This is a genomic window from Streptomyces sp. NBC_00237 (assembly GCF_026342435.1).
Classification (GTDB): domain Bacteria; phylum Actinomycetota; class Actinomycetes; order Streptomycetales; family Streptomycetaceae; genus Streptomyces.
On record NZ_JAPEMT010000005.1, the window covers coordinates 172,773 to 230,443 of the forward strand.

Sequence of the window (57,671 nt, forward strand, 5' to 3'; positions counted from 1 at the left end):
GCCCGTTCCAGCGACCACCATGGACGCTCCGCTTGCCGATCAAGTCAAGCCCGCGGCGGGGTGGTTGGGATACGGGCCGGTCAGACGTGTTGCGGCCGGTCAAGAGAGCGGTGGCGGGTCTGTGGCGGGCGATGGGTCGGTCGGCCGGTCGGTAAGGAGCTGGGCGCGGATCTGTTCGGCGCGGGTCGGGCCGATGTGCAGATCGGTGCGCAGCCGCCATGCGCTGACCGGCCGCCCGGTGGTGGCGCGTGCCGCTGTGTCGAGTGCGCGGGCCCGCTCCCACAGATCGGTGTCGGTCGGCCCGTCGCCGATCGGTCGGTCCCGGTCGGCCGGACGGTTGTCGTCGTGCGGGTCGGGGCCCGTGGGGGGCCCGCTGGCGCCCCGCCCGGGCTCCGGCGCGCATGGTTCGGACGGCGTACCGGAACGGGCCGGATGCGGGGGCATGCCCAACAGGGGCGGGCCCGGCAACGGGTGGACGGCGGAGGGGAGTTCGCCGGATCGGTCGGGCCTGTCCGGTTCGGTCTCGTGCGGCGCGGAGGAGGTCCGCAGATCGGTGGAGTCGGTTTGTGCCAGCAGTGGAGCGACCGTGCGGCGGTAGGCGGCGGTGGTTTCGGTCAGCAGGACCAGCAGCAGGGTCGGTACGCCGTGCAGGACGATCCCGGCCGGATCTGGAGCGGTCGGCCAGCCGAACGGCCCGGTCGGCGAACCGATCGGTGCGGTCGGCCAGATCGATTCCCAGGTGTTCATCAGGGTCGCGGCGGTGCCGGTGAACCAGCGCAGGGCGGAGGACCAGGCGGGTGGGCGGAGGTTCCAGGCGGCGAGGCGGGCGTCCGCGTACAGCACCGCGGCCAGTGCCAGGGCGACCATCGGATCCAGGAGCAGGGCGATCGGCCACGGCACGCCCCGGCTGGTGGCGAACAGGGTGACGTTGACCGCAGTGAATACCAGGGCGAGGGCGGCCACCCCGGCCAGCGCCCGGGTGAGTGCGGTGAGCAGGGCCTGGGCCTCGGCTGGGGTGGGCGCGCTCACTGTGTAGCGCCTCGGGCGGTGGGGCGGGTGGCGGCGTAGTAGTCCTTCCACCGGTAGTCCTCGACGCGGACGAGGGAGTGGCGGTTGGGGGCGTTGATCATCTGGTTGTTGCCGATGTAGAGGCCGACGTGGTGGATGCGGCCGGGGGTGCCGTAGAAGACGAGGTCGCCGGGGAGTAGCGGCTGTCCGGCGGGGATTTTGGGGGTGGCCTGGTACTGGTCGTTGGCGACGCGGGGCAGGGTGATGCCTGCGGCGGCGTAGGCGGCTTTGGTCAGGCCGGAGCAGTCGAAGCCGCCCTCGGCCGGGCCGTCGCCGCCCCAGACGTAGGGGGTGCCGAGCTGGGCGCGGGCGAACGCCACCGCCGTGCCCGCCGCCCCGGTGGGCGGGGCTACTTGGGAGGCGTACTCGTCGGCGATCTTCAGGACCTGGTTCACGTAGGCGTTGCTGTGGTTGTAGTGCCAGATCGCCCGGCGCAGGTTCTTCCCGTCCTGTGCGCCGTTGGCGCAGAGCAGGCGTGCGGCGGCGAAGACCGCGTCGACGGGGTCCCAGGGGGTGGGCGGTTTCTTCCCGCCCGGCGGCACCGGGTAGGCGTACAGGGGGAACGTGCTCGGCAGGAACTGCATCGGCCCCACCGCGCCCGCGCTGGAGATCATCGTCGGGTGCCGTCCGTGGTTCGTCTCGACCTTCCCGATCGCGGCGAGCACGGTCCACGACAGGCCGGGGCACTCCGGTGCGGCCCGCTGGTACAGGGCGAGCATCGGTGCCGGGATGTCCGCTGTGGCGTGCGCGCTTGGCGCGGCCGAGGCGCCGCCTCCGCCGGGGAACAAGGAGCCGACGGCGGCGGTGATGACGAGTAGGGCGAGCAGCGGCAGGGCGACGACGGCGCAGCCGATGCCGCCCGCTGCTCTGGCGGGTGCGCTCATGCTGAGCCGGGGACCGGCGGGCGGGGCGGCGTGGGGTGCCAGGGAAGTGGTGCGTTGCGGCCGGAGACGGTGGCGGGGGCGGGCAGGAGGCTGGTGTCGGTGAGGGCGGGGGTGATGTCGGGCCAGTGAGCGGCAAGTTGGGTTGGGGTGAGCCGCCCGGCAGGAGACGGGTTCAGGGGGAGCCAGATGGGGTGGGTGGGGGTGCCGAGTTGGGTGTTGCTGGTGGCGATGGGGAGGTCGAGGCGGTCGGCGGTGTCGGCGAGGCGGTGGCGCAGGGCGGTTTCGCGGCGGGTGCCGGCCGTGTGGATGAGGAGCGGGGTGCGGGTGGCGGTGGTGGCGGCGAGGGCTGCGTAGCCGGGGAGTTTGGCCTCCAGGCGGGCGAGGTTGTAGGAGCCGGTGTCGTACTCCAGGAAGCAGGGGAGGAGGCGGGTTGCGTCGGGGGCGGTGGTGTGGGCGTAGGCGTCGGGGTGTACCCAGTCGCCCCAGAGGCGGGTGGCGGAGCGCTCGGAGAGCCAGACGGGGAGACGGGTGGTGGTGTGGGTGGCGAGGTGGGTGAGGAGGGTGTTGACGCCGAGGGTGTGGTCGAGGGTGGGGGAGAAGGCGACGCTGGCGCAGTTGTCCTTGCGCCAGCCGGTGGCGGGGAGGTCGACTCCGGCTTGGGCGGCGAGGAGTTCGGCTCCGGCACGGCCGAGGGTGTAGTGCTCGGGGGCGGAGCCGCGGGTGCGCAGTGGGCGGAAGGAGTCGAGGACGCCCATGAAGTAGAGCTCGCGCAGGCGGCGGTTGGCGGTGCGGTGGCCGGTGAAGGCGAGTGCGGTGATGTGGTGTGAGGTGAGGACCTTGTGCTCGTGGAGCATGCGGATGAGCCAGAGGTCGCGTGGGGTGAGGCGGGTGGCGAGCTGGGCGAGGTCGGTGCGGGCCCGCGACGGCTGAGCGGGGCGGCGTCGGCGGGAGGCGGCCCGGGGAACGTAACCCGGGTTGGGGTGTGGATCTGTCGTGGGCATGATCTGGATTCCCTTGAGTCGGTCACAGGGGGAGGTAGGCGGAGCGGCTGGTGGTGCCGCCGACTCGGCGGGCGGCAGCGGCCCGCAGTTCGGTTGAGCGGCCGGGGATGGCGGGTGGCAGGGGTTGGGTGGTGAGGGTGAAGGCGCTGGTCTCCGCACCGTCTGCGAGCAGGTGGGCGGCGGCCTGGTAGGGGCCGAGGTGGGAGAGGTCGTGGGCACCGAGGGTGGGCAGGGTGTGGCGTTCCAGGGCGTTCGCGTCTTCGGGGGAGGTGTTGAAGAAGACCTTGTTGCGGGCGTTCGCGGAGATGCCTTCGCGCAGGTCGCGGGGGAGCTGGGCGAGGTGCTGGTGGGCCAGTTTCATGGCGAGGCGGTAGCCGCGGGCCTCGGCGAGCATGTCCTCCAGGGGGTAGGGGAGGGTGAGGAAGTTGTGGGCTTCGTCGACGTAGAGGGAGGCGTCGATGCGGTCCTTTTCGGGAGTGCGGGCGCGGGCGGAGGCGGCCTGCCAGGTCTTGGCGACGATGAACGAGCCGAGCAGGCGGGTGGTCTCCTCGCCGAGCGCCCCCTTGGGGAGGCGGGCGAGCAGGATGCCGCCGTCGAGGACGTCGGGCAGGTGGAAGGTGGATTCCCCGGACGCGATGGCCTGGCGGGCGAATGAGCGCAGCAGGAACGCGCGGAGCTTGTTCATGATCGGCCCGACAACAGCGGCCCGGGAGGGCTCGGAGAGGGATTCGTACCAGGTCCAGAAGCCGCGCAGGACGGGGTCCTTGATGGTGGGGATCATGCGGATGCGGTACGCGCTCTCGCCGAGCAGGCGGGGGATGTCGGCGAGTGTGACCAGGCGGTTGGTGGCCTGGGCGTGGCGTAGGAGGGTGAGGCAGGCGGCGCGCATGATGTCGTCGGTGCGCGGGCCCCAGAACGCGGTGAAGATGCGGCGGAAGATGCCGGTGATGTTGTCGACGACGACGTCGATGTCGTCGCCGTCCAGGACGTTGAGGCAGGGCGGGGTGTGTACGTCGTCGGGGTCGATGACCACCAGGCGGTCCGCGCAGGAGGCGGGGAGGCGGTGCAGGAGGTCGGTGATCAGGTCGCCCTTGGGGTCGACGACGATCGCGCCGCGTCCGTGGGCGACGTCGTCGAGGACGAGGTGGGCGATCAGGGTGGACTTGCCGGAGCCGGTGGCGCCCATGAGGTGGAGGTGCTGGCGGGCGTCGGCGACGGCGAGGCCGACGGGGCGGCGGGTGCCCGTGTCGGCGTGACCGAGCGGTTTGACGCCGGGGCCGGGCTGCGGGACACCCGGGGGTGGGGCCACCGAGCGGGCCCCGGCGCGGGCCAGACCGGGGGCGTCCGCGTCGGCGGGAAGGTGGGCCAGAGCGGCGAGTTCGGGCACGGACAGCAGGTCGCCGCGGCCGGTGAAGTGCCGTCCGGAAAGGAGTGGTTGAGGGGTACGGAGACGGTGGCGGGCCAGCCAATTGCGGGCTGCGTACAGGGCGAACGCGGAGGCCAGCGCGTGGGCCCTTCCGCGCAGCCGGGCTTCGCCGCCGGGGGGCTTGGACGGGCAGGCGACGGCGTAACGGATCTGGACGTCCCACTGCGGGCCGGTGAGCTTGCCGACGCCCTGACGTACCTCCGCCCCGTGGGACGGGTCGGCGGGCGCGGGGGCGGTGCGCTGCGGGGCGTGGGCGAACAGCCGGAAGAGGGCGGACAGGCGCGGCCCGGTGTGGCCGGCCTTGTGGCGGCGTGCGCTGTGGCGGGCACGGCGCAGCCGGGCCCCGGTAGCAGGTCGGGCCACGATCTGGACGAGGGCGTGTTCGCCGTCGGCCATCCCGGTGGCCGCCTGGAGCAGCGGCCGTAGGGGGTCTTCCTTGTGATCGGTGCGCAGGGGCAGGACTTCGGGGCGGGCCAGACGTAGCACCCCGGCCGTGCAGGTGTACGTGGCGGGGAAGGGCTTGGTCGCAGTGGTGAGGGTGGTGTGGGCGCCGGGCCAAGCGGCCTCGACCGCGCGCCGTACGAGGGCGGTGGGCAGGGTGCCGGGGAGCCACATGCGTACGGTCAGGCCGTGGGTGTTCCAGGCGTACTCGAACCCGAGATGCGGCTGGCCGTGCAGGAGGCGCTGGTGCCAGGGGCGGAGCAGGCCCGAGAGCTGGGCCCAGAGGACTTCGCCGCCCTTGGGCGAAACGGTGGGCGGGGCCAGGATCGTGACCAACTGGGCGCCGTCGGCGAAGGCCTGCTGCCGGTGGGCGCGTACCTTGCCATGCACGAGTGCCGCTCCACCAGCACCGGACGCGATCACAGGGGCCAGCCACGGCCACGTACCGGCGACAAGCCCGATGCCGCCGTCGACCAGGGCGGTCCAGAAGGCCCCGGGGTCGGTGAGGAAGTGGCCGAGCGGCCCGCCCGCGCTCACGGTTCGAGCTCCGTCAGGTCGGGCAGCCCGTACGGATCACGCCCCGCGCCGTCCGCCGCATCGGCGGTTTCCTTCAGTTCGACCGGGTCGGTCGTGATCAGTGCGTGCTCGGCCTCGGAGGCGACGGGGGTGAAGGAGATCTTCGTACGCCCGGACAGCAGGAGTGCGCAGCCCCGGGGTGCGGAGAGCAGGTGGTGGCGTTCGCCGCGCGAGAGGTGGAAAGCGGAGGCGATGGTGTCGATGGCCTGCGGGGCCTGGCGCAGGAGGAGTTGGGTGGCGGCGTTGGAGACGATCGCCCGCCCGAGGTCCGAGCCCAGGACGTCGTCGCCGTCCTGGGTGACGACGGCGAGCCCGGCCCAGTGCTTGCGGGCGGCCTTGGCCATCCGAAACAGGAACTGCGCCCCGGGCCCGTAGCGCATCAGCGTCCACGCCTCGTCGACGACCACGAGCCGCCTGCGCCGTACGCCGCTGTGGGCGACCTGCCGCCAGATCGCGTCCAGGGCCAGGAGCATGCTCGCGGGCTTCAGCTCGTCCGGGATCTCCCGCAGGGCGAACACCACGAGGTGCCCGGTGGGGCGGGTGGTGGTCGGCCCGGCGAAGAGCTGGCGGTGCGAGCCGTTCACGTACGGATCAAGGCGTACGGCCAGACTCTGGGCGGCTTCCTCGCCCATGGAGGTGAGCTGGGCGGCGAGGTCGGCCAGCAGCGGAGCGGGGCGTGACCAGGTGCGGGCGTCGTCGGTGATGCCGGCCTGCTGGTAGGTCGCCAGGACCGCCCTGTCGAGCACCGCCCGCTGCGCCGCGTCGAGGTCCGTGCCGAGCAGGACGGACAGGAAGGTGTGCAGGAACAGCACCCGCCGCGTCAGTACGTTCGCGGACGCATCGGCGTGGGCGGGCAGGTCGAAGGGGTTGAGCCGCACCGTCGGGTCGCCGAGGCGGATGACGCTGCCGCCGACCGCCTCGGCGAGGCGGACGTACTCGTCCTCCGGGTCGATGACCATCGCCTCGGTGCCGGTGAACAGCAGCCGCAACAGTTCCAGTTTCGTCAGGTACGACTTGCCGGCCCCGGAGCGGGCGAGGGTGATCGAGTTGTAGTTGTCCTGGGCGAAGCGGTCCCACAACACCAGGGAATCGCTGGAGGTGTTGAGCCCGTAGAGCACCCCGCCCGAGGACATGGCGATCTCGGCGGGCAGGTCGGGGGAGGCGAAGGGGAAGCAGGTGGCGAGGGCTTCGGTGTCGAAGGTGCGACGCACCTTCAGGGTGTCGAGACCGAGGGGCAGGGTGGCGAGCCAGCCGGGCAGCGCCCGGTAGGTGGCCGGAGCAGTGGACACCAGGAGGGACTCGGCGAGCGCGCGCACCGATGCCACCTCGTCGCCCAGCTCTTCCTCGCTGGGCGCGTACAGGGTCAGGTAGAGGCCGACGCGGAAGAGCTTTCCCTCGCCGCGGGCGATCCGGTACGCCAGCTCGGCGGCGTCCGCCGCGGCGGCCTCGGTGTCCGGGTCGTCCAGGCGGCCTTTGTCCATGCCGGTGCGGCGGGAGGACTCCAGGCGGGCCCGCTGCTTCTTCAGCTGGTGGGCGGCCAGGGCGCTGGCGACCGGTTCGATGTGCAGGGCGACGTCCAGGCGCCCGGGGTAGGTCAGGAGCGGGTCGAGCCAGCCGGGGACGACCTCGGCCGGATACCCGGTGACCACCAGGGTCGCGGCGAGGTAGCCGCCGACGGCGAGCGTGCGGGCGTGCACCTCGACGGCCTCCGGGCCCATCGCGGCCAGCACTTCACCCGCATCCGTGGCCGGTTGAGGGGCGGTGCGGCGGCGCAGCGTACGGAACATCAAAAGGCCCCTTCCAGTGAGGTGGCCTCGGGGTCGGCGGCCAGCCGCAGCACCTCACCGGCGCCCTGGTGGTCGAGCGCGGTGACGGTGATCTCGGCGGCTTCCAGCGCGCGGGCGGCTTCGGCAAGACGGTGGGAGGCGCGAGGCGCGCCGGAGGTGGTGGGTTCGTGGGTGGCGAGCAGGACTTGGCGGGTGAGCAGGTCGCGGTCGGCGGCCAGGGTGTCGAGGAAGGCGGCGTGGGTCAGGGCCGCTTGTTCCAGGGCCGGGTGGGGGAGAGTCGGGGCGGTGGCGGTGAGGTCCTCGACGAGCGGGGCCACGTCCAGGCGGTGGGCGCGGACCAGGAGCTGGGTGGGGCCGGTGAGGGAGTTCAGCCAGCGGGCGAACGCCTCGGTCAGTGCCTGCTGCTCACCGCCGGTCCGCAGCGCGAAGTTCAGCGTTGAGCACACGGCGAGGGCGGTGTGGCCGTCTCGGCCGAGGTCCAGGGTTCCGGTCTGCGACACGTCGCGGCAGGGCAAGCGGAGGGCTGCTGGGGTACGGCCGGTCTGGGTGCGCCATGCGGGCGGGACCGGGTGCGGGAGGGCGGGGATGCCTTCGGGAGCGTGGACGTGGCGCTTGGGGGAGCGGTGGAAGCGGACGGCGGCTGCCAGGAGGTGGTCCAGGCCGATGCCGTCTCGCTGGCCCACCGCGATCACTGTGATCACCAGGGCGATGGGGGTGATGAGGGCGGCGTAGGCGAAGGGGTGCATGAGGGTGCGGGTGGCCCAGTAACCGCCGTACAGGACAAGCCCAGTGACGGTCAGGATCGCGGTCTGGCGGGCGGTCAGCGGGCCCAGGATCCGGTCGCTCTTCGCGACGTCGGCGGGGATGCGGGCGGGGTGGACGAACTCGTCCTCGTCGGGGGCGGTCATGGGGAAGCTCAACCTCCAAGGGTTACGGCGAGCGGGGCGGTTCGAGGGGCAGGCGCAGCTGTACGGGGCGTGATGGGCGCCGACGGACCCGGCGGGTTCGGATGGGGAGGGCCGTTTGACGTCCGCGGACTGACGGGGGGACCGGGGGAGTGGGCTGGGCGGGAGGGGGCGTGGGGCGGGGCTGTCGGGTGGCAGGGATGGGCAGGTGGGTCTGGGTGGGGCGGGATGGTCGGGCGGGGACGCGGGTGGCCGGGACGGGGAGGGAGAGTTGTTGGCGTCGGCGGGCGGTGGCGGGGTGGGGCACGGTGACGGTTCCTGGCGGGGTACGGCGGCGCGTCCCGGTGGTGGGGCCGCGGCCGGTGCGAGGGGAGGCGGGGGTAGGCGTGGGTGAGCCGGGGCTGGGTGAGGTGGGGGTGGGGTTGGGGGTGGTGCGGGCCCAGGACGGGGCCGGGCGCTGCCAGGGCGTTCTCGGGGGCCCTGTTGGGGTGCCGGTGGCCGGGGCGTTGGGGGTGGTGGTGCTGGGCGGTCCGGTGCGGTTGCGGCGTTGGGCGATCAGGGCGCGTCCTCGGCGCAGGGCGTAGCCGGCGACGCCGCCCGGGGTCGGGCGCGGCAACCGGCCGCCACCAGGGCGCCCGCCGCCGCCACCTCCGCCGGGGCGGCCACCGCCGCGCAGCCCGCCCAGCAAGCCCCCGCCCCCGCCGCCTCTCCGTCTCCTGCCGGGGCCACGGCCGAGGAGCGCTGAGGAGCCAGGCAGGGCCCGGTTGAGGAGGCGCCACATCGCCACGGACTGGAGCATCCGCAAGGGCCCCGGCAGACCGGTTTGGACGGGGGTGGAGCGGAAGACGACCTGCATGCACCAGCCGGGAATCTTGAACAGCACCCAGAACAAGGCCAGTCCGGCGAGCATGGTGCCGAGCTGGTTCGGCTTGGGGAAGCCGAGGAGGGTGGCTCCGGGGGCGAAGAACAGCTTCAGCGCGACGATGAACGTCATGGACTGGGCGATCTGGATGGTCAGGCAGCCGGCCAGGCCCTTCCACCACAGCTTCGCCAGCGGGTCGGAGACCGGGTGGGCGTGGCAGGCCAGGGCGAGCGGCCCGCTGATCGCCAACACCGCGAGGACCGCGACGCGGACGAGGTAGCCGACCATGACCGCGAGGATCAGCACGACCATCACGGCGCAGATGAGCAGGCCGTACAGCTTCAGCCCGCCCACTCCGAACAGGGCGAACGGGATGACCCGTTCCACCAGTCCCTTGCCCGCGTCACTGAGATCGGTGCCCATGACCGCGTGGGAGAGGGCATTAGCGAGGGCGATGGCGTAACCCATGACGGTCAGCGACATCGACGAGGCGCAGATCCCGACCACGAGACGCGGGGCGATCTGCTTGAGCGCGTACCGGGTCTGGAGGGTCTCGTGCCCCATGACGGTGACGCCGCCCGCAGTGACGAACAGGACGTAGATACCGGCGGTGATCCCCATGGACCCGGCCCACAGCCGCTTGATGTCGGCGTGCTGGGTGAGGTCGGGTGTGCCCAGCAGGGTCTCGGCCAGCAGCCACCGCACCGGCTCCATGATCTGTTCCAGCAGGAAGCCGAGGAAGGAGGTGACCGCGTTCACGAGCATCCCGGGGATGTCGATCAACGAGCCGAACGGGCTGAAGTCGAACCCGCCGTCCCCCGTGTCGCAGTCCGTGCCGTTCACCTCGCACGCCGGACGGGTCGGCCCGGGACGCGGTACCGACGGCGCGGGCCACGACGGCGACGGCGGAGCGGTGGGCGGGCCCGGCGTGGGGGTGGGCCCGGGAGCGGGTTCCGGGCGCGGGGCGGGTGTCGGGCCTGGTACGGACGGGGCAGGACCAGGGCCGGGCGCGGGGGCCGGGGGCGGCGGGGCGGCCGGAGCCACCACCTGCGGTGCGGCGGCGTCCGCCGCCGGGGAGCCCGCGACGACCGCCAGCAGCGTGACGGCGGTGAGCAGTACCAGCACGGCTACCTGCCGCAGGGTTGCCGGGGAGGGGGTACTGGGTGTGCGGGTCATGCCGCCCCCACGATGCCCTTGAGGGCGGTCACCAGCACCGGGGCCAGAATCGCCAGCCCGTACCCGATGGCCGCCGCCTTCAGGGCCCGCTTCGCCGACTCGACCTCGCCCGGGTCCCCGCCGGCCATCAGATAGCGCAGACCGCCGAAGGTCAGGAACAACGTCGCCAGCCCGGCGAGCAGCCCCACGATCGTGTTCGTCAGATTCGTGATGACCTGCGGGATCGTAGCCACCGCCCACGCCGTCGACGGAGCTGCGAGCAGGTACGCCCCGGCCACCGGGAGCACGGTCAACAGACGTCGCACCCGGGGAAGTCGGCGCGAAGGGCAGGGCGGCACGGGCACCTCCAACACAGCGGTCAGGAAGGGACAAGGGCAGGCGACGGCGCACCGGTGACCGGCAGCGCGAAGGTGGGGGAGTGGCTGGGACGGAGTCCCCGGGGCCGGAGCTGGCCCGCAGCGGCGCGTCACCACCTCCATCAGGAGAGGCACGCGAGGCGCGTGGGATGGGTGTTCGGGGTGTCAGCACGAAGCGCCGTATCCCGACCCCAGGGACTGGAGGGACGAAAGGGAGACGAGAACACCTCTCAGGCAGCAGCAGCCTGGAGTGCTCTCACTCCACTAAGGAGAAATCCGCGCCGGATCGTGCCACCCACGCTCACCACGCATCGCTGAACAGGGCGCTGGCGAGACGCTGTTCTGCCGCCGCCCGCCGCCGGAACATCGCCCGCACGCTGATCCCGGCCGCCAGCGCGACCGTCTTCGCGCTCTGCCCTTCCAGCCGCGTCCCGGCGATCAACTCCGACTCCACCGCGGACAGCACCCCCACCGCGACGGCCCGCTCCAGCACCGCGTACACCTGCTCCTTGGACCCACCCGCGAACGGCTGCGGCACCACGCACTGCTCGTCCAGCGGCTGCGGACGCAACCGCCGCTCCCGCAGCGCCGCGTACACCACCCGGTGCGCCGCCCGATCCCCGGCCCGCACCAGCCGCAACCCCACCTGAACCGGCCGCTCGGACGGATCCAGAGCCACCAGCTCCTCCGTCACCGCGGCCAAGACCTCCTGCTCCAACTCGCCGTGCTCCACCTCCGCCAGCCGAGGCAGCCGGGCCAACGCCCGCCGCAGCGACGGCAACGCCATCGCGACCCCGACCGTGCCCCACGGCTCCCCGAACACCAGCCGCCGCCGCACGAGCTCCGCCCACACCCGATCCCGCACGGCCACCGGCGTAGACGGGTGCGCCATCCGAGCCCGCACCAGGTCCACCGGCCAGAAGGCCCCCGGCTCGCTCTCCGACATCAACTCCGACGGCAGCGACAACGGACGAGGATCAGAGGCGAGTTGCAGCAGGGCGGCATCAAGCTGGTCGAAAGGAGAGACAGCGGTGAGCGACGTGAGCGTGGTACGGCGCATGGCGGGCTCCTTGCCTGCGAGTGACGAAGCGGACGCCGCCCATCACCCCAACCACCCCCGCCACTCCCACGCCACCAGCCAGCCGCGCCACCGCCATCACCCGGCCCTGCCCTTGCCAGCCGCTTCGACAGCCCTGGCAAACAGGCCCACCACCAGCACCTACACTCCGCTGGACCGGACGCGAAACTTCCTGAAGAGTTTTCGAACTGCTTCCTGCGCCGCCAGCCGCCCCATGCCTACGACGACCATGGCTCGCGACTGGCAGACAACGCCGTGACCAGGTGTTTCATGCCCGCGTGGCACGATCGCCCAGCTCTTTCTCCTTAGAGAACGTCAGCACCTTCGCAAGCCCGGCCCACAGCGGCGCACCCGCCATGCCACACAACTCCCGCCCCACGTCGGCTCGTACGAGCAACCCCGCGGCCCCGCTGCCCACCACGATCTGGCTGCCCACCCCCGAGACCTTCACCAGCGCCCCGGCCGCCCCCAACGTGCTCCCGGACTGGGCCATCGAGAAGATCCGCACCGACTTCCGCCGCCCCGGCGACAAGTCCGCCACGCTGCTGCGGCTGCACATCCAGGACACCGCCTGCGGCATGGACGCCCGCACCCGCTGCACCACCGACAACGACGACCCGGCGCACGAACGCCCGCACCTGCTCCTGGCCGAACTCCACCCCGACACCCTCCCCACCCCCTGGGACACGGGCGCCAGCAACACCACCACCCCGGGGGCGATCGACGACGGCTGGCCGGGCTTCTTCTACCGCGCCCACCGCCTCCTCCCCGCCGACGGCGTACTCCTCCTCGCCACCCGCCAGCGCCGGGACAACGGCCACCTCACCGACCCACTCGGCCTGCTCATCGCAACCGCCCGCACCGCCGGATTCACCTACCTCCAGCACCTGATCGCCATCCACGGCCACGCCACCGACGACCACATCCACCCCACCCCGCCCCCCGGCGCACCCGACGGCCTCATCCACTCCGACCTGCTCGTCCTCCGCACCTCCGGCCAGGGGAGCTGACCGCCATGCAGCACAAGCACCAGCGCCTCTCGGTGTGGAACACCGCACCGACCTCCGCCCCCGCCCAACGCCGAGGTCGCTACGTCCCCGGCTCCGCCGCCCACCCGGCCAAGATGCTCCCCGCCCTGGCCGCGCACGCCATCCGCACGTACACCGAGCCCGGGGACCTGGTCCTGGACCCGATGTGCGGCATTGGCACCACCCTCGTCGAAGCCATCCACCTCGGCCGCCACGCCATCGGCACCGAGTACGAACCCCGCTGGGCCCACCTCGCCGGCCTCAACGCCGCCTCCGCCCCGCACCAGGGCGGAACCGGTACCGGCCAGGTCTTCTGCGGCGACGCCCGCCACCTGCGCACCCTCATCCCCGCCGAGCACCACGGCCGGATCGCCCTGGTCCTCACCTCGCCGCCGTACGGCAACGCCGTCCACGGCCAGGTCCGCTCCACCCGAGAATCCGGCGAACGCGGCGTCACGAAGAAGGACTACCGCTACAGCCGCGACCCTCACAACCTCGCCCACGTGGGCCTCGACCGCCTCATCGAAGCGTTCACCGAGATCCTCACCGAATGCCGCCACCTCCTGCGCCCAGGCGGCCATGCAGTCATCACCACCCGCCCCTGGCGTGAACGCGGCGAACTCATTGACCTCCCCACCGCCGCCCTCGCCGCAGGACAGAACGCCGGTCTGACCCCCGCCGAGCGCAACGTCGCTCTCCTCGCCGGAATCCGCCACGGCCAGCTCATCGCCCGCCCCTCCTTCTTCCAGATGACCAACACCCGCGACGCCCGCAACCGCGGCATCCCCCTCCACGTCGTCCAGCACGAAGACGTCCTCGTCCTCACCAAACCCGGCGCACCGACGCAGCCGAAGCCGTCCGAGAACCCGCGGCGCACCACCTGCACGTCCCGGCACACCGCCCGCAGGACCGGCCACCGTCCCCGGACCTGCACGCAGGGAAACCGCCATGACCACCACTGACGGGCCGGCCATCGGGAGCCTGTTCTCCGGTGTCGGCGGCCTGGATCTCGGCGTCCAGGCCGCCCTCGGCGGACACCTCGCCTGGCACGCCGAGACCAACCCCCGCGCTGTCCAGGTCCTCGCCCGCCACTGGCCCCACACCCCCAACCACGGCGACGTGACCACCCTCGACTGGCACACCGTCAGCCCCGTGCACATCCTCACCGCAGGAATCCCCTGCCAGGATCTCTCCGTCGCCGGCCCCCGCACCGGCCTCACCCCCGGCACCCGCTCCGGCCTCTGGACCCATGTCCCCTACGCCATCGCCGCCCTCAACCCCCACCTGGTGGTGATCGAGAATGTCCGCGGCCTGCTCTCCACCCGCGCCGGAACCCACCCCCGACCCACAGCCCTTCGCCATCTGGAACCCTGCCCGCGGTGCATGGGAGACCCGGCAAACCCACCCGGAATGCGGGCACTCGGCGTGCTACTCGCAGACCTGGCCGACCTCGGGTACGACGCGAGCTGGACATGCGTACGCGCCGCTGACGTCGGCGCACCCCACCGACGCGACCGCGTCTTCCTCCTCGCCTGGCCCGCTCCTCAAAACCCCGACCGCGAACCTCGGCACCAACGGCGGCTCCCAGCACCCCACCAAACGCAAGGCCGGCGGCCACGGCCCCACCCTGGCCGACGAGATCGAGCACCTGCTCCCCACCCCGAGAGCCAGCGACGGAGCGAAAGGCTCACCCAACCAGCGCTACCGCAACGGCAGCCCGACCCTGACCTCCACAGCGGCCCGCCTCCCTGCCGCACAACCGCCCACGGAAGCCGAGAAGGACGTCAAACTCCTCCCCACCCCGACCTCGGCGGACGCCCACGGCGGTGCCGGTACCACCCCGAAACGCCAGGGCGGCATGAACCTCCGCACAGCCATCGCTCGCCTGCCGAATGGTGGGGAACCTACCTCCCCGCCATCCGCCGATGGGAAGCCGTAACCGGGCACCCTGCCCCCACCCCCACCGTGCCCGGCACCCGCCGCCTCTCCGCCCACCTCGTCGAATGGATGATGGGCCTCCCCACCGGCTGGATCACCCACACCCCCGGCCTCTCCCGCGCCGCCCAACTCCACCTCCTCGGCAACAGCGTCGTCCCCCAACAAGCCGCACACGCCCTGAATCTCCTTCTCTCTGAAGGGACCTTGTTGGGCAGCCCGTCATCCCGCTGCCGATTTTCAGCTGCGAGGAGTGGGCGGTGACAAAGCGTGCGCGGTCGCGGGGCAGTCTGTATTTGACAGAGGGGGGGTGCGAAAAAGAGTGCGGAAGAGAGGAAGGGTTTCCGCTTCCGCGCAGCGCCGGTTTTGACCAGTTCGCCGGGAGGGTGGAAGCCCTGTGGGATGTAGCGAGAGAACCCTCTCTCGCGGTTTACGAGCGTCTTCTCATCCTCCTCTTTGGCCGAATCAAATGAAATCACTGGAACGGGTGATGGCTCCGGATTTTCTTCCGCAGGTGGGGATTCGGAGCTATTGTCCGTGTGTGTTTTGATTCGTTGGGGTACTGACGTGTATCCCCTGAGAAATGGGATGGATGGGATAGTTGCCATGAAGGCGGATATTGCAATTTCCTCTCAAGTGGTCGAGAAGTTCCTTCGCCCATGTCTGCGAGCCGTTGACTACCTACGAGTGTCAACGGAAGAGCAGGCGAAGGGCTACGGGATCGCCTCTTCAGGCAAGCGAACAAAGGCGTATATCCAGAGGAAGGGGTGGTCTCATATCGAGACCTATCTGGACGAAGGCGTTTCTGGATCTTTGGAGGCTCTGGATCGCCCGGGCCTCAAGCGGTTGATGGAAGATTCTCGAAAGATGCCACGTCCCTTTGACGTCGTAGTGGTATCCGAGGGTCGGGCGATTGGTCGCACTGACCGTGCCTTCTGGCGCTGGGTCTGGGAACTGGAAGACCTTGGCATCTACGTGGCTGACGCGAAGAAGGACATCGATAACACAACCGAGGTGGGTAAGGAGGCGATGCGGGAGGAGGCCAACTATGCCTTCAAGGAATACGGGCGCATCCGTCAGCGTACGCAGGGAGGAATTCAAGAAAAGGCGGAGGAGGGCGGGCTTACTGGCGGGAGGCCACGCTACGGGTATCGAATCGAAGACCAAGGGAAGCGCGGTCTTTCGAGGATTGCGCTGGATCGTTGCGAAGGCGATTGTGCGTGTGAGCAACCGCATGAATACGACATTTTGCATCTGGCGCGAGAGTTGATCGTTTCGGACAGGTTGAACGTTCGGCAGGCTGCGATTCAGCTCAACGCTATGGGCCTCTACACCCGATCCGGTAAGCCGTGGTCCAACCGAAACTTGTGGAGTCGCTTGATGGGGGCAATGTCAGACCCTGTTGTGATCTTTCGAAATCCGAATCGAGCTAAGCTTGGTGTGGATGGTGCCCCGTTGTACGGTGAGTCCGTATCAATCAGGCTGGATCCCATTTTAACAGTCGGACAGGTGGAACGACTTCGGGTAGCTCTCGCGCAGCACCGGCGTGGTGATTCACCGAAGGAAGAGCGTCAGCCGCACCCGCTCTCCGGGCGAATCGTGAGCCTTTGTGGATCTCATTACACCGGCATGCGCTTGAAAGAGGCTTCTGAGCGCGTATACCGATGTAGTGGGAAGACGGAAAAATACGCCCAAGCCCCAGTTTGTTCCTGTTCCCGTATCCATGCCGAATCATTGGAGAGGCGGATTTGGGGTGAAGTATGTGCACTTCTTGGAGATCCTCAAAGGCTGAATAGCATGGCTGAGGATTGGGCAGGGCTCGGAAGCGGAGGGAACGTTGACTTTGAGCAGCGAATTAAAGATCTAGACAAGAAGATCCTGGCACAGGACGAGGCGATCGCGGCCGTCATGGTGGTGGCGGCGAAACAGGAAAATCCGGCCTCAGCTATTGCCAAGGCGACGCAGACCCTCCAGGCCGAGCGCGACGAGCTTGTGAAGATGAGGGGCATGGTCGTGGCCTGGAGATCCGAGGCACTGGCGGCGGAACAACGTGCGGAAGACCTCCGTGCTCTGGCGGACCTGGCCCGTGAACGGCTTCACGACATGAATCCGGAAGAACAACGCGAGGTTCTCGATCTTCTCGACGTCCGTGTGACGGTCACCGGGCCTGTGCCGAAGGTTCGCAAGGCCGATTGTTCCCTGACGAGTTGGTTTCGAGAAAACCAGCGGCGAGTTCCAGTCCTCACGGACGAAGGGTGGGCTGCTGCGGAGCCTGTGATCCTTGCTGCGAGACAGCGCCGGCGCGCGGACCGACTGCCGGACCGGGCGGTTTTGGAAGCCATCTTGCACAAAGCTCGCACGGGAGATCCGTGGTTGTCCCGGGGCTCTCAGTCCCGGTTCCATCGGTGGTTGGAGACAGGGGTGTGGGAGAAGATTATGGAAGCTCTGGCCGATGCGCCAGGGACTCCCGTCCCGTTGGCGGGTGCGCTACCGCCGCTGCGTGTAGAAGGGCGCGTGGATCCCCGGTTGCTGTTAGGGGATGGAACGTCACCTCACGGAACTGTCACCACGGGGAAGGGGACGTCGGCCAGCGACGCGTAACCCTGCTCGCCGTGTACCGTTTCCGCCTTCGGGTGCACGGGGACGACGCGCTTGCCGAACTGCTGGAGCACGCGGGCGACTCCGTACGCGGCGCGGTCCTGGTTCGAGGAGAGGCCGACGACCGCCCAGGTGTCGCCGGACTCGGTGAGGATCTTGCGGACGGTGTCCCGTTCGTCGGACATGGGGGCTCCTTCGGGAGGGGGTGCGATGTCGCGCCGGTGTTCGAGCCATCCTGGCATCCCGGGCGGGGCATGACCCATTCACATGAAGAGCATGAGATGGGAACTGCCGGTGACGGTGGGCCGAACCCAATACTGGGCGGATACATCCATCTCGGTGGGGAAGACCTCTTGAACAATGTGAGCGAGCGCCGGGTGGTGCACCTGTGGTCACTGGGCGAAGACGTGGCCGTGGAGCCGGGTGCCGGCGTGGACACGGTGACCCTGCGGGCGCGCAGTGGTGACGAGCACCTGGTGGTGGACGCCTTCGTGCGGGAGGCGTTGCGCCGCATGGAGCACGGGCCGATCCGGCTGGTGAACGTCGGCCGTCCGGACGTGCCCGTGGACGACGGGCGGGTCGGGGACGACGAGCGGGTCGTGGACGACAGGCGGGCCGTGGACGGGGGGCGGGCCGACGGTGAGAGTGCGGCGTATCTGGCGCTGGAGCCCGTGCTGCGCCAGGTGTCCCACCTCGTGGTGTGCAGTCTCGGGGTCGACGACCTGCTGGGACCGCTGCTCTCGGTCCGTACCCGTATCAGGAACGTGTTGTTCGCCCCCGTGGCGGTCGAGGAGAAGCAACTGGTCCGGCTGACCTGGGGGGTGCGTCTGAGCATGGAGACCGAGGGGCTGGTGATGGAGTGCGAGGACTCCGACTACCAGGTGGTCGTGCACCGGCCGGAGGCCGTGTGGGTGGTCGGCATGCTGATCCGTCCGTGCACCACGGGGGACGCGGCGCGGACCCTGCCCCTGCCCGAGGGGATCGCCCGCAGCGTCATCGGCTATCTGGTGGCGGCGGGCATGGCCGTCCCGACGGAGAAGCGGCGGAGGCGGATCTAGCGGGGCTCGCCGGTCCGGTGGGGTTCGCCCCGGTCCGGTGGGGATCACCGGTCCGGTGGGGATCCGTCGGGGCGGGGCCCTAGATCAGCCAGCCCGCCTCCCGGGCCGTGCGGATGGCGTCCACGCGGTTGCGGGCGTTGAGCTTGGAGACGATCGAGGTGAGGTAGTTGCGTACGGTGCCGCGCGAGAGGCGCAGGGTGGCGGCAATCTCCTCCGGGCCGTGGCCTTCGGAGGCGAGCTGGAGGACCTCCGTCTCGCGTTCGGTCAGGGGGGACTCCTGGCTGTTCCAGGTGTCCAGGGCGAGTTCGGGGTCGATCACGCGGTGGCCCGCCGCGATCCGGCGGATCGCGCCCGCCAGGTCATTGGGTGCGGCGTCCTTGAGCAGGAAGCCCGAGACCTGGGCCTGGAGGGCGCGGCGCAGGGTGTTGGGGCGGCCGAGGCTGGTCAGGATCAGCGTCCGGCAGCCGGGCAGCCGCTCGTGCAGCCGGGCGGCCGCGGTCAGTCCGTCGATGCCGGGCAGGTCGATGTCGATGACCGCCACGTCCGGCTGGTGCTCCAGCGCCGCGTTGAGGATCTCGTCGCCGCGTGCGACCTCGCACACGACGGCGAGGTCGTCCTCCAGGTTCAGCAGGGCCACCAGGGCGCCCCGCACCATGTGCATGTCCTCGGCCAGCAGAATGCGTATGCCCACTGTTGATGTCCTGACTGTGATGCGGAGTTCGAGGGGGGAGGGTAGTTCGAGGGGGGAGGAGAAAGTGGGGTCAGGCTGCGGAGTTCCTGCGGGCCTTCCAGCGCTCGGCGGAGGGGCCGTCCGACGGCACGGCGGCCAGCGAGACCGCGGGGGCCTCGGCGACCAGCTCGAAGGTCTCGCCGCCGCCCCGGGCGACCGTGAGCGAGCCGGAGATGCTGTGCAGACGGGCCTTGAGGTTCTCCAGGCCCGCGCCCCGGTGCGGGGAGGCGTCGCGGTAGGAAGCGTCGACCCCGTCGTTGGTCACCGACAGCCGCACCCGGCCGCCCGACTGCACGGCCTCGATGGTGCAGTGCGTGGCCTGGGAGTGGCGCAGGAGATTGGTGATCGCCTCGCGGAGGACCGCGGCCATCTCGGTGCTGACCCGCTGGCTCATCTCCTCCAGTCGGACGGTGGTGGTGACCTGGACGTCGGTGGCCTTCAACAGGCCCGTGACGGAGGTCAGTTCCTCCTTCAGGGACATGTCACGCAGACCGCGGGAGACCTGGCGTACGTCCGCGAGGGACTGCCGGGAGAGGGCGAGCACCTCCGCGACCTCGCCCTTGGCGCGTTCGGGGTAGGCGAGCACGATGCGGTGGATCAACTCGCTCTTGAGAGTGATCGCGGAGAGGCTGTACCCGAGGAGGTCGTGCAGGTTCCGGGAGATGCGCAGCCGTTCACGGGTCACCGCGAGGCGCGCCAACTCGTCCTTCGTGTCGTGCAGCTGGCGTACGAGAGCGGTCAGCCGGGACAGCCCGTAGACGACGACGCCCGCCAGCAGGGTCGACTGACAGAGGTAGACGCTGTCCAGCAGGGGACGGCCCTCGATCACGGGCGGCAGCACCATGCTCAGCCCGATCAGCCCGTACAGGCTCCAGCCCAGCCGGGTGGGCAGCAGCAGGATCGACGAGCCCGCCAGGAACCCCGCCATCGCGCCCCACTGCGAGTGGAAGACGAGGATGGGGAGGTAGGTGAGCAGCGCCTGAAGGGTGAGAGTCAGCCACTTGCGCAGGGTGGGTTCGCGGGCCGCCCCGGCCCGCGAATGCCACAACTGGAGGCAGAAGATGGTGACCAGGAACAGGATGCTGGTCACCGTGGGGAGCGGACCGAGGCCCGCTCCGAAGATGTTGAGCGCCGTGATGCCGAGATAGCTCAGCAGCGCGGCGAGGAGTATCAGGGATGCCAGGCGTGGAGCCAGGGTGGCATGGTCGGCCCTCCCCGGCCCGTCACTGTCCGTCGTGTTCCTCGGGCCTTCACTGTCTGCTGCGACCCCCGTCGCGTGCTGTGCCCCGTGCCTCGGTGTGAGCTCCTCAGGACCATGCATCGTCCTCGCAGTCCTCTTCCCCGTCCGAAACCATGATCACTTATGTGCACACTCAGTGGTGATGATAAACCCCTGCTGTGACGAGTGTGCGACGAGCGAACACTTACACGAACAGCGGCACGGGGTTGAGAAATTCCCGCTGCAGCGGGGCATCGAGGCGCCCGAGAGTGACCGGTATGTCGAACAGACGGCCCGGCGCGAACCGTGCCCAGAAGTGACGCATCCCGGGCACGATCACCTTGACAACCGGAATCCCCAAGTCCGGTCGTGTCTGGTCCAGTACGAGCAGTTCCAGGCCACGGGAGCGCACGAGTTCGGTGATCGCTACGACGTCGTCCAGCAGGTCGGCGCGGACCGCCGGGGGCCAGTCGTCCGGGCGGCGCGCCGCCGCACCCGGATCCGCCGTCAGGTAGGGCTGGTTGGCGACGGTCGCGGTGCGCCACCACTGGAGCGGCTCGGGATCGGTGATGCGGTACCCGGTGCCCTCCGGCGTCACATCCGTGACCACGGGCAGGAGTTGGCCCATCTCCGTCAGCGCCCGGCGCAGTGCCAGCCGGGGGTCGAAGTGGGCGCCGAAGCCGAAGATCACGTCCTCGGCCGGTTTGTCGGTCCGCCGCGACACGGCGACCACCACGGGGATGCCGAAGTCGGACGTCAGGTCGAGCGCCCACACCTCACGGTTCAACTCTCCGTAACCGTCGACGAGTTGCGCGATGTAGGGCTCGTCGAAGGCGGCCAGGTCGATGGACGGCTGACGGGTGCGGTTGTACCACCACAGGGCCACGGCGTCGCGTTCCACGAGCTCCAGGAAACCCTGCACGACGGCGTCCTCGCGGCTGCTGCCCGCCGCGTTGCCGTTGGAGTCCGCGAAGAGGCCGTCGGACGCCTCTCCGGCGCCGAAGTACAGCAGGGAAGTGGGCAGGAACCGCTGTTCGTTGCCGGTGAGTGACCACACGGGCGTCCACTCGGTGCGCGCCTTCTCGTCGAAGGGGGCGGGGACGTAGTTCAGACGTGAGCCGCTCGCGTTCCAGCTGTCCCGCTCCAGGAACTGCCGTTCGCTGTAGAGCTGGCTGTCGTGCGGGTGGATCGCTGCCGGACCCAGCTCGTGGAAGGCGGCGTGGACCACGGGCTCGTCGCCCTGGCGGGTTCCGCTGTAGCGCTCCACGGCTTCGCACAGGGCGCTCACCCGGGCCTCGGTCTCGGTCAGGCCCTTGCCGCCGCTCAGGCTGCGCAGTCCGGCCCGCAGACCCTCCAGGCTGTGGCTGGGCATGGCCAGGTTGCGGCCGGAGAGGAAGGTGTTGAGGAAGGCGGGGCTGCCCGGGGCGCGCCGGATGTCCTTCACGATGCCGGTGACCGGGTCGACGAGGTGTCCGTGGAGCGCGAGCATCTGCTCGGGGGTGTGCGAGCGGTGGCCGTTGCCCGTGCCGGGGACCTTGGGCCGCGACACGGGGACGAACGGCGCCTCGACCTGCCGCCGCACCGCGTCCGGGTCTCCGCACGCCGGGCACTGGGGCCTGCGCGCCACCGGATGGGCGGTCAGGCCCAGCCGCGAGGTGTCCAGCGCGTGCAGCGAGGACTGCGAGGGATCCCGTACGCCCGCCAGCCACTTGGCCGCCTCCAGCGCCGCGAGGTGCAGGGCGAGTCCGCGTACGACGGGAAGGGTCGCCGGGGGCAGGGCCACCGGGTCCGGCCGGTCGAGGAGGTGCTGGAGCAGGCCCTCCGAGTGGCGGTGACCGCGCAGCCGGGTGGCCAGACAGTGCCAGCAGGGACCCTCGTCCGGCTGGAAGAGCGGGCCGGTCCACGGGTTCGACCACTCCAGGCGCACCGGCATCCAGGGGGTGCCCTCGCGGCGGTGCGCCGCGTCGACCTCGGCCAGCCGGGGGGAGAGGTAGTCGTCGCACAGCACGACCGAGAGGTCGGCCCGCTCGTCGGCGTGCGTCGTCAGGGACAGGCCCGCCCCCTCGAACGCGGCGCGGACGGGTGCCGCGTCGGGGCCGAGGAGGTCTGCGTCGAGGAGGGAGACGATCCGCACGCGACGCCGCGCGAGGGTGGCCGGAGCCTGTCCGCCGTCGGCCCCCAGGAGGTCCCAGAAGGCTTCGGCGGCCGGGTCGTGCTGCAACTCGACGTCCGTGGAGGTGAGGTTTGCACCCGCGCGGTCGCCGGTCGTACGTCCACCGGTCGTACGTCCACCGGTCGCACGCTGCCGGAGCAGACCGGCCGCGTCCAGGGCGCGCAGTGAAGCGCGCGCCTCGTCGGCGGACAGTGCGGGCGCCGCGTCCCGCACGACCTCGGCCGGGGTGCGACTGCCGTCGAGCAGGGGAACCAGTACCTGGGCGTGATTCCCGTGCAGGGCGGTCAGGCCCCGCTGGGAGACCAGGTACACCGCTTGTCCGGGCACGGTCTCCGGACGCATGTGACTCTTGAAGCCGACCTGTGCGTCGTCGCCGTGCACCGGACCGGCCTCCTGCCCCCGCAGTGTCGTCATGCCCCGAGCTGCCCGACCGTGGTGACCGCCACCGGGTGGGCCGAGACGACGCACACGGTGAACAGCGCGGCGCTCTGCGGCACCGCCGTGTCGATGTCCTCGATGACCAGCCCGGTTCCGCCGGTCCCGGAGAAGCCGGTCTGGGCGAGGTCACCGGCGAAGGACGGGGAAGAGGTGATCTCGTTCATGGTGCTCAAGTCTCCTTGTGTGCGGTGTGTGAGGAAGTGGCAGTCGGTACGTAAGAGATGTTCGTGAATCAGAGAGGCCCAGGACAGTGCCTGTGTCACTGCGTGCATGTGAAGTTGTCATACGGTGACCGCGCCCGGGCCGTCATGCCGCGTTCGTGCCGGGCCCGGCCTTCCGTCCGGACGCGGCACGGGCCCGGGAGTCGTGCCCGCGCGGGGCGGGGATGCTCGCCGTGAGGGCCTGGGCGCCGCCGAACCTCGTCGCGGGGGAACGGAGTTGACCGCTCAGCAGTGCCAGGCCCAGCGGAGTCACCGTATGCAGGGCACTGGTGCGCACCCGCCGGGTGGTGATCAGTCCGGCTTCCCGCAGTACGGCCGCGTGCTGGCTCGCACTGCCCTGCGAGATGCCGAGACGCTCCGCGAGCCGGGTGGTGGTGGAGGTGTCCCGGAGTGCCCGCAGCGCGGCGGCCCGGGTCTGCCCCAGCAGGGAACTGAGGGCGTTCTGTTCGCCCTGCGCGTCGGTCGCGACCGCCTCGTCCCAGCCTTCGGTGATGCTGGGCGCCGCCGCGAAGACCAGGACGGGCTGGTTGTCGTCCCGCGCCGACTCGACGACCCGTCCCGGCAGGCCCGGCAGGAAGACGGAGGGCTTCAGGACGAGACCGCGCCCGCCGAGATACACGTCGCGCTCCGGCGCGTGGTGGATCTCCAGCACCGGCGCGTTCCAGACGATCCGAGGGTGCAGCGTGGACAGGAGGCGCTCCACCCCGCCCGTGGCGGCGAGCTGGCCGTGCGCGTCGCAGACGGCCTCCAGCCGTTCGAGAATGCCCTCCCAGTACGGGGCGACCCCCGCCCGCCAGACGTCGAACGCCATCCGGGTGCCCGCCTCCCGACCGAGGGTGGGGGCGGGCCGGGACGGCTTGTCGGGCGGGCTCTCCAGCAGGTGGGTGAGGCCGTCGGGCGCGCCGACGGAGCGCAGGGCGGACAGGTCGACGGTGCTTCCGCGCCGCTGGAGGATGTTGCGTACGTCGACCCGCCACCGCAGGGACGACTCGTACTGGCACTGGGTCAGGAAGCCCAGGGCGAAGACGCCCTCGAAGAGCGGACCGAGTGTGCTCTGCAGGCGAGTGCGGGCCAGGTCCGCCCCCGTGAAGTGAATTCGTTGCATGGTGCCGCCCCCGTTGCGTCACTGATGGATGTTGATCCGACAGTGCCTGGCGGGGCGGTGGTGGGAACAGTGCCGTGTTCCCGAGGGTGATGTGCACTGCGCACAGGTCGGCATATGGAGAAATCACGTCGGCGGAGGCGGACGTTCAGCGGTGGCGGGGTCGCGGCGGAAGTGATCCTTCAGCGGTGCCTCAGCGGTAGAGGAAGCGGTCGACGCACAGGAAGCGCAGCACGAAGACCGTGGGGAGGGCCAGGGCGGTGGCGGCCACCGGGGTGAGGCCCGCCTGCGCGACCAGGACCATCATGAGCGGGATGCGGGCCAGCAGGTCGGCGTTGGCGAGGGCCACGAAGCCCCACAGCCTGGCCGACCTGCCGTACCGCCTGGGCGCCCGGCCCGGCCGGTAGATCAGGGCTTCGGCGAGCACGAAGTTCCACACCACGCCGAATTGGTTGGCCACCACCTCGGCCACCGTGTAGTGCAGCGACGTGTGGTGCGTGAGCAGCCACAGCACGGCGAGGTTCGGCAGGAAGCCCGAGGCGCCGATCGCCCCGAACGCCAGCGCACGGCCCGGGGCGCCGCTCAGGCGCAGCCGGGCGAGGTGGTGCAGGAAGCGCAGGCCCTCGCGCACCGTCGACTTGGACTCCCCGGCGAACCGTTCGCCGAAGTCGAAGGGCACCTCGGCGACGGCGCGCGGGCGGCAGCGCACGGCGAGTTCGAGGAGGATCTTGTAGCCGAGCGGGCGGAGCCCACCGGGCTCGGAGTCGGCTCCACCGGAATCGGAGTCGGCTCCACCGGAATCGGATCCGGTCCCGGCGGCCCGGTCGACCGCCTCGCGGCGGATGGCGAAGTAGCCGCTCATCGGGTCGCTGACGCCGCGCAGCAGCCGGGGGAAGAGGGACTTGGCCACGGCCGTCGACGTACTGGAGACGAGCATGCGGTATCCGCCCGCCAGCCCGCTGCGGCTGCCGCCGTCCGCGTATCTGCTCGCGACGACGAGTTCGGCCCCGGTGCTCTCGCCCCGCGCCACCAACTCGGGCAGGAGCGCGGGCGGATGCTGGAGGTCGGCGTCCATCACCACGATCCAGCGCGAGGCGGTCCTGGCGATGCCCTCCATCACCGCACCGCCGAGCCCGCCCACCGGGTCGGCCCTGTGGTGCACGGCCACGGGCAGCGCGAGGCGCGCCGCCGCCCGCTCGATCACCTCCGGGGTGTCGTCCGAGGAATCGTCGACGAAGAGGACCGAGGCGTCGAGTTCCGGCGGTACGGCCGCGGAGATCCGCCGCAGCAACTCGTCGATGTTCGCCGACTCGTTGAACGTCGGAATGATGATGGCGACGCCGGTGTCCGTGGCGGCCGGAGCCCCTTTCTCCGCGGCGTCGGAACGGGGCGAGTCCTTGGCAAGGGGCAGTTGAACCGGTGGCTGGATCTCCAGGGATTCCGGAACCGGTGTACTGGTGGCCACAATTTCTCCTCGGGAGTGTGCAGCAGCCGGAATTCCCCTTCCGGGACGCATCGCGGGACGCATCGCAGGGCGAACTCGCAGGGCGAATCGCGGGACGAGTCACGGGACGCATCACAGGGTGAATTCCGGAACGAATGAGTCGGGAAGCTAGCACCGGCTTCTCAGACGGGTCAACGCGTGCCGTGCGCCACCGGGGCCCTGACCGTCCTGTTTCGCTGACAAGTCAAGTTCATGGAGTTCGCGGGCGTCGCGGCGAAGACTCAAGGCATCCCGAACGACTTCTGAACCCTGGCAATGGGAGGCATGGACGTGTTGACGACGACCGCCGTACCAGTGAGGACGTCGGCCGTCGACGTCCCACCGGCCGTACCCCTGTACAGACGACCGGTATGGACGGTGGCCATCGCGGTCGCCGTGCTGCTGCTCGCCTTCTCGGGCAGCTACGGCTACCACCCCGACGAGCTCTACTTCCGGCTCCTCGGCGAACACGGCCTCGACTGGGGCTACGTCGACCAGCCGGCCCTGCTGCCGCTGCTCGTCAAGGGCGCGACCCTGGTCTTCGGCGACAGCCTGTGGGCGATCCGCGTACCGGCTGCCCTGTGCGCCGCCGCGATCGTGCTCCTCGGCTCGCTGATCGCCGCCGAACTCGGCGGCAGGCGCAAGGCCCAGACGCTCACCGCCTTCGGCCTCGGCACCTCCACGATGGTGCTGGCCTTCGGCCACTGGATGCTGACCAGCTCGGTCGACACCGTGGCCTGGTGCGCGGTGCTGCTGTTCATGCTGCGGGCGCTGCTGCGCGGCGACGGACGCTGGTGGCTTGCTGCGGGCGCCGCCGTCGGCGTGGCCCTCTTCGCGAAGTTCATCATCCTGCTGCTGCCGGTCAGCATCCTCGTGGGCGTCCTGCTGGTCGGCCCCCGCTCCGCCTTCCGGGACCGCCGCCTCTACCTTGGCATGGCCCTGGCGCTGGTGATCGGCTCGCCGAACCTCATCTACCAGATCGTCAACGACTTCCCGCAGCTCCAGATGGCCGAGGGCCTCGCGGAGGCCGACGGCACGATCAACCGGCAGATCTTCTTCATCAACCTGGTCTTCCTGTTCGGTCCCGTCCAGCTCCTCTTCTGGGTCACCGGCCTCTTCAAGATCTTCCGCGAGCCGCGCTGGCGGCTGGCCCGCGCGCTGGGCGCCGGATACTTCGTCGCCACCGCCGCCGCCCTGATGATCGAGGGCGGACGCTCGGACTACACCGGCGGCTTCCTGATGGGCCTGTTCGCGGTGGGCTGTGTCGTCGCGGAACGCTGGACGGACGGACGCAAGATCCGTACGACGCTGGTGGCGGGACTGCTCGCCCTCGGCGGCGCGCTCCAGATCGTGCTCGCCCTGCCGGTCGTGCCGGAGCGCAACCTCGCCGACTTCCCGTACTTCTCGATGTCCTCCGAAAGCGTGGGCTGGCCGCACGTCACCCGGCAGATAGCCGACGCGTACGGCGACCTCCCGGCGGCCGACCGGGGGCGGGCCGTCATCCTCGCGGAGAACTTCGGAGAGGTCGGCGCCCTCGACAAGTACGGCAGCGACATGGACCTGCCGCCCGTCTACAGCGGGCACAACCAACTGCACGCGTGGGGCCCGCCGCCGGAAAGCGCCACGGTCGTGGTCTCCGTCGGCATCGACAAGAAGCTGCTCGCCCGGAATTTCCAGAGCTGCCAGGTCGTCGGAAAACTCGACACCGGCATCAAGGTGATCAACCCGGAAGTCGGCAAGGAAATCAACATCTGCCGGGGGCCGCGCACTTCCTGGCAGTCGATGTGGCCTGAATTCCGTCACTACAACGCCTATCTGTAGGCACCCTCCCGGAAATAGCCAGCGCAGAACCACATCGCTTCAGAACCACATCGCTTCAGAGCCATTCGGTTCAGAGCCATTCGGTTCAGCGTCATTCGTTTCAGAGTCAGAGCCACAATCGCGTCAATCCAACGGTGGGAACGGGTCGAGGAGAAATGTCCATGTACGAAGGGGAAGACAGGATGCTGGACGGGCTGTTCGCGGAGCAGGCCGCCAGGACGCCGGACGCGATCGCGGTGGCCTTCCGGGAGCGCACGCTGACCTACGCACAGCTCGACGCGGCGGCCACCCGGCTGTCGCGGCTGCTGGTGGCGCGCGGCGCGGGCCCCGAACAGCTCGTGGCACTGGTGCTGCCGCGCACCGAGCAGCTGGTCGTGGCCGTGCTCGCCGTCCTCAAGTCGGGGGCCGGGTACGTACCGATCGACCCGGAGTACCCGGCGGAGCGCATCGGCCACGTACTGGAGGACTCCCGTCCGGTGCTCGTCCTCACCGAGGCCGACGTCGCCGACCGGCTGGACCGGCTGCCCTCCCAGGCGGCCGGTACCCCGGTGCTCGTCCTCGACGACCCGGCCACCGACGCACTGATCGACCGGGCCCTGACCGACGAAGCGGCCCTCGACGAGGCCGTGTTCGCGGAGGAGCACGGCTGCCCGTCCGCACCGCGCGGCCCGCTCCGCTCCGAGCGCAACCCCGCCTACGTCATCTACACCTCCGGCTCCACCGGCCGCCCCAAGGGCGTCGTCGTGCCGCACAGCAACGCCGTCCGGCTGCTGACCTCCACCGCCCACTGGTACGACTTCGGCACGGCGGACGTCTGGCCGCTGTTCCACTCGTTCGCCTTCGACGTTTCCGTGTGGGAGCTGTGGGGCTCGCTGCTGTACGGCGGCAAGCTCGTCGTCGTCCCGCAGGCGACCACCCGCTCCCCGCAGGACTTCCTGCGGCTGCTGGTCGACGAGCAGGTCACTGTCCTCAATCAAACCCCCTCCGCCTTTTACCAGTTGATGGCCGCCGACCGCGAGAACCCGGAGCTCGGACAGCAGCTGAACCTGCGCCGCATCGTCTTCGCGGGCGAGGCCCTCGACCTCGGCAGGCTCGCCGACTGGTACGAGCGCCACACCGACGACGCCCCCGTCCTCGTCAACATGTACGGCATCACCGAGACCACCGTGCATGCCTCCTACCTCGCCCTCACCCGGGAGTCCGCCGCGCAGGCACAGGGCAGCGAGATCGGCGAGCCGATCCCCGACCTCGGCCTGCACGTCCTCGACGAGGGCCTGCGCCCCGTCGCGCCCGGCGAGCAGGGCGAGCTGTACGTCAGCGGGCCCGGCCTCGCCCGCAACTACGCCAACCGCCCCGCTCTGACGGCGGAGCGCTTCGTGGCCTCCCCCTTCGGCGGCAGCGGGGCGCGGATGTACCGCTCCGGCGACCTGGTGCGCCTGGCCGCCGACGGCAAGGGCGGCCTGGAGTACCTGCGGCGCGTCGACGACCAGGTCAAGATCCGCGGCTTCCGCATCGAACTCGGCGAGATCGAGGCCGCGTTGACCCGCGAGCCGTCCATCGAGCAGGCGGCCGTCGTCGTCCGCGACGACCTCGGGGACGAACGCCGTCTCGTCGCCTACCTGCTGCCGTCGGGCGAGGGCGAGGGCAGGGGCGAGGTCCCGTCGCCGTCCCGGCTGCGCGCCCTGCTCGCCGGCCGACTGCCCTCGTACATGGTTCCCGCCGCCTTCCCGGTGCTCGACGAGTTCCCCCTGACCACCAACGGCAAGCTCGACCGCAGGGCCCTGCCCGCCCCCACCCGGGCCGACAGCGTCGACGCCGAACTCGTCCTCCCGCGCAACGAGTTGGAGGAGCGCCTCGTCCGCATCTGGGACGAAGTGCTGGGCCTCGGCGAGATCGGCGTCAGCGACGACTTCTTCGCCCTCGGCGGCGACTCCCTCTCCGCCGTCCGCGTCCTGACCCGCGTCAGCGCCGCCACCGGAGCCGAACTCGGCCCCCGTGCCCTCTTCGAGAGCCCCACCGTCGCGCAGCTCGCGGCCCGTACCGAATTCGCGGACCGGCCGGCCGGAGCCGCCACGGGCGGCATCGCCGCCACGGCACCCGACGCAGGCCCCACCCCGCTCTCCTTCACCGAGCAGCGGTTCTGGATCCACCACGAGGCCGACCCGACCGAGACCGAGTACAACGTCCACACCGCGCTCCGCCTCCAGGGCGGCCTGGACGTCACCGCCCTGCGCGACGCCCTGCACGCCCTGACCGAGCGCCACGAACCCCTGCGCACCGTCTACCGCGCCACCCCGCAGGGCCCCGTCGCCCTGGTCCTCCCGGCCCCGGACGCGGGGGTCGAGCTGACCTTCGTCGACCTGCCGGGCCAGGACCTCGCCGCCGCCCGCGAGCGCGTGCTGCGCGAGGAGGCGGGCAAGCCGTTCGACCTGGCGCACGGCCCGCTCCTGCGGGCCCTCCTGCTGCGACAGGGCGAGGCCGACCACCTCCTGGTCCTCGGCGTGCACCACATCGCCACCGACGGCTGGACCACCGGCGTCCTCCTCGACGAACTCGGCGCCCTCTACAGCGCCGCCGTGCGCAGGACCGACGCCGCACTGGCCCCGCTCCCCGTCCGGTACGCCGACTACGCCCGCTGGCAGCGCGAGACGTACGACACCACCCGTCTCGCCCCTCAACTCGACTACTGGCAGACCGCGTTGGACGGCCTGCTGCCGCTCGACCTGCCCACCGACCGGCCCCGCCCGGCCGTCCGCAGCGGCGCGGGCTCCGCCCTGCGCTTCTCCCTCGACCGCCGCTCCACCGACGGCCTGCGCGAGCTGGCGGCGGCGAACGGCGTCACCCTCTTCATGGCTCTGGTCGCCGCGTCCCAGCTCCTGCTGTCCCGCTACAGCGGCCAGCAGGACATCGCCGTCGGCACCGCCGTCTCCGGCCGCGACCACCCGGACCTGGAGCCGCTCGCCGGTTCCTTCATCAACACCCTCGTCCTGCGCACCGAGGTCGACGCGGCACTGCCCGTCACCGACCTCCTCGGCCGGGTCCGCGAAAGCGTCCTGGGCGCGTTCGCCCACCGTGACGTGCCCTTCGACCGGCTGGTCGAGAAGCTCGCCCCGCAGCGCGACGCCAGCCGCACCCCGCTGGTGCAGGCCATGGTCCTGCTCCAGAACGCCCCCGCCGCCGCCGACGAGTTCGGCGGGCTGCGCACCGAGCGGGCCCCGCTGCCGCGCACCGCGTCCATCTTCGACCTCACCCTGGAATTCACCGAGCGTGCGGGTGCGCTCGACGTCATGGTCGAGTACGACACCGCCCTCTTCGACGAGTCGACGGTGGCCCGCCTCGGCGGCCACCTGCGCACCCTCGTCATGGAGATGGCGGCGGGCCCCGGCCGCGCGGTCGGCGACCTGGCCCTGCTCGACGCCGAGGAGCGGACCCGCACCCTCCAGGAGTGGAACGACACCACCACCCCGCTGCCCACCACCCGCGCCGTCCACCAGCAGTTCGCCGACCAGGCGCGCCGCACCCCGGACGCCGTCGCCGTCGCCAGCGACCGCGACCGTCTCACGTACGCCCAACTCGACGAGTACTCCAGCAAGTTGGCCCACTACCTGGCCGCACGAGGCGTGGGCCGCGACGTCCCGGTCGTCCTGTGCCTGGGGCGCGAGCCGGAACTCCTCGTCGCGATGCTCGGCGCGCTCAAGGCGGGCGGGGCGTACGTGCCCACCGCCCCGGACATCCCGGCCGCCCGGCTGCGGCACATCGTCGCCGAGACCGGCACCCCCGTCCTGCTCACCACGACCGGGCGCGCCACCGAGGAGATGCCGGACTGTGTCCAGGTGATCGACCTGGCGGAGGCGTGGGCCGACATCGCGACGTACGACGCCGACGCCCCGCACCCGGACGTCGACCTCGACGACCCGGCGTACTTCGTCTACACCTCGGGCTCCACCGGCGTCCCCAAGGGCGTCGTCATCCAGCACCGCGCCCTCGTGGACTACTGCGCCTGGCAGATCCGCAGCTACGGCATCAGCGCCGACGACCGGTCCGCCTCCGTCGTGGGCATCGGCTTCGACGTCGCCATCGCCGAACTCTGGCCCTTCCTCTGCGTCGGCGGACGCCTCGACCAGCCCTCGCAGGACACCCTCGACGACCCGACCGCACTGGTCGACTGGTTCACCGCCAAGGGCACCACCGTCACCTTCCTGCCCACCCCGCGCGTCGAATCCGTCCTGGACGAACCGGCCCTGACCGCGACCCGGCTGCGCCTCATGGTGGTCGCGGGCGACGTGCTGCGCCGCAGGCCGCAGCAGGGCCAGCCGTTCACCATGGTCAACGGCTACGGCCCGTCCGAGGCGACCGTGCTCGCCACGACCGCCGTCGTCGCCCCCGAGCGCGGCAGCGCCGACGCCGGACTCCCGTCGATCGGCGGCCCCGTCGACAACCTCGCGGCGTACGTCCTGGACGGGCGCGGCAACCCGGTCCCCGTCGGCGTGCCCGGCGAACTGCACCTGGCCGGACTCGGGCTCGCCCTGGGCTACCACGGCCGCCCCGACCTGACGGCGGAGCGCTTCGTGGCCTGCCCCTTCGGGGAGCCTGGCGCACGGATGTACCGCACCGGCGACCTCGTACGGCTGCGCACCGACGGCACCCTGGACTTCCTCGGCCGCATCGACAACCAGGTCAAGATCCGAGGCATCCGCATCGAGCTCGGCGAGATCGAGAGCGTCCTCGCCGCCCGCGACGACATCGCCGAAGTCGTGGTCGCCGCCCCCGAACTGCGCGCCGGAACACGGCAGTTGGTCGCGTACGTCGTCGCCGAGAAGGGCACCGCCCCGTCGGCCGCGGAACTGACCGCGCACCTGTCCGGGCAGCTGCCCGCCGCCATGGTGCCGTCCGCGTTCCTGGTGCTCGACCGGATGCCGCTCACCCCGAACGGCAAGATCGACCGGCGCAACCTGCCCCTGCCCGAGACGACGGAATCCGCCACGACCCCCTACCGGGCGCCCGCCACCGACACCGAGCGCACGCTCGCCGCGCTCTGGGCCGACGTCCTGGGCCGCGAGCGCGTCGGCGTCGACGACAACTTCTTCGACCTCGGCGGCGACTCGATCCTCAGCCTCACCCTGGTCGCCCGCGCCCGCCGCGCCGGACTCGCCCTCACCTCCAAGGACCTGTTCCGCAGCCAGAACATCGCGGCCCTCGCGCCGTACGTCGCACGGACCGCCGAACGGCGGGAAAGCGGCGTCCGCCCGGACGTTCCCGCCCCGCTCACCCCGATCCAGCACTGGTTCTTCGAGCGGCGGGACACCTCGTCGGTCTTCCACCAGACCGTCACCGCCGAGCTGTCCGGCGGCGTCGACGCGGACGCCCTGCGCACCGCGCTGACCGCGCTGATCCAGCACCACCCGGCGCTGCGCAGCCGGTTCACCCCGACCGCCGACGGCTGGACCCAGCACGTCGCAGTGCGGGAGAGCGGCGAGACCTTCCGTTCCGTACGGGCGGACAGTACGGCCGCCCCGGAGGCGCTCGCCTGGGTGGTCTCCGCGATGGACCTGCACGAGGGCCCGCTCTTCCGGGCGCTCCTGGCGGGGGGCCAACTGCACCTCTCCGCACACCACTTGATTGTGGACGGCGTCTCCTGGCGCGTCCTCCTCGAAGACCTGGAGACGGCCTACCGGCAGACCCTGGCCGGCGTGGACATCGACCTCGGGCCGCAGTCCAGCACCTTCGCCGACTGGTCCCACCGGCTCCACGGCCACGTACAGGAGGGCGGATTCCAGGCGGAGTCGGCGCACTGGAGCGCCGTGTCCGACGGCGGTGCACCGGCCCTTCCCGCGCGCACCGACGAGCCCGGAACGGTCGGCGACACCCGGCAGGTCACCGTGCGGCTCGACGCCGGCACCACCCGCGCACTGCTGCGCGACGTGCCCGGCGCCTACCTCACCGAGATCAACGACGTCCTGCTCGCCGCGCTCGCCCACGCGATCACCGGCTGGACCGGCCAGGAGCGCACCCTGCTCGCCGTGGAGGGCCACGGGCGCGAGGAGCTCTTCGCGGACCTCGACCTCACCCGTACCGTCGGCTGGTTCACCTCCTACTTCCCCGTCGCCCTCACCGTCGGCGGCGTGGCGGCGGGGGAGCGGCCCGACTGGGGCAGCACCCTGAAGTCCGTCAAGACCCAGCTGCGCCAGGTGCCCGGCAAGGGCGTCGGCTACGGCGCCCTGCGCTACCTCGGCCGCTCCGACGTCGCCCTCGCCGGGGACGCCAGGCCGCAGATCGCCTTCAACTACCTCGGCCAGTTCGACGGCCTGGTCCGGGCGCAGGAGCAGGGCCTGTACCGGTCCGTCTCCCCGATCGGCCTCGCCGAGACCGCCTCGGACCTCCGGCTGCACGACCTCGACGTCGTCGGCCACGTCAGCGGCGGTGAGCTGGAGTTCACCTGGTCGTACGCGGCGAACCGGTACGAAGCGAGCACCGTCGAGGCCCTGGCGGACAGCTTCGCCGCCCACCTCGGCGGGATCGTCGAGCACTGCGCCCAACCGGGCTCCGGCGGGCGCGTCCCGTCGGACTTCCCCGCCAGCGGCCTCGACCAGCCGAGCCTGGACCGCCTCGTCGGCGACGGCAGGTCGGTGGCGGACGTCTACCCGCTGACCGCCATGCAGAGCGGCATGCTCTTCCACAACCTCATGGACACCGGCCGCGCCGTCTACCTGGAGCAGATCTCCTTCCTGCTCGATGGCGTCGAGCGCCCCGAACTCCTCACCCGGGCCTGGCAGTCGGCCGCCGACCAGACCCCCGTCCTGCGCACCACCGTCCGCTGGGACGGGCTGCCCGAGCCGGTCCAGGTCGTGCACCACACGGCCACCGTCCCCGTCACCCACCTCGACTGGAGCGCACTCGACGCGAGGGGACAGCAGGCCGCGCAGGAGAAGTACCTCGCGGCCGACCGGGAGCGCGGCATCGACTTCGCTACCCCGCCGCTGACCCGCATCGCCGTCGCCCGCCTGGGCGGGGACCGGGTCCGGATGACCTGGACCTTCCACCACGCCCTGCTGGACGGCTGGAGCGTCATGCGGGTCCTGACCGACGTACTCGGTCACTACGCCGAACTCACCGGCGGGACACCGGCGTTGTGTGAGGCCCGCCGTCCCTACGGAGACTTCGTACGCTGGCTGAACGGGCAGGACACCACCGCCGCCGAGAGCTACTGGCAGCACCGGCTGGCCGGGCGCGAGGCCCGCACCCCCCTTCCGTACGACCGCCCCGTCGCGGCCGACGGACTGCTCCCGGTCTCCACCCACGAGACCTCCGCCGAGGTGCTGCTGCGCCTGCCGCAGAGCGCGACCGCACGCCTCTACGACTCCGCCCGCCAGGCCCGCGTCACCGTCAACACCCTCATCCAGGGGGTGTGGGCGCTGCTGCTCGCCCGCTACAGCGGGGAGCGCGACGTGGTCTTCGGCGCGACGGTGGCCGGACGCCCGGCCGAACTCGAAGGCGCCGAATCGATGGTCGGCCTCTTCATCAACACCCTGCCCGTACGCGTCGACGTGGACCCCGACCGGGCCTTCGCCGACTGGCTGCGCGACCTCCAGGCCCAGCAGGCCGACGACCGCCAGCACGAGCAGGTCCCGTTGAGCCGGATGCGCGGCGCGGACGCGCCGGGCCGGGCCGAACTCTTCGACAGCGTCGTCGTCTTCGAGAACTACCCGGTGGACCGGCTCTCCGAGGCCGGACCCCGCGTCGTCGACGTCACCGCCAGCAACAGCACCAACTACCCGCTCAACGCCATCGTCTACGCCGAGGACCGGCTCTCGCTCGTCCTGCACTACGACACCGGGCTGTTCGACGCGGCGACGGTCGAGCGCATGAGCGGCCACCTCCACATGCTCCTCGAAGCGTTCACCACCACCCCCGACAAGCCCGTCGGCGACCTCCCGCTCACCGGGGAGGCCGAGTACCGCAAGCTGGTCAAGGTCTGGGCCGAGGGCAGCGGCGACCCCGTCTCGCCCCGCCGCGTCGAGGAGCTCATCGCGGGCTTCGCCCGGCGCACGCCCGACGCGCTCGCCGTCGTACGCGGCGCGGACTCGCTCACGTACGGCGCCCTCGACCGGCGGGCCAACCAGCTCGCCCACCACCTGGTGGCGCGTGGCGTGGGCCGTGAGACCGTGGTCGGCCTGGCCGCCGAACGCGGCATCGAAGGGCTGGTCGGCATCCTCGGCATCCTCAAGGCGGGCGGCACCTACCTGCCGCTCGACCCGGCCTTCCCCGAGGACCGGCTCGCGATGATGCTCCAGGACACCCGGCCCCACGTCCTGGTCACCCAGGCCCACTTGGCGGACCGGTTCCGGGGGCGGGGGGCAGCCCTCGTCCTCCTGGACAGTGACCGGGAGGCGATCGGGCGCGAACCGGCGACCGCGCCGAGGGACGGGCACGGCTCCCTCGACGACCTCGCGTACGTGATGTACACGTCGGGCTCCACCGGCCGCCCCAAGGGCGTCATGATCGAGCACCGGGGCCTGACGAACATCGCCCAGCGGTCCAGCCGCGCCTTCCGCATCGACCCCGACAGCAGGGTGTTGCAGTTCTACACGATGAGCTTCGACGGCGGCGTCATGGAGGTCTTCATGGCCCTCACCGCCGGAGCCACCCTCGTCATCCCCGGGCCCGACGCCCAGCGCAACCCGTCCGTGCTCGCCGGACACCTCAGGGACGACCGGGTCACCACGATGATGGTGCCGCCCGCCGTACTGCTCGCCCTCGACCCCGACGCCTTCCCCGGCCTCGCGGTCGTCGGCTCGGCCGGTGACGTACTGCCGCCGGAGACCGCCCAGCAGTGGTCGAAGGACCGCATCCTGATCAACGCGTACGGGCCGACGGAAATCAGCGTCGCCGCCGCCTTCCACCACGTGGGGCACCTCAACGTGCCGCGCTCCGTACCGCTGGGCCCGCCCGTCGGAGGTTCGCGCGGGTACGTCCTGGACGACCGGCTCGCCCCGGTCCCCGCCGGGGTCACGGGCGAGCTGTACATCGGCGGCGTCGGCGTAGGCCGGGGCTACCTCGGCAGGCCCGACCTGACCTCGGACCGCTTCGTCGCCGACCCGTTCGGCCCGCCGGGATCGCGCCTGTACCGCTCGGGCGACATGGTCCGCTGGACCGCGCAGGGGCTCCTCGAATTCGCCGGACGCGTCGACCACCAGGTCAAGATCCGGGGCTACCGGGTCGAACTCGGCGAGGTGGAGAACGCGCTGCTGAGGCTGGACTCCGTCGCCGACGCCGTCGTCACCGCACGCACCGAGGACACCGGCGTCAAGCGGCTCGTCGGCTACGTCGTACCGCCGCCGGGACACCCCGCGCCCGACCCCGCCGCACTGCGCGCGGCCCTCGCCGCCGACCTGCCCGCGTACATGGTCCCCTCGGCCTTCCTGGTCCTGGACCGGCTGCCGACCGGGGCGAGCGGCAAGGTCGACCGCAAGGCACTGCCCGCACCCGGGCGCGCGGACACCGTCGCCACCGAGTACGTCGCCCCGCGCGACCCCACCGAACAGGCGCTCGTCGACATCTGGGCGCAGGTCCTGCCCGCGGGCCGGATCGGCGTCGAGGACAGCTTCTTCGACCTGGGCGGCGACTCCATCGCCAGCCTGCGCCTCATGTCGCGGCTCGGCCTCGCCTTCGGCGTGGACGTCTCGCCGCGCGACTTCTTCGACACACCCACGGTCGCCGCGCTCGCGGTGCACCTCCAGAACAAGATCCTCGCGGCCCTGGAACAGGACGTCGCACTGACCGCCGGTGTCACCGGCGACGCACCGGGAGCCCACTCATGACCACGGGGGAACACGTGGAAACGCCGTCGACCACGACTACGACAACAGGGGAGAACATGCACACGCCGTCGACGATGCCCGAGGCCGGGGCACCCGCCTCCGCCGCCGACCGCATGGCCGCCCTGCCCGAGCGGCTCCAGGAGGAGCTGCGCCGCCGCCTCGCGGGTCTGGCGGCCCCCGCCGCAGGACCGGCCGGCGCCGGGGCGATCCCCAGGATCGACCGGGACCGCGAAGGGCCGCTGCCGCTGTCCTCGGCCCAGCAGCGCCTCTGGTACCTGCACGAGGTCGACCCCGGGAGCGTCGAGTACAACACCCTGCGCGCCCTGCGCCTGACCGGCACACTCGACACCCACGCCCTGGCGCGCGCCCTGCGGCGGCTCGTGGAGCGCCACGAGTCGCTGCGCACCACCTTCACCTCCGTCGACGGCGTGGGCGGCCAGCTCGTCCACGCCCCGACGGCGACGGCGATGCCGGTCGACGACCTGTCCGGCGGATCGGCGGCGGAGCGCGAGGACGCCCTGCTGCGGGCGATGGAAGCCGAGACCCGGCGCCCCTTCGACCTGCGGAACGGGCCCGTCTTCCGGGCCCGCCTGCTGCGCCTCGCAGCGCAGGAGCACGTACTCCTGCTGGGCATGCACCACATCGTCACCGACGGCTGGTCGCTCGGGATCGTCGTCGACGACCTCACCAGCCTGTACGAGGCCGAGTCCGGCGGCGCCTCCAGCGAACTGCCGCCCCTCGCCGTCGGGTACGCCGACATCGCCGACTGGCAGAACAAGCGGCTGGAGGACCCCACCGACCGCGAGATCCCCCGCCAGCTCGCCTTCTGGCGGGAGCGCCTGGCCGGTTTCGAACCGCTCGACCTGACCACCGACCACCTCCGCCCGCCGGTCCGCACCGGTGAAGGCGCCGTGCACACCTTCGAGGTGCCCGAGCAGGTCACCCGCCGCCTGAAGGAGCTGAGCCGCTCCGGCAGCGCCACGCTCTTCATGACGCTCGCCACCGCCGTCCAGGTGCTCCTGTCCCGGTGGACGGGCCGCCAGGACATCGCGGTCGCGACGGCCGTGTCCGGCCGTGGCCCCGTCGAGGCCGAACGCCTCGTCGGCTTCTTCGTGAACACCCTGGTACTGCGCAACCAGGTCGACGAGGACGCGCCGTTCGCGACGCAGCTCGCTGCCGTACGCGCCACCCTGCTCGACGCGTTCGCCCACCAGGACGTCCCCTTCCAGCGCGTCGTGGAGGCGCTCGGCCCCGAGCGCGACCCGAGCCGCCCGCCGGTCACCGAGGTCGCCGTCAACCTCCACAACGAGGCAGGCGCGGCACGGCAGTTGGCGGAACTCGGGATCAGCGAGGTAGAGGTCCCGCAGTCCACGTCCAGCATGGACGTCGCCTTCGACTTCTTCGAGCGCGACGGCGCGCTGGAAGGCCAGCTCACCTACACCACCGACCTGTTCACGGCCGAGAGCGCAGCACGCATGGCCGGGCACCTGTCCCGGCTGCTGGCCGCCGTCGCCGCCTCCGGCGCCACGACGCCGATCGCCGAACTGCCCGTGCTCGGGGACCAGGAACTCGACCTCGTTCACGCCCGGTGGCCCGAGAACGGCCCGGGTCAGACCCCGCGCACCGTCCCCGACCTGTTCGCCGCGTCGGCCTCGGCCCACCCCTCGGCGCCCGCCCTCGTCACCGACTCCGTCGCGTACGACTACGCGGAACTCGACGCGCGCTCCAACCGCCTCGCCCGCCTGCTGATCTCGCACGGCGCGGGCCCCGAGCACGTCGTCGCGGTGGCCGTGCCCCGCTCCGCCGAGACGGTCGTCGCCGTCCTCGCCGTCCTGAAGACCGGCGCGGCCTACCTGCCGCTCGACCCCGACCAGCCGGACGAAAGACTCCGGCTGATCGTCGAGGACGCCCGGCCCACCCTGACGGTGGCCACCGCCGCCCTGGCCGGACGGCTCGGACTCGGCCAGGGATCCGACGGCCTCGTCCTGGACGCCCCGCAGACGCTGCGCGCCCTGGCCGACCTGTCCCAGGCGCCCGTCACGGACGCCGAGCGCACCACCGCACTGCTGCCCGCCCACCCGGCGTACGTCATCTACACCTCCGGCTCCACCGGCCGCCCCAAGGGCGTCGTCGTCACCCACGCCGGAGTGCACGGCCTCGTCGAGGCCCAGGGCCGCCGCTTCGGTACGGGACCCGGCTCGCGCATCCTCCAGTTCGCCTCGCTCGGCTTCGACGCGGCCTTCTCCGAGCTGGGCATGGCGCTCCTGCGCGGCGCCGCCGTCGTCGTCGTGCCGAAGGACCGCATGCTGCCCGGCGAGCCCCTCGTCGAGACGCTCGCCAAGCACCGGGTCACCCACGTCACCCTGCCGCCCAGCGCCCTGCCCGCGCTCAGCCCCGACGCGGTGCCCGAGGACCTCACGCTGGTCGTCGCGGGCGAGGCGTGCCCGCCCGAGGTGGCCCGTCTCTGGTCCGCCGGGCGGCGCATGATCAACGCTTACGGCCCGACCGAGTCCACGGTCTGCGCCACCATGAGCGACCCGCTCACCCCGGAGTCCATCGGCGACACCGTCACCATCGGCCGCCCGCTGGCCGGTGTCCGCGTCCGCATCCTCGACGCCCGGCTGCGCCCCGTCGCCCAGGGCGTCCCCGGTGAGGTCTACCTCTCCGGTGTGGCCCTCGCCCGCGGCTACCTCGGCCGCCAGGACCTGACCTCCGAACGCTTCGTGGCCGACCCGTACGGCCCGCCCGGCACCCGCATGTACCGGGCCGGGGACCGCGCGGTCTGGCGCGCCGACGGCCTCATCGAGTACCTCGGCCGCACCGACGACCAGGTCAAGCTGCGCGGCTTCCGCATCGAACTCGGCGAGATCGAGGCCGTGCTGGGACGCCACCAGGGCCTCGGAGCGGTCGCCGTCGCCGTCCGCCAGGACCTGCGCGGCACCCGCCGCCTGGTCGCGTACACCGTGCCCGCGGCGGGCCACGACGCCCCGGACGCCGCCGAACTGCGCGAGTACGCCCGCAAGCGGCTGCCCGAGCACATGGTCCCGGCCCTCGTCGTCAGCCTCGACGCCCTGCCGCTGAACGCCAACGGCAAGGTCGACCGCAAGGCCCTCCCCGAGCCCGACCCGGAGGCCACCGCCACCGGACCGCGCACCGCACCGCGCAACGCGGCCGAGGAGACCCTCGCCCGCATCTGGTCGGACCTCCTGGGCATCGAGCAGATCGGCGTGGAGGACAACTTCTTCGACCTCGGCGGCGACTCCATCCTCAGCCTCCAGGTCGTCTCCCGGGCCCGCGAGGCGGGCCTGCGGCTCACCGCCAAGCAGACCTTCCTCCGGCAGACCATCGCCGAACTCGCCCTGGAAGCAGCCCAGTCGGACCAGCGGGAGCAGGCGGAGCAGACCACCGAGCGGCCTGCGGCAACCGGCGAGGTGCCGTTGCTGCCGATCCACCACTGGTTCTTCGACACCCTCGGCGCGAGCCTGGACAGCTTCAACCAGTCCGCGCTCCTCGAACTCGACCCCCACACCGACCTCGGCGCGCTGCGCACCGCGCTCGCCGCCCTGGTCGCCCAGCACGACGTGCTCCGACTGCGGGCGCACCGGGACGACGCCACGGGCTGGCGGCTCACGTACGCCCCGGCACCCGACCACGACGTCCTGCGCGTCCACGACCTCACCGCCCTCGGCCACCAGGCGCAGGACGCCGCCGTCGACACGGCCGTCCACGCCGCGCAGACCGGCTTCGACCTGGCCCAAGGGCCCCTGCTGCGCGCCGAGTTCTTCGACCTCGGCCCGGCGCGGGCACCGCGCCTGTACCTCGCCGCGCACCACCTGGTCATTGACGGGGTGTCCTGGCGCATCCTGCTGCCGGACCTGGAGCAGGCGTACCGGCAGGCCGCCGACGGCGTGCCCGTCGTCCTCGGGCCGCGTACCGCCTCGGTGCGCGAGTGGTCCGAGCGGCTCCAGGCGTACACCGCCGACGGCGGCCCGGCGGCCGACCTCGGCCACTGGCAGCAGGTGCACCGGGCGATCGACGCGGCGAGCCCGCTGCCCGTGGACCTCGACGCACAGCCTGCCGCGAACACCGTCGCGGCAGCCCGCACCGTCTCCGTCGCACTCGACGAGCGGACCACCGACGCCCTGCTCCGCAGCGTGCCCCCGGTCTACCGCACCCGCATCAACGACGTGCTGCTCAGCGCGCTCGGCCGGGTCGTCTCCGACTGGACCGGGTCGGCCACGGTGCCCCTCACCATGGAGAGCCACGGCCGCGAGGAGCTCTTCGACGACGTCGACCTCTCGCGCACGGTCGGCTGGTTCACCTCCGTGCACCCCGTCGCCCTCGACGTTCCCGCCGGGGACGACTGGGGGACCGTGCTCAAGAGCGTCAAGGAGCAGCTGCGCGCCGTGCCGTCGGGCGGCATCGGCCACGGCCTGCTGCGGCACGCGGCGGACACCTCGCTGCTGCCCACGGGCCGCGAGCCCGAGATCAGCTTCAACTACCTGGGCCGCCAGGACGCCCCGAGCCAGGACTCCGGGCTCCTCCGGGGCAGCCTTCCGGTGCGGGGCGCCGAGCGCGCACCCGGCCAGGAGCGGGGTCACCTCCTGGAGATCAACGGCGAAGTCCGGGACGGGCGGCTGGAGTTCCACTGGGAGTACGCCACGGGCGTGCACCGCGCCGAGACCGTCGAGCGCCTCGCCCACGGCTTCGTGGCCGCGCTCGAAGCGATCGTCGCGCACTGCGCCCGGCCCCAGGCCGGCGGCTTCACCCCCTCGGACTTCCCGCTCGCCCGCCTCGACCAGGACACCGTCGACCGTCTCGCCGCCGGTGCTGTCATCGAGGACATCTACCCCCTGTCGCCCGCGCAGAGCGGCATGCTCTTCCACTCGCTCACCGCCCTCGCCGCCGAAGGACGCGACCCCTACACCGGGCACTTCGGCGTCCGCGTCGACGGCGTCCGCGACCCCGCAGCCTTCGCCGCCGCCTGGCAGCGGACAGTGGACGCGACGCCCGCCCTGCGCACCTCCGTGCACTGGGAGGACGTACCCGAGCCCCTTCAGGTGGTCCACGCCGTTGCCCAAGTACCCCTGAAGCAGCTGGACTTCACCGATCTCTCCGACGCCGCACAGGAGAAGGCGCTCGCCCGGCTGTGGGAGGAGAGGGAGGAGAACACCGTCCCGCTGACCGACGCACCGCTGCTGCGGGTGACCGTCGTACGGCTCTCCGAGAACAGCGTCCAGCTCTTCTGGTCCTCGCACCACCTGCTCCTCGACGGTTGGAGCTTCGCCTCCGTACTGGCCGACGTCTTCGCCTCGTACGCACGGCTCACCGGCGGCGGTGACGCTCAGCCGTCCGTCGTGCGCCGCCCCTACCGCGACTACATCGCCTGGCTCGGCGCGCAGGACGAGGAGGCCGCCGCCGACCACTGGCGCACGGTGCTCGACGGGTTCACCGCCCCCACCCCGCTGCCCTTCGACCGGGCCCCCGTGCGCGCCCACGACGCCCGGTCCTCCCGCGAGATCCCGCTGCGGCTCTCGCCCGCACGCTCCCAGGAGCTGTACGACAGCGCCAGGAGCGCCCGCCTCACCGTCAGCACCCTCGTCCAGGGCGCGTGGGCGCTGCTCCTCTCGCGCTACAGCGGCGAGCAGGACGTCACCTTCGGCGCGACCGTGTCCGGCCGCCCCGCCGACCTGCCGGGTGCGGAGGCCATGGTCGGCCTCTTCATCAACACCGTTCCCGTACGCCACACCGTCATCCCGGGCCGGGGCACCGGTGAATGGCTCGCCGCCCTCCAGGCGGCGGCCGTCGAGTCGCGCGCCTTCGACCACACCGCCCTCGCCGACATCCAGCGCTGGGGCGGCCCCCGGGGCACGACCCGGCTCTTCGACTCCATCGTCGTCTTCGAGAACTACCCGTACGACAGCGAGGCGGCGGCCCGCTCCGGCCTCAGCGTCGGCACCTACCTCGGCGACGAGCACACCAACTATCCGCTCACCCTCACCGCGTACGCCGCCGAGGAGCTGAGCCTCGCCGTCGGCTACGACCCCGAACTCTTCGACGAGGAGACCGTCCGGCGCATCGCCGGGCACCTCGACACCCTCCTCGCCGCCCTCGGCCCCGTCCTGGAGTCGGCCCCCGCCACCCCCGTCACCGACCTGCCCGTCCTCACCGAGGCCGAGGCGCACACCCTCCTCGTCGAGTGGAACGACACCGAGACCCCGGCGCAGCCCCCGGCCCTCGTCCACGAGCTGTTCAGCGAGCAGGCCCAGCGCACCCCCGAGGCCACGGTGCTGGTCGACGCGACCAGCCAACTCACCTACGCACAGCTGGAGTTCAAGGCCAACCAGCTGGCCCACCACCTCGTCGCCCAGGGTGTGGGCCCCGGCAGCATCGTCGGCGTGCTCGCCGAACGCGGCACCGAGGTCGTCGTCGCCCTGCTGGCCGTCCTCAAGGCGGGCGGCGCGTTCGTCCCGCTCGACCCGCAGTACCCGGCACCGCGACTGCGGCTGATGCTGGAGGACTCCGGCGCGTCCGTCCTCGTCACCCGGCAGCCGTTGGCCCTGCCCCTCGCGGACCTCGCCGTGGCGACCGTCTGCCTCGACGGCGACGCGCAGGCCGTCGCGAGCCGCCCCGGCACCGCGCCGCACACCGACGCGACCCCCGAGGACCTCGCGTACGTCGTCTACACCTCGGGCACCACCGGCCGCCCCAAGGGCGTCATGGTCGAGCACCGGCACGCCCACCACATGGCCCGCGCCTGGGACCAGCGGCACGACCTGACCGAGCTGAAGCCCCGCGTCCTGTCCGTCTCCAGCCTCTCCGTCGACCTGTTCTTCGCCGACTTCATGCTGGCCGCGCTCTTCGGCGGCACCATGACCGTCTGCCCGCAGGACGCCGTGACGGACCCCGCCGCGCTCGCCGACCTGATGCTCCGCGACGAGACGTCGCTGCTGGTCACCGTCCCCTCGCTGGCGCTCGCCGTGGCCACCGAGTTCACCTGGCGCGGGCAGCGCCCCGAGGCGCTGCGGCTGCTCATGGTCGGCTCCGAGGGCTGGTCCGCGCAGCACGCGGAGGAGGTGTGGCGGGCGTTCCCGCCGGAGACCGTCATCGTCAACGCGTACGGCTCCACCGAGACCACCGTCGACTCCACGCACTTCGAGATCGGCCGCGACCCGCTCGGCACGAGCCCGTACGCCCCCGTGGGACACCCGCTCGCCGACACCGCCGTGTACGTCCTGGACACCGCACTGCGCCCGGTGCCGATCGGCGTGGCGGGCGAGTGCTACATCGGCGGCAACGGCGTCTCGCGCGGCTACCTCGGCCGCCCCGACCTCACCGCCGAGCGCTTCCTGCACGACCCCTTCGCCCAGCGCCCCGGCGCCCGCATGTACCGCACCGGGGACCGGGCGCGCCGACGCGCCGACGGGAACGTCGAGATCCTCGGCCGGGTCGACGACCAGGTGAAGATCCGCGGCTTCCGCGTCGAACTCGGCGAGGTCGAGGCCGCGCTGGCCCGCCACCCGCAGATCGCCGAGGCCGCCGCCACCACCTGGCGGGACGCGGGCGGCCAGCCCCGCCTGGCCGGATACGCGGTGCCGGTGCCCGGTGCGGAACCGGACCCCGTCCAGATACGGGAGTTCCTGACCGCCCTGCTGCCCGAGGCCGCGATCCCCACCGCCGTCGTCCTCCTGGCGGCGCTGCCCCTCCAGCCGAGCGGCACCGTCGACCGCCGCGCCCTGCCGGTGCCCGAGATCCAGACCACGGACGACGACGGCTACACGGCACCCCGCGACGAGACCGAACGCGTCCTCGCCGCGATCTGGGCGGAAGTCCTGGGCGTGGAACGGGTCGGCGTCGAGGACGGGTTCTTCGCCCTGGGCGGCGACTCCATCCTCAGCATCCGGGTCATCTCCCGCATCCGTACGCAGTGGGGCCGGGCGATCTCCCCCCGCCAGCTCTTCGACACGCCCACCGTGGCGGGTCTGGCGGCGGCGCTCGCGGCGGAACCCCGTTCCGCCGCCGGACAGGCCGACGCCGAAGGCACCACAGGCCCGGTCCTGAAGGACAGGGAAGGACCGCTTCCGCTGTCCTCGGCACAGCAGCGCCTCTGGTTCCTGCACGAGTTCGCGCCCGACAACGTCGAGTACAACCTCGTCACCGCGATGCGGCTGCGCGGCGACCTCGACGCACCCGCCCTGGAGGCCGCCCTGGCGGACCTGGTCGAACGTCACGAGCCGCTGCGTACGACGTACGCCACCGTCGAGGGCAAGGCCGTGCAGGTCGTACGGCCCGCCGAGCAGGTCCGCAGCGGGCTGCTCGCCGTCGTCGACCTCGGCCCCGGCGGCGAGGAGGCGCTGCACGCCCGGATGAGCGAGGAGGCCGCCCGGCCCTTCGACCTCGGCAACGGACCCGTCCTGCGCGCCACCCTGCTGCGGTCCGGGCCCGCCGATCACACACTGGTCCTGGTCATCCACCACATCGCCACCGACGGCTGGTCCATGCAGGTCCTCGCCGACGAACTGACCGCCTGCTACACCGCCCACCTGGCCGGGCGGCAAGCCGAACTCGACCAACTGCCCGTCCGCTACCAGGACTTCGCCGCCTGGCAGCGCGAGAGCCTCGACGACCCCGCCAACGACCGCCACCTCGCCTACTGGCGCAACCGCCTCCAGGGCCTGGCCCCGCTCGAACTGCCCACCGACCGGCCCTACCCGGCGGTCCGCGACTCCTCGGGCGGCGCGCACCTCTTCACCGTCGAGCCGGAGCTCGCCGAGGGCCTGCGGGCCGTGGCGCGCAGCCACGACGTCACCCTGTTCATGCTGCTCACGGCGGCCGTGCAGGTCCTGCTCGCCCGCTACTCGGGGCAGGAGGACATCGTCGTCGGCACGCCGGCCTCCGGCCGCTCCGGGCACGAGACGGAAGCCCTCGTCGGACTCTTCGTCAACACCGTGGTGCTGCGCTCGACCGTCGACCTGGCCCAGCCCTTCGACGAGTTCCTCGGCGACACCCGCACCACGCTCCTGGACGCCTTCGTCCACGAGAGCACGCCCTTCGACCAACTGGTCGAGGCGGTCCGGCCGCACCGCGACCCGAGCCGCAACGCCGTCGTCGAGGTCATGATCAACCTGGAGCGCGAACGCTCCGGCGGCTTCGCCCTGCCGGGCCTCGCCGTCGAGGAGATCCCCCTGGTCAGCGGCGACGTCAGCCACGACCTCGGCTTCCACTTCAACGAGCGGGACAACGGACTGACGGCGGCCGTCGGCTACGCCACCGCCCTCTTCGACGACGCCACCATCGTCCGCATGGCAGGCCACCTGCGGGCCCTGCTGCGCGGCATCGTCGAGGCCCCCGCCACCCGCACCGGCTCCCTGCCGCTGCTGGACGACTCCGAGCGGCGCGCCGCCCTGGAGTCCGGCGGGACCGCCCGCCCGGTCGCCGACAGCGCCGCACCCGGCGGCACACTGCCCGCGCTGTTCGCGGCGCAGGCGGCCCGTACGCCCGACGCCCGCGCCGTGACCTTCGGCGCGACCCACCTCACGTACGCCGAACTCGACCGGCGCGCCGACCGGCTCGCCCGCGTCCTGATCGGCCACGGCGTCGGGCCCGAGTCCCTGGTGGCGGTCGCGCTGCCGCGCTGCGCCGACCTGGTCGTCGCCCTGCTGGCCGTGCTCAAGGCCGGTGGCGCGTACGTGCCGATCGACCCCGACTACCCGGCCGACCGGATCGGCTACATCCTCGGCGACTCCGGTCCTTCGGTACTGGTGACCAGGAGCGCCGTACGGGACGCCCTGCCGGACACGGCGTCGGTGCCGCTGATCGTCCTCGACGACCCGGCCACGGACGCCCGGTTGGCGGCCGTGGAAGCCGGACCCGTCACCGACGGGGAGCGCCGCGCTCCGCTGCTGCCCTCCCACCCGGCGTACGTCATCTACACCTCCGGCTCCACCGGCCGCCCCAAGGGCGTCGTCATCCCGCACCGCAACGTGGAGCGGCTGCTCACGGAGACCGAGCACTGGTTCTCCTTCGGCGAGGACGACGTGTGGACGCTCTTCCACTCGTACGCCTTCGACTTCTCCGTGTGGGAACTGTGGGGGCCGCTGCTCACCGGCGGACGGCTGGTCGTCGTCGACCACGCCACCTCCCGCTCGCCGCAGGACTTCCTGGAACTCCTGGCCGCCGAACGCGTCACGATCCTCAACCAGACCCCTTCCGCCTTCTACCAGTTGGTGCAGGCCGACGCCCTCGCCCACGCGGACACCTCCCGCCCGGCACCGGACCTCGGCGCACTGCGCCGGGTGATCTTCGGCGGCGAGGCGCTCGACCTGAACCGGCTGTCCGACTGGTACACCCGGCACCCCGACGACGCCCCCGTGCTCGTCAACATGTACGGGATCACCGAGACCACCGTGCACGTGACGCACATCGGCCTCGACGAGCGGGCGGCCGACCGGTACGCGGGCCGCAGCGTGATCGGCGACCCCATCCCCGACCTGCGCACCCTCGTCCTGGACAGCGGGCTCCAGCCCGTCCCGGCGGGCGTCACCGGCGACCTGTACGTGTCGGGGGAGGGGCTGGCGCGCGGCTACCTGGGACGCCCGGGCCTCACCTCCGAGCGCTTCGTGGCCGACCCGTACGGGCCGCCCGGCACCCGGATGTACCGCACCGGCGACCTGGTGCGCAGGCGCGCGGACGGCGGCATGGAGTACGTGGGCCGCGCCGACCACCAGGTCAAGATCCGCGGCTTCCGCATCGAACTCGGCGAGATCGAGGCCGTGCTGACCGGTCACGCCCAGGTCGCGCAGGCCCATGTGGGCGTGCGCGACGACCTGACCGGTTCACCGCAGCTCGTCGCGTACGTCGTGACGACGGCGAGCCCCGCCGAACTGCGGGAGGCAGCCAGGGCAGCCCTGCCCGGCTACATGGTGCCCGGCGCCTTCGTCGTCCTGGACGCGCTGCCGCTCACCGCGAACGGCAAGGTGGACTCCCGGGCGCTGCCCGCCCCGGACGCGGCCGTCCGCACCGGCGAGGGCACGTACCTCGCGCCGCGCACCCCCGTCGAGGAGAAGCTCGCCGGGGTCTGGGCGGAGGTGCTCGGCGTCGAACGCGTCGGCGTCCAGGACGACTTCTTCGACCTCGGCGGCGACTCGATCCTCAGCATCCAGGCGGTGTACCGCATCCGGCAGGCGGGGTTCGGGGTGAGCGCGAAGGACCTGTTCACCCATCCGACCGTCGCCCGGCTCGCCGCCGTGGTGCGGGAGGAGGCCGCATCGGGCGCCCCGGCGGAGGGCCCGGTCACCGGAGAGGTGCCGCTGACCCCGATCCAGCACCACTTCCTGAGCCGGGGCAACCCCTCGCCGCACCACTACAACCAGACCACGACCGTCGAACTGGCCGTCGAATGGGGCGAGTTGGACGACTTCGCCCTGACTGCCGCCCTCGCCGAGCTGCCCCGGCAGCACGACGCACTGCGGACCCGGTTCGAGCAGGGTCCGGACGGCTGGCGCAGCTACGTCGCCGAGGTCGGGGTCGCCGGTTCCGTCGCGGCTCCGCTCGTACATCACGACCTGGCGCACCTCCCCGAGGGGGAGCGGCACGCGGCCATGGACGCCCTCGCCGGAGAGGCGGACGCCGGGCTCGACCCGGTCGGCGGGCTGAACATGCGCGCGCTGCTGTTCACGTTCGGCGAGGACGAGCGGCCCTGGCTGTTCCTCACCGTCCACCACCTGGTCATCGACGCGGTGTCCTGGCGGATCCTGCTGGACGACCTGGCGCGCGGATACGAGCAGGTCAAGGCGGGCGGCACCGTCGACCTCGGGGCCCGCACGACCTCCTTCCAGCGGTGGGCGCACGCACTCGTCGACCACGTCGCCGAGGGAGCGCTCGACGGCGAGGTCGACCACTGGTCCGCCCTGCCCGAGGGCGGCGGCATGCTGCCGACCGACGGCGAAGGACCCAACACGGTGGCCTCCCGCGCCGCCGTCGAGGTCTCCCTCGGCGAGGAGGACAGCGACGTCCTGCTCCGCAAGGCGGCCGGAGTGTTCCGGGTCGGCGTCGGCGACATCCTGCTGGGTGCGCTGGCCTTGGTGCTGAGCCGGTGGGCGCAGCGCACGGACCTGCTCATCGACATCGAGGGGCACGGCCGCGAGGACCTCTTCGACGACGTGGACCTCTCGCGCACCGTCGGGTGGTTCACCACGCTCTACCCGGTCGCCCTCCAGGTGCCCGATGCGGCATCCGACGACCTCGCGAAGTTGCTGCGCGGAGTCCGCAAGCAGCTGCGCGCCGTGCCCGGCAAGGGACTCGGCTACGGGGCGCTGCGCACGCTGGGCGGACCGGACAGCGCGGGGCGTGCCCTCGCGGACCGTACGGACGCGCAAGTCGTCTTCAACTATCACGGCCAGATCGGCACGGGCGGCGGCGGCGACGCCCTCTACCACGCCTTCCGGCCCGCCCTCGGGGCCGACCAGGGCCCCGACAACCTGGCATGGCACCTCCTCGACGTCGTGGGGGCAGTGAGCGAAGGAAGGTTCGGGTTCACGTGGTACTACTCGCGCAACATTCACCACCGGGAGACGGTGGAGCGGCTGGCGGAGGACTTCACGGCCACGCTGCGGGCGATCGTCGCACTGGCGGCGCGCCGATGAACGGGCTCCTGGCGGCTCCCGCCTCCGCCCCGGTGACCGCCGGTGAACTGCGTGACGTACTCGCGGAGCTCTGCGCCGAACACCGGGTGCCCGGTGCGCAGTTGGCGCTGCGGACCGCCTCGGGCACGGTCTCCGTGGAGTACGGGGTGCGGTCCCTGGAGGGCGGCGGCACGGTCACCCGTGACACGGTCTTCCCGGTCGGATCCCTCACCAAGCCGTTCACCGCCGCCCTGGCGATGGTCCTCGTCGAGGACGGGGACCTAGCGCTCGACGACCCGCTCGCCGATGAGTTTCCCGAGTTCGGCGCGGGCAAAGTGGTGACGCTCCGTCAATTGCTCACGCACACCTCGGGGTTGGCCTCGAACGTAGGGGAGGAGGAGGCGGAGCGGGCCGGGAACCGGCTGCGCTGGGTGAAGGCGCACGCCACCGCCGGGGACCTGGTCCACCGGCCGGGCACGGCCTTCTCTTACTCCAACCCCGGTTACGTCGTGGCCGGAGCCCTGACCGAGGCCGTCACCGGAATGGAGTGGCGCGAGGCGCTCGGTGCGGTCCTCCTCGAACCGCTGGGGATCGGACCGGCGTTCGCCACCGGGCCCCGGTCCGCGGCGGACCGTCCCGGCGTCGAGGGGCACACCGTACGCCAGGGCCGCGAGCGGATCGTGGGCGTACGCGAACAGCTGATGCATCCGGTGGAGGACCCGGACGGCGCGCTGTCCGTCAGCGCCGCCGACCTGACGGTGTTCGCCTCGCTCTTCCTCGGCGGGAACGGCGGCCCGCTCAGCGCGTCGGGGGCCGCGACGATGGTCCGCGACCAGCTCGACGGGGTGCGGGTGGGCCCCTTCGGGATGGCGGACGGCTGGGGACTCGGTCTCGCCCGGTACGCGGACCCCGCACACGGCGGCGACCTCTACGGGCACGACGGCACCCTCGACGGGGTCTCCTGCCACCTGCGCTTCGACCCGGTCGGCGGCACGGCGCTCGCGCTCACCACGAACGCCAACACCGGTCAGGAGGTGTGGAACGCGCTGTGCGAGCGGCTGGCCGGACGCGGGCTGCCGGCCGTCGCGGGCCTGGGCGGCGGAGTGCGGTCCGCGCCCGAGGCCGCCGCTCCCGACGACTGTCTGGGCCGGTACGAGAACGGTGCGGCGGACGTCACCGTGCAGCAGGGCCCCGAAGGGCGGCTGCTGCTGGCCTCCGAGGGGCGTCCGGCGTACGTGCTGAACTGTCGCGAGGGCCTGGAATTCACCCTGCACGACATCGAGGGCGGCCCGGAGACCTTCGCCGGGCGGTTTCTGACCGACCCGGACACCGGGCGGATCGACAGCATCCAGTTCTCGGGGCGGCTGGCCCGCCGGGTTCCGGCGGATGGCATGATCCACAACACCGTGGCCCCTCGTGCCCCGGCCTCCAACCCCTCGGCTCAGAACGGCACTTCGGGATGACTATGACGTCCATCGAGACGACCGGCACGGCGGAAGTCGTGCCGGTCCCCCTCTCGCGCAACCGGAACTACACGATCCTGTGGACAGGACAGCTCTTCTCCCAGCTCGCGATGGAGATCCTCACCATCGCCCTGCCGCTGCTGATCCTGGCCCGGTCCGGGTCCGCCATCGAACTCGGCCTCGCCTCGTCGGCGTTGGCGGTGGCGCAGATGGCCGCCGTCGTGCCCGCAGGAGTGATAGCCGACCGCTGGGACCGGCGCAAGGTGCTGCTGGTGTGCGCGGGAGCCCGCGCCGCGGGCATGGCGGCGCTGGTCGCCTCCCTCTTCCTCGGGCACTACAGCTTCCCGCTGGTGCTGGCGGTGGTCGTCCTCGAAGGGATCTTCGTCGCGGCTTTCGACCCGGCGGAGCACGCCGCGCTGCCCCAGGTGGTGCCCGCCTCGCAGCTGTCGCTCGCCGTGGCGCGCAACACCGCCCGGCCGTACGTGGCGGCCGTGCTCGGCCCCACGGTCGCCGGGTTCCTCTTCGCCCTGCAACCCGCCCACCCCTTCCTCGCCAACGCGGTGATGCTGGCGCTCTCCTTCGTCACCCTGCTGATGCTGCGGCTGCCGCGCGTGCGGCGGGCGTCGGCCCAGGTGACGGCGGAGGCGCCGGTGGCGGCCCCGGCGGAGGCGGCTCCGGTGACGGCGGAGGCGGCCCCCGAGGCCCGGCGCAGCCCCTGGGCGGAGGCCGCGGAGGGCTTCCGCTGGGTGCTCGGCAAGCGGGTCATCAGGACCACCCTGCTCTGGGTGATGCTCACCAACTTCGTCTTCGGCGCCCTGGTCGTCGTCGTCCTGGCCCTCGCCGACAAGGGCGACGTCGGGGCGGCCGAGACCGGCCTGATGATGGGCTTCTTCGGGGCGGGCGGGGTGCTCGGCGCGATGATCGCGCCCCGGCTCCACGCGGGCGTACCGGCACCGGTGCTCGTCCTCGGGTTCTCCTGGCTCGGCGCGGCGGGCACGGCGGCGATGGCCTTCGTGCCCGTGGGGGTGCCGCTCGGCCTGCTGTTCGGCCTGCTCGCCCTGCTGGCCCCGGCGGCCAACACCACGGTCATGACGTACCAGTTGATGGTCACCCCCGACGAGATGCGCGGCCGTCTCAGCGGACTCTCGGGCTTCTGCAGCGGGGGAGCGGGTGCGCTGGGGCCCCTGGTGGGCGGAGCGCTGGTGACCGCCACCGGAAGCAGTTCGGGGGCGCTGCTCGCCTGCGCGGGAGCGTTCGCGCTGATCGCCCTGATGGTCACGGTGAGCCCGACCATGCGCCGATTCCCGGCGGCCTCGGCCGCGTAACCCCAGCTCAACCGGCCCGCATCCGTCGGGTCGGCACGCACCGCACTCGCCCGGCCACTGCGCCCGGCGACCCGGAATTCTAGATTCCGAGTCGCCGGGCGCAGTGATGTTTTGCCAGGGGCCGAAGCATGTGGCGAACGGTTCGGCCCGGCTGTCATGCTTCAACTCGTTCCTGATGGCACGCAAGTTCGAAAAGAAGCGCGTGCCGCATGAGGCGACTGCACCGCTGCCGTCGCCCCCCCCAGCGCCCGCAGGCGGCGCCACCCCGAAACGCACCGACCGTGCCAGTCATCTGGCGGAGGTTCACAGCTGATGATCACGCATGAACTGAATGACGACGAAATAACAGCAATTGACGGACTTGTCGACGAGCTCACCCGGAAGTACGACTCGGTGGAGTCCGCTGAGTTCCAGCAGGACAGCCGGATCTACGCCGCGGAACTGCCCCGCAGACTGCGCAGCGCCGTACACGGCTACCGGTCGTCGGAGCGCTCCGCCGTCCTGGTCGTCTCCGGGCTCCCGGTCGACGACGCGGACCTCGGTCCGACCCCGCTGGGCCGCACCGCCACCCCCGTCGGGGCACCCACCACGCTCCGCCAGGACATCGCGTTCTACCTGATCACGGCGCTGCTCGGCGACCCGGTCGGCTGGGCCACCCAGCAGGACGGCCGGATCATGCACGACATCTACCCGGTCCCCGAGCACGAGCACGGCCAGATCGGCTGGGGCAGCGCCCAGACGCTCACCTGGCACACCGAGGACGCGTTCCACCCGCTGCGCGCCGACTACCTCGGGCTGATGTGCCTGCGCAACCCGGACGGCGTCGAGACGACCGTCGCCGACATCGCCGACGTGAAGATCGACGACGAACTGCGGTCGCTGCTCGCCCAGAAGCGCTTCTTCATCCGCCCCGACGACGCCCACCGGATCGCCGACGCCGACGCGGGAGGCCCCACGGGCAAGAGCGCCGAACTGCTCCGGCGCAGCCGCGAGCGGGTGGAGCGCGCCCTCGCCGAACCGGAGCCCATGGCCGTCCTGTTCGGCAGCGAGGACGACCCGTACCTCTGCATCGACCCGTACTTCATGACGGGCAGTCAGGGCGAGGAGGAGCAGCGCGCCCTCGACGCCTTCTCCGCCGCCGTCGACGACGCCCTGGGCGACGTGATCCTGCGCCCCGGCGACATCGGCATCATCGACAACTTCCGTGCCGTGCACGGCCGCAAGCCCTTCCGCGCCCGCTTCGACGGTACGGACCGCTGGCTGCGCCGACTCAACGTCGCACGGGACCTGCGTCCCTCGCGCGGAGCCCGGCTGGACGCCGAGGCCCGCGTCATCCACTGACGCACCCACCCAGGCCCCCGCCCCCCACCGACCGGACCGCCGTCCGGCCCCGCACCACCCTTCTCCACCCCCTCCATCCCTTCGAAAGCATCCCGAGGCTGTCGTGACCATCGCACCCGAGGCACCCACCACCCCCCTGACCCACTCCGGCCAGGCCAACCCGGGACAGGTCGAGGAGAACCTGACCCAGCTGGAGTTCATGGCCATCAACAGCGAGCTGAACCTGGCCGACGGGCACGCCCGCCAGGGGCTCACCGCAGGCCAGCAGAAGATCATCGACTCGCTTCCCGAGATCTTCGCCGAGAGCGCCGAGCGCCGGGTCGAGGACCTGGAGAACGAGGCCCACGAGGCGTTCTTCCACATGCTCGGCCAGCACAGCTACCTCACCGCCGGCAGCGGCCGCGTGCTGAGCTGCTACGCGTCGTCCGTCGCCATGGAGATCCTCGCCCGCACCCTGGCGACCTCCATCGACAACGTGGCCCTGGTCCACCCCACCTTCGACAACATCCCCGACATCCTGCGCGGCTGCGGCCTCGGCCTGGTCCGCCTGGACGAGGAGGTGCTGCACGGCGGCGACCTGAGCGCGGAGTTCCTCGACTCCGTCGGCGCCATCTTCGTCACCACCCCCAACAACCCGACCGGCGTGGTCACTTCCGAGGCGCGCCTGACCCGGCTGGCGCAGCAGTGCGCCGAGCACGACGTCATCCTCTGCCTCGACACGTCGTTCCGCGGCTTCGACATCCGCGCCCAGTACGACCACTACGCCGTGCTCGGCGCGAGCGGCTGCCGCTGGGTCGTCATCGAGGACACCGGCAAGCTGTGGCCGACGCTCGACCTCAAGGCCGGTCTGCTCGTCTACTCCGACAACCTCGACCTGCCGATCGACCTGATCTACTCCGACATCCTGCTCGGCATCTCCCCGATGATCCTCACCCTCATCCGCGAGTTCGCGAAGGACGCCGCCAACGGCGGGCTCGAAGACCTGCACGCGTTCATCGAGCACAACCGCCAGATCGTCCGCTCGGCCCTCGCCGACATCCCCAACGTCACCGTCCTCGGCGAGGGCCTGCGGGTCAGCGTCGAGCGCGTACGCGTCGACGACGGTTCCGCCTCCAAGGTCTGGGCCGCCCTGCGGGACGAGAACGTGTACGTACTGCCGTGCCGCAAGTTCCACTGGGCGAACCCCGCCGAGGGCGACGACAGCTTCCGCATCGCCCTGGCCCGCCCCGTCGAGCCGCTCCAGCGGTCCATCGACAAGCTGAAGGCGGTACTGGAGTCCGAGCGGTGACCGCACTCACCGAGACGCCCGCCGGAGCCGGCCCCGGGCGCACCCCGCGCCCGGCCCGGTGGCCCCACCTTCGACGGGGCATCGTGCAGGACGTGGTCCCGGCCGGGGTGATCGACCTGGGCCCCGGCTACCCGGACCCGGACCTGCTGCCCACCGCGCTGCTGCGGCAGGCGTACGGCACGGCGCTCGGTGAGTACGGGCCCGCGGCCCTGGCGTACGGACACAACACCGGCCCCCTCCCGCTGCGCGAGGCCCTCGCGGACCGGGCGCGGCGGGCGGACGGCCACCCGTGCGAGGCGGACAACGTCCTGGTCACGGCGGGCACTTCACAGGCGCTGCACCTGCTGTCCGGGGTGCTGGGAAGCCCCGGCGGGGTCGTCCTCGCCGACCAGTACTCCTACGACCTCGGACGGCAGATCTTCACCGACTGCGGACTGCGGGTGCGCACCGTCGCCACGGACGCCGACGGAATGAACCCCCGCGCCCTGCGCGAAGCCGTCCTGGCCGAGCGTGCGGCGGGCGCCAGGATCGCCTTCGTCTACCTCAACCCCACCCACCACAACCCCACCGGCATCGTCGTGCCGCTCGCCAGGCGTCGGGAACTCCTCGACCTCACCGAGCAGCACGGACTGATGGTCGTCGAGGACGACGCCTACGGTGAACTGGCCCTGGAACCGGGCGAGTCGCCACCGCCTTCGATGGCGGCGCTCGCCGGGTACCGGGGGGTGCTGAAACTGGGCACCTTCGCCAAGACGCTCGCCCCGGGCCTGCGCCTGGGCTGGCTGCTCGGCGATCCGGCCCTGGTGCGCCGCATCGGCGCGCACGGGCTGCTCGTCAGCGGCGGCTCGCTGAACCACACCACCGCGCTGGCCGTGGCGACCACCCTGCTCGACGGCAGCTACGGACAGCACCTGGAACAGGTGCGCGCCGAACTCAGGAGGCGCAGGGACACCCTGGCGGCCTCGCTGAAGGACGCACTGGGCCCGCGCGTCGCGTACCGGATCCCGCACGGCGGCTTCTTCCTCTGGCTCGGTCCTGCGGACGACCCGGAGCGCGGGAAGCCGAAGGAGGCCGACCTCGCAGCGGCCGCCGAGCTGGCCGGGGTCCGCCTCGCGGCGGGCTCCCGGTTCGGCAGCGGAGACCGGCCGAGGCTCAGGCTGGCCTACAGCCTCAACGCGCCCGAGCTGCTGACCGAGGCCGCACACCGCCTCGCCACGGCCTGGACGCCCTGACCGGATCCCGGCCCGGGCCCCCGGAGGAACGTCTCCGGGGCCATCGACTCCCGGCCGCGGTCGTTCGGCGCCCCCTCGCCGACCGGCCGCGTCCGGGACCCCCTCCGGAACGCCACGCATCCCCGCAGAACGCCACGCATTGCCGGAAAACGCCCCGCATCCCCGAAACGAGAAACGCTGATGCTTCCCCTCACCCAGAACACCCCCACGGGCCCCCACGGCTACAGCCTTCCGCTGTCCCCCTCCGGGACCTCCTCCATGCTCACCCCGCCGCCCTGGCACTTCTCCGGCGACGTCGTCATGGTCGACTACCGCGTCGATCCCGACGCCGCGGCCCGCTTCCTGCCGCCGGGCCTCTCGCTGGGGGCGGACCCGGGTGCGGCGGCCGCGATCTTCGCCACCTGGCAGTGGTGCTCGGACTCCGGCGAGGAGCTCACCGACCCGTCCCGCAGCCAGTTCTCCGAGTTCCTGATCCTGCTCGGCTGCGACTACGACGGCAACGCCATGGCACGTGCCCCGTACGCCTGGGTGGACCAGCCCGTCCCGATGGTCCGGGGCTGGGTGCAGGGCATGCCCAAGCAGTTCGGCGCCGTCCACCAGACCATCTCCGGGCTGCCGGGCCGGGCCGGATCGGCGAAGGCCCCCGGTGGCCTGTTCGCGGGCAACCTCTCCGTGCACGGCCGCCGGGTCGTCGAGGCGTCGGTGACGCTCACCGAGCGGGTCCAGCAGCCGCCGCACCTCCACGACGTGCCGCTGGTGCACAGCCTGGTCACCCCCGAGTGGGCGGCCCCGGCGACCGGTCCCGCGCCGCTCACCGCGTCCGAGGTCGGCGACGTGGAGTTCGGCGAGATCTGGACGGGTGAGGCACGCCTCGACTTCTTCGACGCCCTCGACGCGGACTTCGCGTCGCTGGCCCCGGTCGAGATCGGCGCGGGTCACGTCTTCTCGTACGCGGAAACACTGAAGGGGGGCCGCATCCTGCCGGTCCCCGGGAGCCACCAGGGCGCATGACCGGAATCCGACAGGGCGCAGGACCGCACGAGAGACAGCACGAGAGACGCGACGGGGGTCGGACATGCTGAGGATCCACTTCACGGCCGAGGACCTGGCCCGGCTGCACATGGCGGCAGGGCTCGGACTCCTGACGGAGAGCTCCCTGGCCCTCCATCTGTTCGCCCGGAACAACGAGGTCACCTTCCGCGGCTGGCGCAAGCA

General features: G+C 71.8%; 30 protein-coding genes and 1 pseudogene (1 of these 31 only partly in view). 15 read left to right on the forward strand and 16 right to left on the reverse strand.

All coding sequences use genetic code 11. From position 1 onward, the window contains the following. Window positions 1-99 precede the first annotated feature (99 nt). The 9 genes from OG897_RS36630 to OG897_RS36670 all read right to left on the reverse strand — a co-directional run bounded on the left by OG897_RS36630 (window position 100) and on the right by OG897_RS36670 (window position 11,542). Window positions 100-1,029 (reverse strand): extensin, encoded by a 930-nt coding sequence (locus tag OG897_RS36630; protein WP_266664033.1) that lies wholly within the window; start codon window positions 1,027-1,029, stop codon window positions 100-102. After that, entirely contained in the window at window positions 1,026-1,952 is a 927-nt protein-coding gene (locus tag OG897_RS36635; RefSeq protein WP_266664035.1) for a bifunctional lytic transglycosylase/C40 family peptidase, read from the reverse strand. The genes OG897_RS36630 and OG897_RS36635 overlap by 4 nt, the downstream gene beginning before the upstream one ends. Continuing rightward, complete coding sequence (locus OG897_RS36640; protein WP_266664037.1) at window positions 1,949-2,953, reverse strand: replication-relaxation family protein; 1,005 nt, start codon at window positions 2,951-2,953, stop codon at window positions 1,949-1,951. The genes OG897_RS36635 and OG897_RS36640 overlap by 4 nt, the downstream gene beginning before the upstream one ends. Before the next feature lie 22 nt (window positions 2,954-2,975). After that, complete coding sequence (locus OG897_RS36645; protein ID WP_266664039.1) at window positions 2,976-5,357, reverse strand: type IV secretory system conjugative DNA transfer family protein; 2,382 nt, start codon at window positions 5,355-5,357, stop codon at window positions 2,976-2,978. Continuing rightward, window positions 5,354-7,183, reverse strand: coding sequence for a VirB4 family type IV secretion system protein (locus tag OG897_RS36650; RefSeq protein ID WP_266664041.1), 1,830 nt, complete (start codon window positions 7,181-7,183; stop codon window positions 5,354-5,356). Before OG897_RS36650 ends, OG897_RS36645 begins: the two co-directional genes overlap by 4 nt. Further along, window positions 7,183-8,091 carry a PrgI family protein gene (locus tag OG897_RS36655; RefSeq protein ID WP_266664042.1) on the reverse strand — a complete coding sequence of 303 codons (909 nt, stop codon included), beginning with the start codon at window positions 8,089-8,091 and terminating at the stop codon, window positions 7,183-7,185. The genes OG897_RS36650 and OG897_RS36655 overlap by 1 nt, the downstream gene beginning before the upstream one ends. Before the next feature lie 22 nt (window positions 8,092-8,113). Next, window positions 8,114-10,126, reverse strand: coding sequence for a hypothetical protein (locus OG897_RS36660; RefSeq protein WP_266664638.1), 2,013 nt, complete (start codon window positions 10,124-10,126; stop codon window positions 8,114-8,116). Continuing rightward, entirely contained in the window at window positions 10,123-10,422 is a 300-nt protein-coding gene (locus tag OG897_RS36665; RefSeq protein WP_323188156.1) for a pilin, read from the reverse strand. The genes OG897_RS36660 and OG897_RS36665 overlap by 4 nt, the downstream gene beginning before the upstream one ends. A gap of 361 nt (window positions 10,423-10,783) precedes the next feature. Continuing rightward, window positions 10,784-11,542 (reverse strand): hypothetical protein, encoded by a 759-nt coding sequence (locus OG897_RS36670; protein ID WP_266664046.1) that lies wholly within the window; start codon window positions 11,540-11,542, stop codon window positions 10,784-10,786. Between the two features lie 374 nt (window positions 11,543-11,916). Here OG897_RS36670 and OG897_RS36675 point away from each other — a divergent pair, with 374 nt between their 5' ends. The 4 genes from OG897_RS36675 to OG897_RS36690 all read left to right on the forward strand — a co-directional run bounded on the left by OG897_RS36675 (window position 11,917) and on the right by OG897_RS36690 (window position 17,124). Continuing rightward, window positions 11,917-12,570 (forward strand): hypothetical protein, encoded by a 654-nt coding sequence (locus OG897_RS36675; RefSeq protein WP_266664048.1) that lies wholly within the window; start codon window positions 11,917-11,919, stop codon window positions 12,568-12,570. 5 nt (window positions 12,571-12,575) lie between these two features. Beyond that, window positions 12,576-13,550 carry a TRM11 family methyltransferase gene (locus tag OG897_RS36680; RefSeq protein ID WP_266664049.1) on the forward strand — a complete coding sequence of 325 codons (975 nt, stop codon included), beginning with the start codon at window positions 12,576-12,578 and terminating at the stop codon, window positions 13,548-13,550. After that, entirely contained in the window at window positions 13,537-14,787 is a 1,251-nt protein-coding gene (locus OG897_RS36685) for a DNA cytosine methyltransferase (protein ID WP_266664051.1), read from the forward strand. The genes OG897_RS36680 and OG897_RS36685 overlap by 14 nt, the downstream gene beginning before the upstream one ends. A 342-nt stretch (window positions 14,788-15,129) precedes the next feature. After that, the gene (locus OG897_RS36690) at window positions 15,130-17,124 is read left to right on the forward strand and encodes a recombinase family protein (RefSeq protein WP_266664053.1); all 1,995 of its coding nucleotides are present in this window, start codon (window positions 15,130-15,132) and stop codon (window positions 17,122-17,124) included. Here the strand turns inward: OG897_RS36690 and OG897_RS36695 are convergent. Beyond that, window positions 17,097-17,306, reverse strand: a pseudogene (locus OG897_RS36695) (CoA-binding protein); the annotation flags it as partial. The gene OG897_RS36690 and the pseudogene OG897_RS36695 sit on opposite strands and share 28 nt — an antisense overlap. A gap of 168 nt (window positions 17,307-17,474) precedes the next feature. Between OG897_RS36695 and OG897_RS36700 the strand changes: the two are divergent. Beyond that, a complete protein-coding gene (locus OG897_RS36700; RefSeq protein ID WP_266664055.1) occupies window positions 17,475-18,179 on the forward strand; it encodes a hypothetical protein in 705 nt (234 codons plus the stop codon). Between the two features lie 79 nt (window positions 18,180-18,258). Here the strand turns inward: OG897_RS36700 and OG897_RS36705 are convergent, their stop codons facing one another. The 6 genes from OG897_RS36705 to OG897_RS36730 form a co-directional block, all read right to left on the reverse strand. Beyond that, complete coding sequence (locus OG897_RS36705) at window positions 18,259-18,870, reverse strand: DNA-binding response regulator (protein ID WP_266664057.1); 612 nt, start codon at window positions 18,868-18,870, stop codon at window positions 18,259-18,261. Window positions 18,871-18,940: 70 nt separating this feature from the next. Next, complete coding sequence (locus OG897_RS36710; protein ID WP_266664059.1) at window positions 18,941-20,230, reverse strand: sensor histidine kinase; 1,290 nt, start codon at window positions 20,228-20,230, stop codon at window positions 18,941-18,943. Between the two features lie 103 nt (window positions 20,231-20,333). Then, a complete protein-coding gene (locus tag OG897_RS36715; RefSeq protein ID WP_266664061.1) occupies window positions 20,334-22,715 on the reverse strand; it encodes a TOMM precursor leader peptide-binding protein in 2,382 nt (793 codons plus the stop codon). Next, a complete protein-coding gene (locus tag OG897_RS36720) occupies window positions 22,712-22,903 on the reverse strand; it encodes a hypothetical protein (RefSeq protein ID WP_266664063.1) in 192 nt (63 codons plus the stop codon). Before OG897_RS36720 ends, OG897_RS36715 begins: the two co-directional genes overlap by 4 nt. A 142-nt stretch (window positions 22,904-23,045) precedes the next feature. Further along, entirely contained in the window at window positions 23,046-24,065 is a 1,020-nt protein-coding gene (locus OG897_RS36725) for a helix-turn-helix transcriptional regulator (protein ID WP_266664065.1), read from the reverse strand. 190 nt (window positions 24,066-24,255) lie between these two features. Then, a complete protein-coding gene (locus tag OG897_RS36730; protein ID WP_266664586.1) occupies window positions 24,256-25,395 on the reverse strand; it encodes a glycosyltransferase family 2 protein in 1,140 nt (379 codons plus the stop codon). A 441-nt stretch (window positions 25,396-25,836) separates the two neighbouring features. Between OG897_RS36730 and OG897_RS36735 the strand changes: the two genes are divergently transcribed. The 10 genes from OG897_RS36735 to OG897_RS36780 all read left to right on the forward strand — a co-directional run. Beyond that, the gene (locus OG897_RS36735) at window positions 25,837-27,366 is read left to right on the forward strand and encodes a glycosyltransferase family 39 protein (RefSeq protein WP_266664067.1); all 1,530 of its coding nucleotides are present in this window, start codon (window positions 25,837-25,839) and stop codon (window positions 27,364-27,366) included. A 161-nt stretch (window positions 27,367-27,527) separates the two neighbouring features. Continuing rightward, window positions 27,528-37,184 carry a non-ribosomal peptide synthetase gene (locus OG897_RS36740; RefSeq protein ID WP_266664069.1) on the forward strand — a complete coding sequence of 3,219 codons (9,657 nt, stop codon included), beginning with the start codon at window positions 27,528-27,530 and terminating at the stop codon, window positions 37,182-37,184. Further along, complete coding sequence (locus tag OG897_RS36745; protein ID WP_266664071.1) at window positions 37,181-49,828, forward strand: non-ribosomal peptide synthetase; 12,648 nt, start codon at window positions 37,181-37,183, stop codon at window positions 49,826-49,828. The genes OG897_RS36740 and OG897_RS36745 overlap by 4 nt, the downstream gene beginning before the upstream one ends. Then, window positions 49,825-51,270: a serine hydrolase gene (locus tag OG897_RS36750; protein ID WP_266664073.1), complete on the forward strand. Its 1,446-nt coding sequence runs from the start codon at window positions 49,825-49,827 to the stop codon at window positions 51,268-51,270. Before OG897_RS36745 ends, OG897_RS36750 begins: the two co-directional genes overlap by 4 nt. Continuing rightward, a complete protein-coding gene (locus OG897_RS36755) occupies window positions 51,267-52,595 on the forward strand; it encodes an MFS transporter (protein WP_266664075.1) in 1,329 nt (442 codons plus the stop codon). Before OG897_RS36750 ends, OG897_RS36755 begins: the two co-directional genes overlap by 4 nt. 312 nt (window positions 52,596-52,907) lie before the next feature. After that, window positions 52,908-53,936: a guanitoxin biosynthesis L-enduracididine beta-hydroxylase GntD gene (gene gntD, locus OG897_RS36760; protein WP_266664077.1), complete on the forward strand. Its 1,029-nt coding sequence runs from the start codon at window positions 52,908-52,910 to the stop codon at window positions 53,934-53,936. 103 nt (window positions 53,937-54,039) lie between these two features. Continuing rightward, window positions 54,040-55,224: an enduracididine biosynthesis enzyme MppP gene (mppP, locus tag OG897_RS36765; protein WP_266664078.1), complete on the forward strand. Its 1,185-nt coding sequence runs from the start codon at window positions 54,040-54,042 to the stop codon at window positions 55,222-55,224. After that, entirely contained in the window at window positions 55,221-56,456 is a 1,236-nt protein-coding gene (locus OG897_RS36770) for an aminotransferase class I/II-fold pyridoxal phosphate-dependent enzyme (protein WP_266664079.1), read from the forward strand. The genes mppP and OG897_RS36770 overlap by 4 nt, the downstream gene beginning before the upstream one ends. Before the next feature lie 180 nt (window positions 56,457-56,636). After that, window positions 56,637-57,467, forward strand: a complete 831-nt coding sequence (gene mppR / locus OG897_RS36775; protein ID WP_266664081.1) for an enduracididine biosynthesis enzyme MppR — start codon at window positions 56,637-56,639, stop codon at window positions 57,465-57,467. Window positions 57,468-57,531: 64 nt separating this feature from the next. After that, window positions 57,532-57,671, forward strand: partial view of a helix-turn-helix transcriptional regulator gene (locus tag OG897_RS36780; RefSeq protein WP_266664083.1) — the beginning only. It continues 916 nt past the right edge of the window; the window shows 140 of its 1,056 coding nt (coding positions 1-140); its start codon is at window positions 57,532-57,534; the stop codon falls past the right edge of the window.

Coding starts and splice junctions, on each gene's coding strand:
- OG897_RS36690 (WP_266664053.1), top strand. CDS start 15,130: ATGAAGGCGGATATTGCAATTTCCTCTCAAGTGGTCGAGAAGTTCCTT.
- OG897_RS36670 (WP_266664046.1), bottom strand. CDS start 11,542: ATGCGCCGTACCACGCTCACGTCGCTCACCGCTGTCTCTCCTTTCGAC.
- OG897_RS36750 (WP_266664073.1), top strand. CDS start 49,825: ATGAACGGGCTCCTGGCGGCTCCCGCCTCCGCCCCGGTGACCGCCGGT.
- mppR (WP_266664081.1), top strand. CDS start 56,637: ATGCTTCCCCTCACCCAGAACACCCCCACGGGCCCCCACGGCTACAGC.
- OG897_RS36725 (WP_266664065.1), bottom strand. CDS start 24,065: ATGCAACGAATTCACTTCACGGGGGCGGACCTGGCCCGCACTCGCCTG.
- OG897_RS36675 (WP_266664048.1), top strand. CDS start 11,917: ATGCCACACAACTCCCGCCCCACGTCGGCTCGTACGAGCAACCCCGCG.
- OG897_RS36660 (WP_266664638.1), bottom strand. CDS start 10,126: ATGACCCGCACACCCAGTACCCCCTCCCCGGCAACCCTGCGGCAGGTA.
- OG897_RS36650 (WP_266664041.1), bottom strand. CDS start 7,183: ATGTTCCGTACGCTGCGCCGCCGCACCGCCCCTCAACCGGCCACGGAT.
- OG897_RS36740 (WP_266664069.1), top strand. CDS start 27,528: ATGTACGAAGGGGAAGACAGGATGCTGGACGGGCTGTTCGCGGAGCAG.
- OG897_RS36715 (WP_266664061.1), bottom strand. CDS start 22,715: ATGACGACACTGCGGGGGCAGGAGGCCGGTCCGGTGCACGGCGACGAC.
- OG897_RS36655 (WP_266664042.1), bottom strand. CDS start 8,091: ATGACCGCCCCCGACGAGGACGAGTTCGTCCACCCCGCCCGCATCCCC.
- OG897_RS36680 (WP_266664049.1), top strand. CDS start 12,576: ATGCAGCACAAGCACCAGCGCCTCTCGGTGTGGAACACCGCACCGACC.
- OG897_RS36685 (WP_266664051.1), top strand. CDS start 13,537: ATGACCACCACTGACGGGCCGGCCATCGGGAGCCTGTTCTCCGGTGTC.
- OG897_RS36710 (WP_266664059.1), bottom strand. CDS start 20,230: ATGCATGGTCCTGAGGAGCTCACACCGAGGCACGGGGCACAGCACGCG.
- OG897_RS36745 (WP_266664071.1), top strand. CDS start 37,181: ATGACCACGGGGGAACACGTGGAAACGCCGTCGACCACGACTACGACA.
- OG897_RS36720 (WP_266664063.1), bottom strand. CDS start 22,903: ATGAACGAGATCACCTCTTCCCCGTCCTTCGCCGGTGACCTCGCCCAG.
- OG897_RS36635 (WP_266664035.1), bottom strand. CDS start 1,952: ATGAGCGCACCCGCCAGAGCAGCGGGCGGCATCGGCTGCGCCGTCGTC.
- OG897_RS36755 (WP_266664075.1), top strand. CDS start 51,267: ATGACTATGACGTCCATCGAGACGACCGGCACGGCGGAAGTCGTGCCG.
- gntD (WP_266664077.1), top strand. CDS start 52,908: ATGATCACGCATGAACTGAATGACGACGAAATAACAGCAATTGACGGA.
- OG897_RS36640 (WP_266664037.1), bottom strand. CDS start 2,953: ATGCCCACGACAGATCCACACCCCAACCCGGGTTACGTTCCCCGGGCC.